The sequence below is a fragment of the Hydrogenophaga sp. H7 genome, from assembly GCF_002025745.1.
GTDB classification, from domain to species: Bacteria; Pseudomonadota; Gammaproteobacteria; order Burkholderiales; family Burkholderiaceae_C; genus Hydrogenophaga; species Hydrogenophaga pseudoflava.
Genome location: NZ_MCIC01000003.1, coordinates 55,974 through 101,806, shown reverse-complemented (window position 1 = coordinate 101,806; position 45,833 = coordinate 55,974). Strand labels below are relative to the sequence as shown.

The following is a 45,833-nucleotide window of genomic DNA, read 5'->3' as shown; positions in this document are numbered from 1 at the left end:
GTATGCGTCCGGTTATCCCATCTTGACATGGGCCGCTCACAGATAGCTTAGCAAGAGATCAAGCCGCGGGTTTACAGCAACCAGCTTCACCACCGATCTGGATTGGTGGGCAGGGAACGGATCCGTACGAGCAGAACACACAGCAGTCACCGGCCTTCGGGCGCAAGACGGCGTGGCACCCTTCGCACTCATAGAACCATTGGCAGGCATCGGTGGGCATCTCTTCGGTCTTCATATGACCGCACTCGGGGCAGGTGAAGACAGAGGTCAGGATGACATCGCTCATGGGTTTACAGACACAACAGTGGACGGGAATCCGGCGTTCTTGGTCGCACTGGTCAGGGCCTCAACCTTCACCTTGGCACTGTCAAACACCACTGTGGTTTCCCGCTTGGGCAGGTTGGACTTGACGTCGATGACCCCATCGATCCGGGTCAACGCCAATTTGACGGTGATTGGGCAGGTCGGGCAGTTCATCCCTGGCACCGAGAGGACCGCACTCTGCTGGGCCGCCCAGCTCGGCCCGATGAGTAGCATTGCCGCCGCAGGGATGATCCATCGTTTCATTGCAGAACCCTTCATTCAGTAGAACCAGTGGGCGATCCAGGGGAACGCCAATGAAATTCCCAGTAGTAGGACTACCAGCAGGAACAGCACCTTGTAGGACCGGTTGACCATGGGGCGCTCACAGACCTGGCCCACATCGCACGCTACCGCAGGGCGCCATATCCGGCGTCCTGCAACCACCAAGGCAATCGCCGCCGCCCCCATGAACCACGGTTGATAAGGCTCCAGCAGCGTCAGAGAGCCGATCCAGGCCCCGGAGATGCCCAGCATGATCAGCACCAGGGGGCCCAGGCAGCAGGCGGAGGCGAGCAGCGCCGAAATACCACCAGCAATCAGGGCCTTGCCGCCGCCAGTGGTCTGGCCCGGGTGGTCGGTAGATGTTGTAGACATGCGATAAGCTTACTTCCGTACCAAAGTACAGAGTCAAGCGCCATGACCCATACCCCTTCACAGTCCGACGGCAGCATGACGATCGGAGATCTCGCGAAAGCGGCCGGTGTGAACGTCGAGACCATCAGGTTCTATCAGCGCAAAGGGCTGATGCCAGAGCCGGACCGTCCTGTGGGCAGCATCCGGCGCTATGGCCGAACCGACCAGTCGCGGCTCAGCTTCATCAAGTCAGCGAAGCGGCTGGGATTCAGCCTCGACGAGACCGCGCAACTGCTTCAACTGGAGGACGGGGAGAGTTGTACCCAAGCTCGGCGGCAAGCGGAGTCTAAGCTGGCAGAAGTCAGGCTCAAGCTGGCCGACCTCCAACGCATGGAGGCTGCACTCTCTGGCCTGATTCTGCTTTGCGGCTCTGGCAAGGGGAATGTGCGCTGTCCGCTGATCGCAGCCATGGAGGGGCACTAGATTCGATCAATCGGTTGAGGGATTCCAGCGATGCGGCAGCAGCTCACCGATACGGCTGTTGGGCCAGGTCGGCAGCCTGTCCATCACATCCTTGAGATAGGCATACGGATCAAGGCCGTTGAGCTTGGCCGACTGGATCAGGCTCATGATGGCAGCGGCTCGTTGCCCAGCCCGCAGGCTGCCCGCAAACAGCCAGTTCTTGCGGCCCAGCGCAATCGGGCGCATCTGGTTCTCGACCCAGTTGTTGTCGATCGGTATCCGCCCATCCTCCAGGAACCGGGTGAGCGCAGGCCAGCGGCGCAGGCTGTAATCCATGGCCTTGGCCGTGGCCGACCCACTGGGCACCTTCCCTCGGTGTTCTGTGAGCCAGAGGTGTAGGCGATCCACCGCCGAGCGGCTCTGCTGCTGCCGTATGCGCAGCCGCTCATCTGCCTCTACCCCCTGAGCCTGTCGCTCGGCCTCATAGATCTGTCCGATCAGGGCCAGCGCCTGCTCAGCGAGCTGACTCTTGTTGGCCGTGTGGAGCTCAAAGAACTTGCGCCTTGCATGGGCCCAGCAGCCTGCCTCCTGGATCTGTTCACCCATGAGCTGCTTGTACCCGGCAAAGTCATCGACCAGCAGCGTGCCCGCCCAGCCCTCCAGGAAGGAGGCGGGATGGCGCCCGGCCCGGGTCTCGCTGAAGTCATAGACCACCGCCCTGGTCTGCTCGTGCCGCCCTGGTGTGTAGGCCCACAGGTAAGCCCGCTGGGTCTTGCCATCTCTCTGAGCGGCCGGCTTGAGCATCTGCACCGGCGTCTCGTCGGCGTGCAGGACGGCGTGGGCAAGCACCTCTGCGCGCAGGGCGCTGGCCAGCGGTTGGAGTTGTACGCCACAGCTGCCCACCCACTGCGCCAGGGTGGAGCGTGGGATCGGCACACCAGCGCGGGCGTAGATAGCCTCCTGGCGGTGCAGGGGTAAGTGATCGGCGTACTTGGCCACCAGCACATGGGAGAGTAAGCCCGTGGTGGCCAGCCCCTTGTCGATGATGTGCGCATCCACCGGGGCCTGTCTGAGCGTCTGGCAGCAGGCGCAGGCCCACTTGCCCCGCACGAAGCGGTGGACCGTGAAGACGCCTGGGGTGTAGTCGAGCTTCTCGGCCACGTCCTCACCGATGCGCTTCATCGGCTGGCCGCAACACTCGGTGGAGGTAGGCTCATGGCGCAGTTCCTGGCGGGGAAGCTCCGGGGGCAGGGGTTGGCGCCTGGGCTGCTGGCGGGTTACCTGCTCGGCTGCGGGCTGGCCTGCGTCGCCCATCTGTTCGATCTCGAGCGCCACCGCCTGCAGATCCTCATCGAGGGCGTCCTCAAGGAGGCTGCGCTGCTCAGCGCTGAGCGCCTCGCTGCGGGCAGCGAACTTCATGCGCTTGAGCATGGCGTTCTCGAAGGTGAGCTTGTCGAGCAGCGCCTGCTTGTGGCGCAGCTCTGCAGACTGCTGCTGCAGCTGGCCCATCAGGCCCAGCACCAGTTGGCGCGTGCCCTCGTCCATGCTCTGCAGATCCACCGCTTCGTTCATGGCAGTGATCATGACCGGTGCCAGTGGCTGTGCCCATTGGCACATTCACGAATTGAAGAGCGCACACGCCCCGTTCAAGATCACAGCACCGTGATGACACCTGCCTGCCCAAGGCGCTGCCAGGGTAGGCCCGTGACCAGGGCTTGTAGCTGCTCCTGGCTCAGTGGCAGGCGGGGAGTGCTGGAGTTGCCCCAGACAAACCGGCCCTGATGGAGCCGGCGTGCAACCAGCCAGACGCCAAAGCCGTCGTGGACCAGCACCTTCATGCGGTTGGATCTGGCGTTGGCGAACAGGTAGGCGTGATGGGGGTGGGCTGCGCCGAAGACTTGTACGACACGGGCCAGAGCGGTCTCTGTACCCGCTCGCATATCCAGGGGTTCACAGGACATCCACACCGCATCGATGCGGATCACCGCAGCACCTCGCGCAGCAGGGTCCCGCAGTGCTCGAGTGGGCACTGTACGCTCACGATCAGGTCACCGCGGCGCAGTTGCAGCTCAACCGGTCTCGGGGCGGTGGGAGCAGTCTGATCCGCGCTGCCTGCGGGCGCTTGGGGCACGGCAGGACTGAGCAGGTCCAGGGGCACGGGAGTGAACCTGGGCTGCATCGCTTGCGCGATCTGGCTACCCGGCATCCCAAGAGGCGCTCGGTATGCAGCGCCGGCCTCCCTGATCCAGCGGTGGACCATGTTGGAGTGCAGCCCATGGGCCAGAGCAACACCGCCCACGCTCGCTCCGGGTTGGCGGCACTTGGCCAGCACCTCGGCCTTGAAGTCTTTGCTGTACTCACGGCGGCGCGGTCGCCCTTCGTTTGAAATCTGTTCCATCGTCTCCACGATCCTCCAATCGTGGGGACGATGCCCGCTTCTCAACTCACATTCAAGATGGGTTGACCGGACGGATACGGTAAACGAAGTCGGCGGCACAGTTGCTGGAGGGCGGAGCGCCCGCGCGCGGTTGTGATGTGCTCTTGACGAGCTGCTTCTGCAAGGGTCGATCCGTTTAGTACGGCTCTGAGGATGGCGGCCTTCGTGAAGCCAGAAATCATGATCAGTCCTTTGTGAACACTCGACAGTAAATAGAGCCCGCTCTGGTCAAACCTTGCGTGTGGTTTGACGACAAGAGTCGCCACTCTATAGCGGACGATGACCTTTTTGGTGCTCTGTTTCTCCTGGAGAAAGCCAGTTGTTCAGGGTGCAAAAACCTGTGGTGCGCGCGCATCAAACTCGATGCCATCAAGACTCAAGTGATGCTCGCGCACAACCGAGTCGGCTACCTCCCGCGCCGCCGCATCAACCGATACACCGCCGGTATCACCAGCATGGACAGCAGCGGCGCACTGATCATCCCTCCCACCATCGGTGCGGCAATGCGCTGCATCACCTCGCTGCCCGTGCCGTTGCCCCAGAACAGCGGCAGCAGGCCCGCCACGATCACGGCCACGGTCATGGCCTTGGGGCGCACTCGCAGGACCGCGCCCTCGCGGATTGCGTCCAGGAGATCGGCATCGGTGTCCTGACCAACGGCCTCGCGTGCCGCCCAGGCCTGTTTCAGGTAGAGCAGCATGATCACGCCGAACTCGGCCGCCACGCCGGCCAGCGCTATAAAGCCCACCGCGCTGGCCACTGACAGGTTGTGACCCAGTGCCCACAGCAGCCAAACGCCGCCCACCAGCGCGAACGGCAGTGTGGTCATGATCAGCAGCGCTTCGTCGAAGCGCCGGAAGGTGAGGTATAGCAGCACGAAGATGATCAGCAGCGTGAACGGCACCACCAGCTTCAGCTGGGCGGCGGCCCGCTCCAGGAACTCGAACTGACCCGACCACGACACCGAATAGCCGGCCGGCAGATCCACCTGCTCGGCCACCACGCGCTGCATCTCCCTCACTGCGCCACGCAGGTCGCGCCCACGGATGTCCACGTACACGAAACCAGCCAGCCGGGCGTTCTCGCTGCGCAGCATGGGTGGACCGTCCGAGATGGCGATGCGGGCGACGTCCGACAGCACAAGGCGCTGGCCCCGGGGGCTCACGATGGGCAGGGCGCGCAGGGCCTCCAGCGAATCACGCAGTTCGCGCGGGTAGCGCAGGTTGATGGCATAGCGCTGCAGGCCTTCGACGGTCTGTCCGACCTCCATGCCACCCACCGCACCCGCGACCACGTCCTGCACGTCGGCGATGTTCAGGCCGTAGCGCGCCGCGTCATCGCGCCGGATGTCCACGTCGATGTAGCGCCCGCCGGTCAGGCGCTCGGCCAGCGCGCTGCTGACCCCAGGGACCTGCTTGATGGCGGCCTCGATCTGACCTGTGAGGCGGTCGATGGTGGCCAGGTCGGCGCCGGCCACCTTCACGCCCACAGGGCTCTTGATGCCGGTGGCGAGCATGTCGATGCGGTTGCGGATCGGTGGTACCCAGATGTTGGACAGGCCGGGCACACGCACCGTGCGGTCCAGTTCCTCGACCAGCTTGTCGGGCGTCATGCCGGCGCGCCACTGGCTGCGCGGCTTGAACTGGATGGTGGTCTCGAACATCTCCAGCGGTGCCGGGTCGGTGGCGCTGTCCGAGCGGCCCGCCTTGCCGTAGACGCTGAGCACCTCGGGCACGGTCTTGATCAGGCGGTCGGTCTGCTGCAGCAACTCGGCGGCCTTGCCGGCCGACAGGCCGGGCAGCGCGGTCGGCATGTACAGCAGGTCCCCCTCGTCCAGCCGGGGCATGAACTCGGCACCGATGTGCTTGAGCGGCCACAGGCTGGCCAGCAGCAGCACGGTGGCCACCACCAGCGTCAGCTTCGGTGCCCGCAACACCGCGTTCAGGCAGGGGCGGTAGAGCGCGATCAAGAGCCGGTTCAAGGGGTTGGCGTTTTCATCGGGAATGCGTCCCCGGATCAGGTAGCCCATCAGCACCGGGATCAACGTCACGGCCAGCCCCGCCGCCGCCGCCATGGCATAGGTCTTGGTGTAAGCCAGGGGAGCGAACAGCCTTCCTTCTTGCGCCTGCAGCGTGAACACCGGGATGAAGCTCAGCGTGATGATCAGCAGAGAAAAGAACAGCGCGGGCCCGACCTCTGCGGCCGCCTCACCAATCACGCGCCAGCGCGGTTCGCCCGAGAGGACCTGCCCCGGGTGCTCATGGCCCCAACGCTCCAGGTGCTTGTGCGCGTTCTCGATCATCACCACCGCAGCGTCCACCATCGCGCCGATGGCGATCGCGATGCCGCCCAGCGACATGATGTTGGCGTTGACGCCCTGCTGCTGCATGACGATGAACGCCATCAGGATGCCCAGCGGCAGCGAGACGATGGCCACCAGGGCGCTGCGCAGGTGGAACAGGAACAGCACGCAGACCACGGCCACCACCAGAAACTCTTCCAGAAGCTTGAACCCGAGGTTGTCCACCGCACGCTCGATCAGCCCGGAGCGGTCGTACACCGGCACGATCTCCACGCCCTGGGGCAATCCGCTTTGCAGTTCGGCCAGCTTGGCCTTGACGGCCTTGATGGTCTGCAGCGCGTTCTTGCCCGAACGCATCACGATCAGGCCGCCGGCCGCTTCACCTTCGCCGTCGAGTTCGCCGATGCCGCGCCGCATCTCCGGCCCGAGCTGTACCCGGGCCACGTCGCCCAGGCGCACCGAGACGCCCAGGTCGCTCGTCATCAGCGGGATGGCCCGGAAATCATCCAGGGTCTTCAGGTAGCCGCTGGCGCGCACCGCGTATTCGGCCTCGCCCAGTTCGAGCACCGATCCCCCGGCCTCCTGGTTGGCGCGGCCGATCGCCTCGCTCACCATCGTCTGCGTGATGCGGTAGGCAGCCAGCTTGTCGGGGTCGAGCACGATCTGGTACTGGCGCACCATGCCGCCGAGGCTGGCCACCTCGGCCACGTCCGGCACGGTCTTGAGCTCAAAGCGCAGGAACCAGTCCTGCAGCGAACGCAGTTGGTCCAGGCTCTGTCGGCCGCTGCGGTCCACCAGCGCGTACTGGTAGATCCAGCCCACGCCGGTGGCGTCGGGCCCCAGGGAGGACTTGGCCGACGGCGGCAGCCGCGACTGCACCTGGTTGAGGTACTCCAGCACGCGCGAGCGCGCCCAGTACAGGTCCACGCCGTCATCGAAGAGCACGTAGACAAAGCTGTCGCCGAACAGGGAGTAGCCCCGCACCGCCTTGGCCCCGGGCACCGACAGCATGGTGGTGGTCAGCGGGTAGGTGACCTGGTTTTCGACGATCTGCGGCGCCTGGCCGGGCCAGCTGGTGCGGATGATGACCTGGGTGTCCGAGAGGTCGGGCAGCGCGTCCAGGGGCGTGCGCAGCATCGACACCACGCCCCAGGCGGTGAGCATCACGGTGGCCAGCAGCACCAGGAAGCGGTTGCCGATGCTCCAGTGGATGAGCCGCGCGATCATGGTTTCGCTCCTTGAGCGGGAGGTGCCACGCGCTCGATCCGGGTGATCTGCGGTTCGGCACCATCCTGCGTGTGGAACTCGATGCGCACCGGGTCTCCTCGGGACAGTCCGCTGGGCCGTTGTTCGGGAGGCGGCAGGCGGAACGCCATCGTCATCCCGGGCCACTTGAGCGCCGGGATGGCGGGGTGGGTGAGGGTCACGCTGTCCCCGTCCACCGCGTCGATCACGGCATCGGTGCGGTGCAGATCCGCGGCCGCCGCAGGGGCAGCAGCCGCCGGGGCCTGGTTCAGGCGCGCCTCCAGCCCACGCAGGCTGGCCTCGGAGTCGATCAGGAACTGGCCCGACAGCACCACCCGCTGGCCGGCCTGCAGGCCTTGCACGATCTGCGTCTGGCCACCGGCCTCACGTCCCGCACGAACCTCCACGGGCCGGAAATGCCCGCCGTCTTCGGCCAGCATCACCACGCTGCGGCGACCGGTGTGGATCACCGCGTCGCTGGGCACGAGCAGGGCCGGCTGGCGTACCGGTTCGGCGAACCGCATCTGCACGAACATGCCCGGCACCAGTCTGCCGCCGGGGTTGTTCAGCTCCAGTCGCGCCTTGAGCGTGCGCGTGGCGGGGTCCACCTCGGGCAGGATAGCCTGCACCCGTCCCTCGAAGGTCTGCCCCGGCGCTGCCGGACTGGTGGCGCTGACCTTCGCGCCGGGCTGGAGTTGTGCCACCTGGCCCTCGGGCACCTGGCCCTCGGCCCAGACCGTGGCTGTGCCTTGCAGGCGCATCAGCGGCATGCCCGGCATCACGGTCGCGCCCTCGCGCACCATTAACTCGGTCAGGGTCCCGCTGATCGGCGCGCGCAGCGTGAAACGGGGTTGCACCGTACCGGTCCGCACCACGTGTTGAATCTGTGCCGCGTCCATGCCGGCCTGGCGCAGGCGCTGGGTCGCGGCGTCGCGCAGCGGCCCCAGGTCGGCGCCGGGCATGCGGGTGATGGCCAGGTACTCTTCCTGCGCGGCCACCCAGTCGGGAACGTAGATCTCGGCCAGAGGCGCACCGGCCGCCACGCGGTCCAGTGCGGCCCGGACGTGCAGCTTCTCCACGAAGCCCATGGACCTGGCGCTGACCACCACCTGGTTCCGCTCGTTCCAGGCCACGTTGCCCGCCACTGAAAAACCGCCCGCCAGCGTGCCTTGAACCACCTCTCCCGTGCGAAGCCCCAGGCTTTGCTGGATGCGCGGGCTCACCGCCACGGCGCCGGTGTCGGCACTTGCGTTCGCGCCGCCGGCGTAGCGCGGCACCAGCATCATGTCCATGAAAGGCGATTTGCCCGGGGCCTCGAAGTTCTTGCCGGGCACCATGGGGTCGTGGTAGCTCAGGATCACCCGGCCGGTTACCGGGTCCACGTCGCCCGCCTTGAGCCCGTCTCGGAGGTGGCGGGCTGTGGCTTCGCCGCCTTGAACCACGCTCCAGGCGTCCGGGTCCTGCGGGGCGCTGGCGGCGCGGGGTGCCGGCTGGGAAGACCCCATCTCCATGCCAGAGCGCATGCCGGCGGTCCACGCGCCGTAGCCCACCGCTCCCAGGGTCGCCACGGCCACAACGCCAAGGCCGATTGTTGTTCGGACGTTCATGGTGTCACTCCTTTGGCTGCAGCAGCCGGTTCGGCGGGGATGAGGTAAGCGAGCTGGGCCCACAGGCTGGCGGTCGAGCGTTGCAGTTCGATGCGCTCCATCCGCAGGTCCAGCGCCATGCGCCGCGCGGCCAGCACCTCGCTCAAGGGCGTCCGGCCGCCCCGGTAGGCGGCCAGGGTGGTCTGGATGCGCTGCTCGGCCAATGGCAGCCGCTCGACGTCGATCAGGACGAGTTGGGCCAGACCGGCCCGCCAGGCTGCCTCCCAGCGACGGGCTTCGGCCTGGTGTTCCCGGGCGCGTTCTTCGCGTTCGGCACGCAAGCCGTCCACCTGGGCGAGCCGGGCCGCGAGTTCCCGGTCCTGCCGCTGGGGACGATCCCAGGGCAGTGGGACCGAAACCGCCAGCGAGACCATGTTCGGGTAACCCGAGCCACGCAGGCTGAGGATGAGTTCGGTGCTCCAGTCGGGTTCGCGCTCCTGTCGCGCCACCTCCGCCTCGGCGGCCATGGCCGCCTCCTGCGCCGAGAGCCGCAGCAGTTCGGGGTGGTGCGTCAGACGCTCGCTCACATCGCCAGTTCCGATGGGTGAAGACGCCAGATCGGGCGGGGCGGCCAGCGGCTGATCGGGGGTGCTGCCGGTCCAGCGGGCCAGGGTGAGGCGGGCGTTCTGGCGCTCGGCTTCGACGCCCAACAGGGTTTGCTGCAACTGGGCGACCGACTCCCGCGCCGCGATCCAGTCGGCCGGCGATCCGCTGCCGCTGCGTGCGGCCGATTCGCTGGCCTGCACGAGCAGCCGAGCTTCGCCCAACTGCTCGTGCAACACAGCCAGACGCTGCTCCAGCGCGTGCCGCTCCAACCACGCCATGGCGGTTTCTCGGCCAATGGTGGCGGCTTGCTCCACGCGCCCGGCTTCGGCGGTTTGCGCTTCGCGTTCAAAGCGCGCCGTGCGTGCCTGGCGCTTGGCTGCGCTGGGCAGTGTTTGCATCAGCGACACCGATTTCGCGGTCATGAAATCGCGGCTGGTGCTGAACCGGTCTGGCCCGGACAGCGGGACGTTGTCCAGCGACAGACGCAGGACCGGGTCGGGGCGCTGGCCGGCGGCCACGGCCATGTCCCGTGCCGAGCGGGCGGCCGCGTCCTGGGCGACCAGCGCGGGGGAGCGCGCCAGCGCCGCCTGAACGGCTTGAGGCAGCGAGAGCGCCTCTGCCGCGTGCGCGATGGAGGACATCGCGAGGCCGATCAGGACTGCGATGTGTGCGGTTGTGATCGTGGTGCGGTGGCGGGTGAGGATGCGGCCGCGAGCGCGGACCGACCCACCGGACGCCGGGGAAAGGGGTTCCATGTTTCTGCTCCAAAAGAATGCACACGGGCTGAGCACGCGCAGGGATGCGCGGTCGCCGCTGCTGAGCACCGGCCCGCCTCCAAGGGCTGGTCGGTGTCAGGGTGGAAACGTCAGAGCAGGGAAGGGGGGCGCCAGATGCTGGCGGGCGAGCCGCGCAGTGGCTCGGGGGGCGCGGGTACGTGCAGATCGTTCACAGGAAGCGCCTGCGCCACGGCCATGACCGGTGGCACCACAAAGCCCGTAGGGGCCTGGCACTCCTGCCCGGTCTTGCACATCTTGCCGGTGAGCTGAAAAGTCTCGGCGTCGTTGCAGCAATCGTCCATCGCCATGTCCGGGCTGGTGCCGGCCGTGTCGCCTTGCAGGGCCATGGCCGCTTCCATCGGGCATGGTGGTTGCAGGCGCACGCCACCACCCCAACCCTGCAGAGGAAGGGCCAGGCACAAGAGGAAGGCCAGGAACAGGCGCATGGGCGGATTCTAGGACGATGCGTCCCGCGTGGGAAAGCTCAGGCAGAAGGTGGTCGCCAGATCGTTGGACGCCACCGATGCGGAGCCTCCGTGGGCTTCCATGATGGCTCTGGTGATGGACAGGCCAAGGCCCGTGCCCTCTGAGTCGGGGTGGCTGCGCGACTTCTCGGTCCGGTAGAAACGGTCAAACAGCCGCGGCAGATCGGCCGCCGGGATGGCGGGGCCGGCGTTGTGCACGCAAAGCTGGATCTGACCGTTGCCCTGGTTCACCGACACTCGCACGGGCGCGTTCGGCGGTGAGTACCGGATCGCGTTCGACAGCAGGTTGCTGATCGCGCGGCGGATCATCAGCCGGTCGCACACAATGCGCGCATCGCCGTCGGTGTTCAGGCGGATCAGCTTTTCCTCGGCGAGCGCTTCGTAGAAGTCGAACAGGTCCAGCACCTCGTCGCGCAGTGACACGGTCTCGCGGTGCGGCAGCTCGATCCCGTGCTCGGTCTTGGCGAGAAACAGCATGTCGGAGACCATGCGGGCCAGCCGCTGCAACTCCTCGGCGTTGGAGGCCAGGATGTCCTGGTACACGCCCACCTCCCGCTTCTGCGTCAGCGACACCTGGGTCTGGGTCAGCAGGTTGTTGATGGGGGTGCGCAGTTCGTGCGCCAGGTCGCTGGAGAATTCCTGCAGCCGCGCAAAGTCGGATTGCAGACGTTCGAGCATGGTGTTCAGGCTCTGCGCCAGGTCGGCGAACTCCGCCGGCACCGCGTCCACGGGCATGCGCTGGTCCAGCTTCTGGGCCGTGACCGTCATGGCGCGCTCTTTTATGGTTCGAAGCGGTGCCAGGCCCCGGCGGGCGGCCCACCAGCCCAGCAAGCCGCTGGCCAGGATGGCGCCGATCAGGTGAAGCGCCAGGGTCTGCCTGAGCGACTGCATGAAATGGGTGTGGTGCGCCGTGTCCAGCGCGATCAGCAGTTCAAGCGGTTGACCGTCAGCGGCCAAGTCCTTCCAGGTGGCAGGCGGTCGTATGCCCGCCTTCAGACCTCGCAGCGGTTGGTCGCCGACCGTCCAGTCGAAAGTGCGCCCATCTGAACCAATGGATGGTGACAGCGCTGAGAACACCGAACCCTTTTTGCCATAGACCAGCCGGTCGCTGTTGCGCAGCTCGACGGACAAGCCGTGGTGACTGGTCAGCAGCTCATCCAGCCGGGATGCCAGCATCTCCGATGACGAGGCCTCGCCGACGATGGTCTGCACCAGTTCGATCTTGTCCTTCAGGAAATCCCGGTCGAGTTCGACAAAGTGCCGCCCCACCGCGATCGAGACCAGAAGGCCCAGCCCGACGAGCACACAGGCCGAGACCAGGGTGTACAGTGCGGTCAGTCGCGCCGTCAGAGACAACCGGCCGAGCATCAGTGGGCGTCCTCGGGTGCTTCGAGCACGTAGCCCATGCCGCGCACGGTCTGGATCAGGCGCGGTTCGAATCCATCGTCCACCTTGGCCCGCAAACGCCGCATGGCCACTTCGATCACGTTGGTGTCGCTGTCGAAGTTCACGTCCCACACCTGGGATGCGATCAGGGAGCGCGGCAGCACCTCTCCGTGGCGGCGCATCAGCAATTCCAGCAGACCGAATTCCTTGGCCGTCAGATCGATGCGTTTGCCGGACCGGGTCACCCGTCGGCGCAGCAGATCGAGCTCCAGATCGGCCACTTTCATCGAGGTGGCTTCCAGGCCTGAACGGCCGCGCCGCAGGATCGTCCGGACCCTGGCCAGCAACTCGGCAAAAGAAAACGGCTTGACCAAGTAGTCGTCGGCCCCCAGCTCCAGGCCCTTGACACGGTCTTCGACCTGATCGCGTGCCGTCAGGAACAGCACGGGCATCTGGCGCCCCTGGCTGCGCAGGTTCTTGAGCACCTGCCATCCGTCCATGCCAGGCAGCATGACGTCCAGGATCACCAGATCGTGATCGCCTTCCAGGCCATGGTGCAGACCATCAACGCCGTTGGTGACTAGGTCCACGGCGTAGCCCGCCTCGCGCAGACCTTGCTTCAGGTAGTCGCCGGCTTTGGGTTCGTCTTCAACGATCAGAATTTTCACGTTCACATTCTCCTGACCGCAAGTTTGCCCTCAGCGGAGCGGGCGTGACCGAAGCTGACATTTTTGTAATCTGACCGACAGGGAAGTGACGAACTCGCGCCGCCAGAATCCGCACCACTTGATCTGCATCAAAAGGAGCGAAAGCAGTGAAATCTTTGTTTTGTCACCGAGCCACAAGCCAACTACTGGTGGCGGGCCTGTTGGCCCTGCCGCTGGCGCTCTCAGCGCAAACGGCCAGCCCTTCGCAAGAACCCGACTGGCGCCGGGCCAACGACGCGGTGGGTGCACTCAAGCGTGGGCATGCCGACGTGCTCAAGTGGGAACAGGCCAATGCGGGGGCGTCCACCACGACGCCGGGTAGTACCACGGGTGTTGCCATTCCCAACGCAGAGGCCGCAGTTCGTATGGCCTGGACGGTCCATCGTGAACTGGCTCGTCCATTGTCGAAACTGGGTCCCCTGAATGAACAATTGATCGCAGAAGGCCGCTGGACAGAACTCGACTCAAGCCTACAACGGCGCGTCGAAGATGCTGGTGAGGTGCTGGAGGTGGCTGCAGCGGGGCGCAAAGCCTGGGTTGAAGCTGTGGCCGCTCAACAGGTTCTGAAACACCAGCGCGACATGATGGAGGCCGCCCAGGCCGCCCTTGAACTGGGGCAGCGCATGGTGACGGTGGGCAACTGGAGCAAGTTGCAACTGTCGCAAGTTCAACTCGCGGCATCGACCGCCCGCATGAATCTCCGGCGGGCGCAGCAAGCCGCCGCCCAGGCCCAAAACAAATTGGTCAAGACGATGGGGCAAACGGGTTTGCAGGATGGGTTTGTGCTCCCAGACCAGCTTCCCGCCATCCCGGCGCAGGCCATGACGGAAGCCGATCTGCAAAAGCGTGCCGACGCGATCCGCAACCAATTGCCTGGAGCTGAGAGCCTGCGCAACCGAGCGCTGGCCAGAGGCGCCATGAAGGTTTACTGGGCCGCCCATGCGCTGGCGCAGGACAGCCAAGGGGATGTGCTGAAGACCCGTGAGTTCATCACCGAAGAAACGGTGCTGCACTACAACGGCATGCTCAAAAGCGTCTGGGATCTGCTGGACGAGGTGCGCAACCAGTCCCAAGCCACGGTAGACGCCATTGGCGCACAGCGCGACTTCTGGATCGCCGAGACCGATCTTCAGTGGGTCTTGCAGGGCGGAGAACCGGACAGCTTCGTCTCGCTGGGTGGTGCCGGTGGAGATGCACCGACTGCGGCCGCACATTGAAAGGACACAACACATGACAAACACAAACTCCAGACGACAGTTTTTTGCCGGCGCCGCCGCATCCGTGGCCGGCCTGGCCGTGGCCCGTTCCGCCCTGGCTGGTTTGCCAGAGCCCGTCATCCAGACGTCGGTCGAAACCGCTCCGCCTTTGATCCCGACAACCGGTCGGCCCTACAACCCGGTGGTCACCCTGAATGGCTGGACACTGCCATGGCGCATGAACGATGGTGTCAAGGAATTCCACCTGGTGGCCGAGCCCGTGGTGCGCGAGGTCTCACCGGGCTTCAAAGTGAACATGTGGGGTTACAACGGCCAGAGTCCGGGACCCACCATCGAAGTGGTGGAAGGCGACCGCGTGCGCATCTTCGTGACCAACAAGCTGCCGGAACACACCACCATCCATTGGCACGGTCAGCGTCTGCCCAGCGGCATGGACGGTGTGGGCGGCCTGAACCAGCGCGCCATCCCCGTGGGCAAGACCTATGTGTATGAGTTCGAGGCACGGCGTCCTGGCACCTTCATGTATCACCCGCATGCGGACGAAATGGTGCAGATGGCCATGGGCATGATGGGCATGTGGGTGACCCACCCCAAGGCCAAACACCCGCACATCAGCGAGGTGGACCGGGATTTCTGCTTCCTGCTCAATGCGTTTGACGTGGAGCCAGGCAGCAAGACACCCAAGATCAACACCATGACGGATTTCAACATCTGGTGCTGGAACAGCCGGGTGTTCCCGGCCATCGACACGCTGAACGTGCGATTGAACGACCGGGTGCGCATCCGGGTGGGCAACCTCACCATGACCAACCACCCGATCCATCTGCATGGTCACGAATTCCTGGTCACCGGCACCGATGGCGGGCCGACGCCACCGTCCACCCGCTGGTACGAGGTCACCACCGATGTGGCCGTGGGGCAGATGCGCCAGATCGAGCTGATCGCCGACGAAGAAGGTGACTGGGCCATGCATTGCCACAAGAGCCACCACACCATGAACGCCATGGGGCACGACGTGCCCACGATGATTGGCGTGGACCACCGCGGCCTGGTCAAGAAGATCCAGAAGGTGGCGCCCGACTACATGCTGATGGGTGAACGCGGCATGGCCGACATGGGCGAGATGCAGATGCCCATTCCCGACAACACGGCACCCATGATGACCGGCACCGGCCAGTTCGGCCCGCTGGAGATGGGCGGCATGTTCACCGTCTTCAAAGTCCGCAAGGACCAGAAGCCGGGTGACTACAAGGACCCGGGCCCCTACAAGTTCCCCGAAGGCACCGTGGCCTACGAGTGGAACGGTGCACTGCCCCCGACACCGCGTCCTGCGGCCAGCAGCGACACCACACCCGCCACCGCCCAGGCGATCAAGCCCACCGCCAAAGGCATGTCGCACTGAGCGCTCAGCGTATCCAAGTTCTCCTCACTGTTTCCCCAACCACAACCCTGAAAGACAACCATGAAATTCGTCAAGTTCCACATCGCTCCCCGTGCTGGCTTTGTTTTCGCTGCTGCGGCTTTGGCAGCTTCCGCCACGTTCGCTGGTGGCACCCACGGCGGTGGGCACGATGAGTCGCCGATCGGCGAGGCCGGTGTCGCCGCAAACGTCACACGCACGATTGAAGTGGACGCCGCAGACAGCATGCGCTTCACGCCTTCGAACGTGTCGGTGAAAAAGGGTGAAACCATCCGTTTTGTCATCAAGAACTCCGGCAAAGTGCCGCATGAGTTCAGCCTTGGCACGGAAAAAGAGCTCAAGGAGCACTACGAGGTCATGAAGAAAAATCCAGGCATGGAGCACGAAGAAGCCAACAAGATTTCGCTCAAACCCGGTAAGCAAGGTGAAGTGATCTGGCGCTTCACGAAACCCGGTGTGGTGGACTTCGCCTGCCTGCATGTGGGCCACTACGACGCTGGCATGAAGGGCCAGGTCAAGGTAGCCGCCAAGTAAGCGGCTTTCCCAGCATCACAACCTCCACCCAATCACACAAGGATTCACGATGAAACTGCGACTGGTTCTGAGCGCAACCGCTCTGGCCTTCACGGCCTTTGCAGTCAACCCCGTGTTCGCTCAGATGAACATGGACCACGGAAAAATGGGCATGGCAGCCATGCCCGGCATGACCGACGGCGAGGTCCGCAGGATCGACAAAGAAGCGGGCAAGATCACCATCAAGCACGGTGACATCAAGCACATGGACATGCCCGGCATGACCATGGTCTTCGTGGTCAAGGACAAGGCCTTGCTGGACAAGACCAGCGTCGGCGCCAAGATCCAGTTCATGGCCACGAACGAGAACGGTCAGATGACGGTGACGGATATCCAACCGGCGAAGTGATCCTTCACCGTTTCAAGTCACTCCGGTTGGCTGCGGCCGTCCTAGCTCTGGCAGGGGTTGCCGCAGCCTTTTTCGGGTGGCGATCTCCTGACCTCTTCCGATCAGAGCCTGTCGGGCTGCTTCGACCTGATGACGCCGTGATGCTCACGCAGGGCGCGCTGATCTACCAGGCCCGGTGCGCCATTTGCCATGGCGTGAAACTGGAGGGTCAAGCCAACTGGAGAGAACGGGGCCCAGACGGGCGATTGCCAGCGCCGCCCCATGACGAAAGCGGTCACACCTGGCACCACCCGGACGATGTGCTGTTTCAGCTGACCAAGGACGGCGTGGCGAAAGCCGCAGGGCTTTCGGACTACGCGACCAACATGCCCGCCTTCGGCGATTCCCTCAGCGACGCTGACATCGTCGCAGTGCTGTCCTGGATCAAGTCCCAGTGGCCACCCGAGACCCGATCCCAGCACGACGAGCTCAACCGCCAGGCGAGACAGCGTTCGCAACACTGAACCTGACTTTTTTGTCATCTTCGGGTCATCTTGCCGACCCGGATCGATTTCTACAGTGACGGCATGGCGTGAAGGTGTGACACGCACCCCCGGTGACCGATCACCTCCATGCCGGCTCTGGCAATCCCGCCAGCAGCCAGTCATGAAAGGAAATTGACATGTCCAAGTTGATGCGCTCTCTGGTGGCCGCCGCCATCGCCGGCATTGCGTTCGCAGCCTCTGCTCAGCAAGCCGCAGACCACACCCAGCACCACCCGTCTACCTCGGCGGCCAGCACCACAACCCAGCAGGCCACACCCCAGGCTGGTATGCCGATGGGCATGTCTTCGATGCCGCAGATGCAGGAGCACATGCAGCAGCACATGGTCACCATGCAGGCACTTCGCGCCAAGATGGCAGCGGCCAAAACGCCGGCCGAACGCCAGTCTCTGATGGCAGCGCACATGAAGGCGATGCAGGAGGGCATGGACATGATGAGGGGCATGAAATCCATGGGTGGCATGTCTGGCATGCCGGGGATGGGTACCCCTGGCACCGCCACGCCGGACCTGACCCAGCGCCATCAAATGATGGAAATGCGCATGGACATGATGCAAAACATGATGGAAATGATGATGCAGCGCATGCCGCAGTCCCCCGCCAGTACCGGTGCCCAGTGACCGCGTCCACGTTCTGAGGCAGCGCCAGCTTTCGTTTTCAGTCCAGGAGATTTTGTGATGTCGATGTATTCGCGGCGGCAGTTTCTGAGCGGCGTGGGTGCTCTGGGTGCTGCGACAGCCTGCCCGGGCATCTGGGCGGCCACCCTAGCCCAGTCAGGCCTGTCCCCAGAACAGATCCTTCGCCTTGAGGCACAGGCGGCGGGCTTCTCCAACCCCTTGCGACTCCCGGGAAGCAGCGGTCTCTTTGGCGTTCTGCGTGCGACAGACTTCAAGGAAGTCCATGTGGTCCGCAGCGAGATCGAAGTGCTACCGGGGCAGCGCACCCCCGTCCTGGCCTACGCAGTGGAATCGGGTGGCAAGAAGTTCCTCAACCCGGCGCTTCTGGCCCGCCGAGGCGACGAGATGCGGGTGAAGCTGATCAATCACATCGATCAACCGACGGTCATTCACTGGCATGGCCTGGGTGTCGACTCTCGCAACGATGGCAATGGCCTCAACGTGGTGGCGCCGGGTCAGAGCATGGACTACGCGTTTGCCTTGCAGGACCGGTCGTCGTTGTACTGGTACCACCCCCACGCCCACGGATACATCCCTCAGCAGGCCTATCACGGCCTGGCCAGCCTGCTGTTTGTCGAAGACGATGATGAAGCCGCCCTGCGCAAGGAGTTGGCGCTGGCGCTGGGCGAATCCGAAATCCCGCTGGTGCTTCAGGACAAGGAGTTCGATGCGCAAGGGCGCCTCCAGTACGCGCCCAGTGCCGCCCAGTCTTTCGGTGGCTGGGTGGGCAGCCGGCTGATGGTCAACCTGACCGAGCGTCCCCACCTGAAGGCCGGGCGTCGCATCATGCGTTTTCGCATCCTCAATGGCAGCAACGCGCGCAGCTACCGGCTCGCGTTCCTGCAGGACGGCAAGGCGCTGGGCTTCTACCTGGCGGGCACGGACGGTGGCCTGCTCGCGCAGCCCTTGCGCATCGATCAGACCTTCCTCTCCCCGGGCCAGCGGCTGGATGTGCTGGTGGATTTCCGGGAAGCCAACCCCACCCGCCCGGTGACCCTGGCGTCCTTGCCCTTCGATCCGATGCACCAGGAAGGTGGTCACGACATGGCCACGATGGACCACAGCCAGCATGGCGCTGCACAAGGTGCCGACTCGCCCGCAGCGATGGCCATGGAAGGCGATGCGCTGGCGCTGATGCGTATCGACCTGGCGCCGTCCAGCACGCTGTACGACCGCCGTCTGCCTGCACGCCTGTCCAGCCTCACCGCCCCGGCTGAACCGGCGGGCGCCGCGCGGCGCATGCAACTGGGCCACGATGGCCAGGGCCACTGGACGATCAACGGCGAGGTGTTCGACCACGCGGCGGTCCCATTGACCGTCCAGCGGGGCGCGCGTGAAACCTGGCTGATCGAGAACGCCGAACGCAGCATGCCGCACCCCATGCACCTGCACGGGTTCTCGTTCCGGGTGCTCGAGCGCCTGGGCAGTCCCGCGCAGGTTCGCTCCCTGGCCGGTGCACGCGGCCTGCTGCCTCAAGACCAGGGTGTGGTCGACACCCTGCAGGTGTGGCCAGGTGAATCCGTGCGGATCGCCATCGACTTTTCGCATGTGCACCCAGGCGATCAGGACTACGTCTTTCACTGCCACACGCTGGAACACGCCGAGGCGGGAATGATGATGCGATACGCGGTGAAAGCCTGACCAACCCATGCACGAGAGGTCACCATGAACCACCAGATCCCTTCTCCAACGCAAGCACCCAAAAGTTTTTGGCGTACACGACATGGCGTCGGCCTGATGGCTTTGGGCGCGGTCGCGGCTTTCTTTCTGCTGACCGAGCACCGGGCACACCTCTTCGGCGCCCTGCCTTTTCTGCTGCTACTGGCTTGTCCATTGATGCATGTATTCATGCACCGGGGCCACGGCAGCCATGGCCATCACTCCGAAGCGGAGCAGCCACGGATCGGAAAAGACGAAGCAAGCCAGTCCAACCAGGGAGATCGGTCATGAACCATGGTGAAACGGGCTATGGATTGTGGTTTCTGGTGGCTCTCAACTCGGCCGTCTTCATCCTGTTCGCCTTCAGCTTTTTCAAACCGGCCACCGCGCGCGATTGGAGAACCTTTGGCGCTTTCTCCGCTTTCATCGTGGCGCTGTTTGTCGAGATGTACGGATTCCCGCTGACCATATATCTGCTGTCGGGATGGCTGGCGACCAGGTTTCCCGGACTTGACCTGTTGACCCACGACACCGGGCACCTGTGGTCCACCTTGCTGGGCGAAAAAGGAGACCCCCACTTCGGGGTCTTGCATCTGGCCAGCTACGTCTTTCTGGGGTCTGGCTTTTACCTGTTGTCGAACGCGTGGCATGTTCTGTATCACGCACAACGGCGGCATTCGCTGGCGACCACCGGGCCTTACGCCCGTGTCCGCCATCCCCAGTACGGCGCCTTCGTGCTGATCCTGCTGGGCTTCCTGCTGCAGTGGCCCACCTTGCTGACCTTGATCATGTTCCCCGTCCTGCTGTGGATGTACGGGCGGCTCGCCCACACCGAAGAAAACGAAATGCGCAAGCAGTTTGGTGCGGCTTACGACGCTTACGCCCTGCACATCCCCCGGTTCATCCCTCGCATGGGCAACACACCGTCAAAGGCTGACTCGATGCCGAAGAAATGACGTGGATGTTCTCTGGCGGTGGGCGTTTCATTTTTATGGAGGTTGATATATGAACACGATGGTCTTGCAAGTCGAGGGCATGAGCTGCGGCTCATGCGTCAAGCGCGTCACGCAGGCGTTGTTGCCACTTCCAGGTGTCAGCGGCGTGGATGTCGATCTTCCCTCTGGCCGGGTCCAGGTGAGCGGTGAGCTGGCGCATGGCGGCGAGCGGTTGATTGGAGCCTTGACTGGTGCGGGCTACCCCGCGAAGCTGGCGTCAGACGCTGCCACGGCTGCAGCACCCTCTCGGGCCAAAGCCTCGGGTTGTCACAGCGGCAGCACGGGCGGCTGCGGTTGCCGCCGATAGACATGAGATCTCAACTTTTGATTAAGGAGTAAAAGATGGTCGATGAACAAGATGGCTTGTCAGGCGGGCGGTGGTCGGTGGCGTCCATGGCCTTGGCCGGCCTGTTGGTGGCCATGGCGCCCTGGGCTGCATGGGCCCAGACAAACCCCGCGGCGACCACCGAGCAGTCGTCCAGCGAGCGGGGGGTGACGGTCAAGGTGACCGCGAAGACGATCGGGCAGCCGGGCAGCCCGTGGGAATTCGCTGTCGTGCTGGACACGCACAGCGCCGATCTGAGCGATGACCTAGCACAAAGCGCCACCTTGACAACCGACGACGGGCGGACCCTCAAGCCCACGGGCTGGCAGGGCGCGCCACCGGGAGGCCACCACCGCGAAGGCGTGCTGGCCTTTGAGGTGCCGGCGCCGCGCCCGGGGGCGATCGAACTCCGGATTCACCGGCCGGGCGAACCCGCGCCACGCAGCTTTCGCTGGCAACTCTGAAGGAGTCATTCCATGGACCAGTCTGACAACGATGCCCCTGCGCCTTCGTTCTGGCGCCGCCCGGCCGGCAGGGCACTGGCAACCGCCGCCCTGATCGCCGGGTTCTACCTGCTGCGCGAGCACTGGGGCCATGTCCTGGGGTTTTGGCCCTACCTGCTGTTGCTGGCCTGCCCGCTGATGCACCTGATGCATGGGCACGGCGGCCATGGCCAGCACGGCAACCATGCGCAGACGTCACCGCGCACCCACAACAAAGGATAGGCCATGGACATGCATGCACAGCATCATCACGGCAGTCACTCCCCGCCCCAGCCCGTCTCGCCCACCGATCTCAAGGACCCGGTGTGCGGCATGACGGTCACGGCGCAGTCGGCGCACACGCTGAAACACGAAGGTCGGCCCTATTACTTCTGCGGTGCCAAGTGCCAGGGCAAGTTTGCAGCGAACCCACTGCAATACCTGGTATCCGCAGCGCCAGCGGCTGCGGCTGCGGCTGCCGGCACGGTCTACACCTGCCCGATGCACCCGGAGATCCGCCAGGACCATCCGGGTACCTGTCCCAAGTGCGGCATGACGCTGGAGCCCTTGCTGCCGGAACTCGAAGACGACGACAACCCAGAATTGCGCGATTTCCAGCACCGCTTCTGGTGGACGCTGCCTCTAACCGTCGTAGTCACGGTGTTGGCGATGTTCGGTCATCAGCTGCAGTGGTTTGAAACCTCGACCCAGACCTGGATCGAATTGGTGCTGTCGATTCCCATCGTGCTGTGGGCCGGCTGGCCCTTTTTCTCGCGCGGCTGGCAGTCCGTGGTGAATCGCAGTCCCAACATGTGGACCTTGATCGGCCTGGGCACAGGGGCCGCGTTTGTCTACAGCGTGGTCGCGACGGTCACGCCCCAGGTGTTCCCGGACTCGTTCATCTCCATGGGCCGCGTCGCCGTGTACTTCGAGGCCGCCGCCGTGATCATCTCGCTCACGCTGCTGGGCCAGGTGCTCGAACTCAAGGCACGGTCGCAGACCTCGGCGGCCATCAAGTCGCTGTTGGGCCTGGCGCCCAAAACCGCCCGCCGCATCCGCGCCGACGGCACGGAAGAGGACGTGCCATTGACCCATGTGCATGTGGGTGACGTGCTGCGCGTGCGCCCCGGCGAAAAAATCCCGGTGGACGGCGAGGTGACCGAAGGCGGCAGTTCGGTCGATGAATCCATGCTCACGGGCGAGCCGATGCCCGTGTCCAAACGGGTGGGTGACAAGGTGATTGGTGCCACGCTCAACACCAGCGGCGCGCTGGTGATGCGCAGCGAGCGCGTGGGCGCGTCCACCATGCTGTCGCAGATCGTGCAAATGGTGGCCCAGGCACAGCGCTCCCGGGCACCGATGCAGCGCATGGCCGACGTGGTGGCGGGCTACTTCGTCGTCACGGTGGTAGGCATTGCCTTGCTGACTTTCTTCGGCTGGGGCCTGTTCGGCCCCGAGCCGCGCTGGGTGTTCGGCCTGATCAACGCGGTGTCGGTGCTGATCATTGCCTGTCCCTGCGCCCTCGGTCTGGCCACGCCCATGTCCATCATGGTCGCGACCGGTCGGGGAGCCACGCACGGCGTGTTGTTCCGGGACGCCGCGGCGATCGAGAACATGCGCAAGATCGACACCCTCATCATCGACAAAACCGGCACCCTGACCGAGGGCCGGCCGAGTTTCGAGCGCGCCATTCCGGCGCCCGGATATGACGCCGACGAGGTGCTGCGCCTGGCCGCCAGCCTGGACCAGGGCAGCGAGCACCCGCTGGCCGAAACCATCGTGCGCGCCGCCCGCGAACGCGGCATGGCGCTGGACAAGCCCGAGAACTTCGAATCCGGCTCGGGCATCGGCGTGCGTGGCCAGGCGGCCGGGCGCCAGCTGGCACTGGGCAACACCACGCTGATGGAACAAATCGGTGTCTCCGTCGCGGCGCTGGTGCCGCAGGCCGAGGCCTTGCGTGCAGAAGGTGCCAGCGTGATGCACCTGGCGGTGGATGGCCAGCTGATGGGCCTGCTGGCGGTGTCCGATCCGGTCAAGGCCAGCACGCCAGAGGCCTTGGCGACCCTCAAGGCATCGGGACTGCGCATCGTGATGGCGACCGGTGACGGCCTGACCACGGCCCAGGCTGTGGCCGCCCGTCTGGGCATCGACGAGGTGCATGGCGAGGTCAAGCCGGCCGACAAGCTGCTGCTGGTCGAGCGTTTGCAGAAAGAAGGCCGCGTGGTGGCGATGGCCGGTGACGGCATCAACGATGCGCCGGCACTGGCCAAGGCCGATGTGGGCGTGGCCATGGGGACCGGGACCGACGTGGCGATGAACAGCGCGCAGGTGACCCTGGTCAAGGGCGATCTGCGCGGGATTGCGATCGCGCGGGCGCTGTCGGAAGCGACCGTGGGCAACATGAAGCAGAACCTGGTGTTTGCCTTTTTGTACAACGCACTGGGCATCCCGGTGGCCGCCGGTGTGCTGTACCCGTTGACGGGCTGGCTGCTGTCGCCTTTGATTGCTGCGCTGGCCATGAGCCTGAGCTCGGTGTCGGTGATCGGCAATGCGCTGCGGCTGCGACACGGGAAACCCTGACGACGCCTTCCGATGGGCTTGGTCGGACCTGTTCAACAAGAACGGACTTTGAGGACAAGAAGGAGAACCTCGCCACGCTCTGCGGACCATCTCAAAAGGGCTTGACTCTGTGGTCGCTACAGGGTTTTAAATGCGCCGATTGCTTCAAAGCCATTCCGAGAACCCTCATGAGTACCCTGCATCCCGAAGAACCCCATGCCAGCCACTCCTGTGGGTGTGGAACCACCTGCGGAGCGGGGCCATCTGCCACCGTGGTGCCCCCGCCAAAACCGGTTCCAGAAGGTGTACCGGTTTTTCGTATCCCTACCATGGACTGCGCGGCGGAAGAGGGCGAAATCCGCCATGCCCTGGCCGATCTCCCGGGCCTGCGCAGCCTGAGCTTTCAACTGGGCGCACGTACGATTGCCATCGATGCCCCTGCCGAGTCCGTCCAGCAGGCGTTGGATGCCATTCGCAAAGCCGGATTCAATCCGGTTCCCTTGTCCGAGGGCGCGGCAGGCGAGCATTCCGGGCACGATCACGATCATCGGCATGATGACCGGGGCCTTGCGCTGCCAGAAGGTCTGCCCAGATACGCGCTGGCATTGTTGTTGGCCTTTGGTGCTGAAAGCATCTCATTTTTTGCGCCGAGTACCCTGGTGTTCACCGGCCTTGGCATGGCCCTTGCGGCGGCGGCCATCGGCTTGGCCGGGTTTTCGACCTACGTGAAGGGATTGGCCGCATTGCGCAACCGGCGTTTGAACATCAATGCGCTGATGACTGTCGCGGTCACGGGCGCGTTCCTGATCGGTCAGTGGCCGGAAGCGGCCATGGTGATGGCCCTGTACGCGATTGCAGAGCTCATTGAGGCCCGCTCGGTGGACCGTGCGCGCAACGCCATCAAGGGCCTGCTGAACATGACGCCAGAAATGGCCGAGGTCCAGCAAGCTGATGGTTCCTGGTCTGACGTTCTGGTCAAGACCGTCGCGATCGGCTCCATCGTCCGTATCAAGCCTGGAGCGCGGGTTCCCCTGGATGGCGAGGTTGTCGCGGGGAACACGTCCATCGATCAATCGCCTGTGACCGGTGAAAGCATTCCTGTTGACAAAGCGGCCGGAGATCTCGTGTTCGCCGGCACCATCAATGCGACCGGCATGGTTGAGGTCAGGGTCAAATCCGAGGCCAATGACACGCTGTTGGCTCGCATCATCCACGCGGTCGAGCAGGCGCAGGGGTCGAGGGCTCCCACCCAGCAGTTCGTGGACCGCTTTGCCTCCATCTATACACCTGCGGTGTTTGCACTGGCATTGGCCGTGTGTTTGCTCACGCCGTGGCTCATGGGCTGGACCTGGATGCAGGCCATCTACAAGGCGCTGGTGCTTTTGGTCATTGCCTGTCCTTGTGCGTTGGTGATCTCCACCCCGGTCACGGTGGTCAGTGGTTTGGCTGCAGCAGCTCGTCGCGGCATTCTGATCAAGGGGGGCGTCCATCTGGAAGGCGCTCGCAAGATCAAGGCTATCGCGCTGGACAAGACCGGCACCATCACGCAAGGAAAACCCAAGCTGGTGGCGACCGAAGTTCTGACTGGTGGCCCCGGTGAATCACAGGTCCTGCGCTGGGCCTCGGATCTGTCGGCCCACTCCGACCACCCCGTCTCACAAGCCATCGCACAAGGGCTTGTGAGAGAGAAGGGCGGCAGTCAGTTCAATGGGTTCACCGCATTGCCGGGGCGTGGTGTTGAAGCCCAAGCCGATGGATTGACACTGATTCTGGGGAATCACCGACTGATGGAAGAGCGCGGCCTCTGCAGTCCCCAGATCGAGGCGCGTCTGGCAGAGCAGGAAGCACAGGGCCGCACGGTCACGATGCTGGCGTCCAGCAGCCAGGTGCTGGCGATCTTTGCTGTGGCCGACACCATCAAGGAGAGTTCGCGCGAGGCCATTGCAGAGCTTCACGCTCTGGGTGTGACGTCGGTCATGCTCACGGGTGACAACGTTGCCACCGCCAAGGCCATCGCGATGCAAGCTGGGATTGACGATGCGCGCGGCAATCTGCTTCCGGAGGACAAGCTCGCCGCTATCGAGGCGTTGCAAAAACAATTCGGCTGTGTGGCCATGACGGGCGACGGGATCAACGACGCCCCAGCGCTTGCGCGCTCCGACATCGGCTTTGCCATGGGTGGCGCGGGTACCGATACGGCCATGGAAGCGGCGGACGTGGTGATCATGAACGACGATCTGCGCCGCATTCCCGAGACGATCAGGCTCTCACGCAAGACCCAGTCCATCCTCTGGCAAAACATCGCATTGGCTCTGGGCATCAAGGCCGTGTTCTTGCTGCTCGCCTTGTTCAACGGCGCGACGATGTGGATGGCTGTGTTCGCTGATATGGGGGGCAGTCTGCTCGTCGTTTTCAATGGACTGCGGGTGCTTCGCATGGGGCGCTGATTGGCATGCCCCGGTCTGAAAACCGCGCTCAGGGGGGCTCCCTCCTACCGGTGAAGCCCTGCCGAAATGTTTGGGTGGTCACGTTTTTGCGAGACAACCAAACGCAGATCAGCCGGTCACGCCGTCGTAGAACAGCTTCCAGCGGCCCTGTTCCTTGCGCCAATACTGGCGCTTGACCAGCCCGCGTGTTTCACCTTCCACGACCTCGGCAAAGTTGACCACCGTGACTTCGGTGCCGCGCTTCCAGCGAAAGATCGACACCTCCTTGAGATCGATGCGCCGGTTCTGGCGCGCTGGCGCTGCAGCGCGCACCAATGTCTTGAGCGGTCGGTCCTGTGCCCCGTCGTCTGCCTGGAAGTCCCGGGCGGACAGGGCCTGGATCGTCGCCCAGTCGCCCAGTGACCTGGCTTCCGTCCAGCGTGAGAGCAGTTGGCGGAACTCTGCTTTGTGGGCGGAGAGCGTGTCCGGTCTGACCCAATTCACCTCATCGGCAATGATGACCGGCGTGCGGCGTGGCTCCAGCTCGCGCATGAGGTAGGCCATGTCATCGTTGGCCAAAGCGACACAACCCTCGGTGGCGTAGGGGCTGCGGACGTAGGACACGCGAGGCACGCCATGCAACCAGATGCCGCTGCCCGTGCGGCCCATGCGGCGGTCGTGCTCGTTCGGGTAGTTCAGCGGCAGCGCCCCGATCCCGTACAGCTCTTCGACCTGCTGGTCGTCCAGCCGGCTGGTGATGTGGTACACGCCCAGCGGCGTGCGCAGATCGCCTTCCACCTCTTTGTCGAAACCCGCCCGACCGATAGACGCGTAGAAACTGCGGATCAGTTGCAGGCCGCCGGACTGCTGCGCAAACACGTAGACCCGTGAATGGCTGGCGTCCACGACGACCACATGCCGAACATTACCAGCCAATTCCAGCACTTGCTCCGGCACCGTGCCGGGCGGAGGCATCTCGCTGAGCGAACCGAGGCGCCGGGCGGCCTCGGCGCGCAGCTTTTGCAGTTGCTCGCGAACGGCCGGTGGGCCATCCTTCACTGTGGCGAAGCTGGGCAGCGTTCCACTCTGGGTCATCAGAAGGTCCCCATAGACGAGTTGCCCCAACTGGAAACCAGGCACGTCTCGCACCAGCGCTGCGGCCAATGGCAGGGCTTGCCGGTTCCCGGCTGCGATGGCGTGGTAGACCGCGATGAGGCGTGCTTCCGGCGACGAACGCAATGAGCCGGCAAGCACAGCGCCATCGTTCAAGCTGCTCCTGGCAGTCTGGCCGGTGGCCTGTCCGATTGGCAGGACCAGAGATGCACCCGCGAGCGCAGCTCGGGAGAGCAGCTTTCGACGAGTAGTGGACAGATTGGATGTCCCTGTCATGAGATCGGTCTGTCCGAAGGTCATTGCGCGTCGGCCAGGGCGACGGAAGCGGCCATGGCGAGCTGTTCCCGAATGGTCTTGGCCTCTTGCTTGAAGCCGGGTAGTTGGGCAACCGCAACGGTCGAGACCAACGAATCGCTGGAGATCCGCGACGGGTTGGTTTGCACGCCTTTGACGAGGTATTCAAAGTGCAGGTTCGGGCCTGTCGCCGTCCCGGTGGAGCCGACCGTTCCGATGGTCTGGCCTTGCTGCACGCGTTGGCCCACCCGGACGGCGATGCGTTCCAGGTGCGCATACGCAGTGGCGGCTTTGTCGGGGTGCTGGATCACGACGTAGTTGCCATATCCACCTTGGCGACTCGCGAAGCTCACCACGCCGTCGGCCACGGTTCGGATAGGGGTGCCGGTCGGCGCGCCGTAGTCCGTGCCCTTGTGGGCTTTCTGCCCCCCGAACACCGGGTGGATACGTGGCCCGTAAGAACTGGTGACCCGGGAAAACGCCAGGGGAGAAGCCAGGTAGGCGCGTCGCTGACTCGCCCCATCTAGGCTGACAAATTCGCCCGCTTTGCCAGGCGCCTGGAACCACATGGCCTGGTGTGTTTCCCGGCCATGCTGGATCTCGGCGCCCAGCAGCTGTCCTGTGAACAGGATTTCGCCGTCCAGCTCGAAGGCTTCATAGACAAGATTGACGCGCGTACCACGCCGCAGATCGTGCTGAAAGTCGAGGTCTCCGGAAAAGGCCTCGACCGTCTGCGCGGCGATGGCATCTGGAATGTCGGCCTGATCGGTGGCCGCGTAGAACGAGGAGCGAATGGTGAGCGAGCCGAACCGCACCAGGCGACGTGGCGTGGGCTGTTCGAGCCGGGCGTTGAATCCAATGTCTTGCCGCTCCACCACCAGTCGACTGACGCGCTGCTTGTCGGCGTCCACCCAGCGCACCGACAAGGTGCTCAAGCGCCCCTCGGGGGTACGGGTGACAGAAGCCAGCTTGCCAGAAGCACCCGTCAGCAGCAGCCGTGATGTGGTGTCACGGGCGAGAAAGCTCTGTGCTTCACGATCATCGACGCCCAGCCGTTTGAGCAAGGCCTGCAGGGAGTCGTCTCGGCGGGTGAGCTGCGATTGGTGAATCAGAAACTCGGGCGCCGATGCCGTCAGCGCAGGCTCCGCCAGAGGGGTATCCATGGTCTCCACCACCTGCCGGACCGGCCACTGGGCGGCGTCAGGCAAGGTAGGTGAGACGCCAAAGGCCACGACACCCGTGCCCAGCAGCAAGGTGCCCAGGGCGGCCAGCACGGGCCGTCGGTGGCTGTGGATCAGTGTTTGCAGATTGCGCAAGTGGACAGGCTTCATGGCAAGGCAGGCAGTGGCTTTATTCCCAGGGCTTGAAGCGCCTCAGGCCGCGGACAAAAGGACCTGGATGTCCGATGCGATCGTGGCGGCATCGGTTCCGTAGGCGGAAAACAGGCGGACCCGGGCTTCGGTGTCGAAGATGTACTTACCCGCCGAGTGGTCCATGGTGTAGGAGGTCGGGGTCGAACCCGGGACCTTCTTGTAGTAAATCTTGAAGCCAGTTGCGACGTCCTGGAGTTCACCGGGTTCGGGCCGCAGCGCGATGAAACTCGGGTCGAAGTTCGCCATGTACTCCTTGAGCAGCGCCTGTGTGTCCCGCTCGGGATCCACCGTGATGAAGAGTACCTGCAGCCGGTCGCCCTGGGCACCCAGCAAGCGCTTGACCTCTGCCATGGTGGTCATCGAGGTGGGGCAGACGTCCGGACACTGGGTGAAGCCGAAGAAAACGACCGCGATCTTGTCCTTGAAGTCCTTCATCGTCCTCAGGTTGCCGAGGTGATCCTTGAGCCGGAGATCCTGGGCAAAGGATGCGCCGGTCACATCGGTGCTCTTGAACTTGGGAGCTTCTGGTGAACAGGCCATCAACGCAGGGATACCTGCCAAGCAAGCGAGAGACGTCTGAACAAATCGCCGACGGTCGATGGACGAGTCGTCTGAAATGGTTGAAGAGCGCTGTGTCATGTCACTTCCTGGCTTTGGCTACTTCTTCGGCCACGAGCGCCATCAACTGCTGATCGCCAAAAGACGGCAGTCCGCGGCCATTGACGAAGAACGTGGGCGTCTTGGTCACTTCCAGGGCGGTCAGGTCCTCGATGTCCTGCTTCAAAACTCCGTCAATGGCCGGAGTCTGTGCGTCGGCCTGTGCCTTGGCGATGTCCAGACCAGCTTCTTGCGCTGCGCGGTACGCCAGATCGAGGTTGGGCTTGCCGTGGTCGGCCCATTGGGGCTGGGCGGCCAGCACCATCTCCAGCACGGGCAGGTATTTGTCCTGCAGTTTGGCGGCCTCCAGCAGTTTGACCACCTGATCGGAGCCCGCATGGAAGGGGGCGTACCGGATCACCAGGCGCACATCGTTCGGGTACTGCTTGAGGATGTCTTTGACGATGGGGTAGAAGGCGCGGCAGGTTTCGCACGCAGGGTCAAAGAACTCGACGATGGTGACCGGCGCGTTGCGCGGCCCAAAGACCGGCGAATGGAAGCGGACCAGGCGGTTGTCTGCCTGGCTGCCCGACGGGTTGACCGGCTGACCGGTGGACTCTTTGACGACCTGATTGACCTTTTCCGCCTGCGAGTTCTGGACCCGCTTCTGGTAGGCATTCATGCCCAGGAAGAAGAACACCAGGACGATGGCGACCAGGGCTGCGACGGTGATTTTTTTGGAATTCATCGGGAGGACTTTCTGAGGTAGACGACGAGAAGGATGACCAGCGCCAAGAACGCGGCCAATGACAGCCAGGGAATCTGGACACCATTGAGGATTTCGAGCTTCTGGTCCGCGCAAGACACCCCTGCGCTGCACGGCACCCAGGCTTTGGGGATCAGGCCCGCGACCAGCAGGGTGTGGTAGCCGGCCATGGCCAGACCGCCCAAGGCCAGGGCCAGGGCATAGACGGCGCCCCGGCGGTCATCGTTGAAACAGGCGATGCCCAGAACGATGGCGATGGGGAACATGAAGATGCGCTGGTACCAGCACAGCACGCAGGGCGTCATGCCCATGACTTCACCGATGAACAGCGCGCCCAGGGTGGCAGTGGTCGCCACCAGCCAGGCCATCAGCAGCAGGGTCCAGTCCTTCTTCATGGTTCGCTCCGGGTCTTGGCGGACGACAGTGGCAACGACATCAATCCCCAGCCGATCACGGCCAGGACGATGAAGACATCCGCCAGGTTGAACGCCGGCCAGTGCAGACCGCGCCAGTGCACGTCCAGGAAGTCGGTCACCGCGCCGTTGAAAACGCGATCCAGGAGGTTGCCCGTCCCACCGGCCACGATCAATGCCCCAACCAGACGATCCAGGGGGTTGGCGTGTTTGACCAGACTGGTGAAGGTGATGGGAACCACCACCAGGATGCTGATGGCAATGAGAAACCAGCGCTGCCAGCCACCCGCATCCGCGAAGAGCGAAAACGCAGCTCCCTCGTTCAGGGCATGAACCAGGTTGAACCAGCCCGTCACCTCCACCGAAGATCCAAAGGGAATCGTCGCGGCGAAATAGGCCTTGGTCACCTGGTCCAAGGCGATCATGACCCCCACTGCGCAGAGCCAGAGCAAGCGGGGGTGAGCCCGCCAACGAGAAAAATACATGAATCAATCCCCAAGATGAAAACATCACCAACCCCAAGGGATTGGTGCGCTTTACAGGGATTGGTGGGGGCGCGGAGCTACCGCGCGGTGAGCCAACCCCCGGTCAAACCGGGGATACCCACCGTGGTCGGTCGGGGCGGTCGATGAGCAAAGACTCCGACCACGGAAGCGGTCGAGGCAGAACCACCGAGCTGGCTTGAACGCACCCCGAAGAGGGCATTGCGTGCAAGACCATGGAGCAGCTGGCGTGGCAGGTTCCGCAATCGAGATCGGGCGACACCGTGCCTGCGGCCGACTGGTTGGCGGCAGCGTCTTCGGCACTCTGGTGCTGGTGGGCGTGGTGCCCGAGATGTTGCACCGTGGCATCCTGGTCGTGCGCGCAATACGACCCCGTTGCAGCCCAGGACAGCTGCAGCGGCATCCACATCATCAACACGACAAGCAGCCAGGAACGCATGGTGGAATTGTAGTGGTTGGCCTTCATGGAACCGGTCAAAACCCTAGCGGCCTGAACCGCGGGCTCTGTTGATGGCGTCTGCAATGTCTTGCCGCACGGGCATGGGCTGAAAGGCGCTGATGTTCGAGCGGCCGCTGTTGCCCAGAGGCAAGCGCCCCAAGGCATGACCCAGAGGAACCAGCAGCAGGCGGACGATCTGTCCACGAACTTCGGCCCAGTTTCGGGTGCGCCATCCGAGCCCCAGCATCAGCACATGGGTCTCCAGGTGCGGATAGAACCGCGTCTGGCCCAGCACATGCAGGGCTTCCAGCAAGAGCCAGCGCTGCCCGGGCTGGGCGTCGCTGGATTGCTTGTAGCTCGACAGCAGCCGCATGTACACCGCAGCGTCGAAATCAACGGTGTGCGAAGTGTCAGTGGGCGTGGCCATGGTGATCATCCGCTTGCAATTCACCACGGGCTTGGCGGAGCACCTGCCAGCCGGCGTGAAGGGCAAGCACTGCCATCAGACTGGCCACGATCAGGTCAGGCCATGCTTTTCCAGTTCCGAACACCCCCAGTGCGGCCAGAAACACAGCCACATTGCCAATCGCGTCGTTGCGCGAGCACAGCCAGACGCTGCGCATGTTGGCGTCGCCCTCCCGGAAGGCGTAGAGCATCCAGGCCACACCCACATTGGCGACCAGCGCCATGAGGGCCACCACGCCCATGGTCGGCGCGTCGGGCGTGCCCCCGTTCCAGATCGACCAGATGGCCTGGCCCAGGACATACACACCAAAGCCCATCATGCTGACGGCCTTGAGCATGGCGGCACGCGCCCGCCATGCCATTGCCGACGCCAGCACCGCCAGAGACACGCCGTAGTTCAGCGCGTCACCTGCGAAATCGATGGCATCGGCTATGAGAGACAGGGAGCCAGACGTGAACCCGGCCGACAGTTCAACAGCGAACATCGCGGCATTCACCGCCAGAGCGATCCACAACACCCGGCGGTAGCGGGTCAGGTTGGCAATCTGGGCGGGCTTGGGGGTTTCGTGCTCACAGCAGTGGGCGGACATGGGAACTCCTACAGGTACAGAATGAGGGTATTGAAAACCCTGGAGCGGCTCCAGAGTCAAGTCCACTCCTCAAACGACCTGAAAAACCCTATGCGTATCAAGGAACTGGCCCAGGCCACTGGCGTGGATGTGGAAACCATCCGCTACTACGAGAAGCAAAGCCTGCTGCCAGCACCGGCGCGCCAAGACAACGGCTACCGCGACTACACCGACACCCACCTGGAACAACTGGCCTTCATCCGGCATTGCCGAGCGCTGGAGATGCCGCTGGCCGACATCCGCCGACTGCTGAGTGCGCTGGACGCACCGGGCAAGCCGCACCCGGACGTGGACCAGCTGGTGCAGGAGCAGATCGAGCGGGTGCGGGCAAGACTCAAGAGCATGCGAGCGCTGGAGAAGCAGTTGCTGCTGCTCAAGGCCAGTTGCGGGCGTTGTGACGACGACGGAGCCGATTGCGGCATCCTCAAGGAGTTGGTGGCCGCCGCACACGGTGAAGCCTGCGCTTGCCACTCGGTGAAGCTGCCCTGAGGCATCTGCACGGTCCCCCTGGCTGGGGTCAGCGGGCCGGCTGGAACATGATGATGCCCATGCCGATCAGAGCCATCGCCACGCCCGCGATATCCCACACGGTGGGACGCACCTGATCGACAGCCCAAAGCCACAAAAGCGCCACAGAGATGTAGACGCCGCCGTAGGCGGCATACACGCGACCGGCCGCCGTGTCGTGCAAGGTCAGGAGCCAGGCGAACAAGGCCAGGCTCAGGAAGCCGGGCACCAACAGCCACATGGACCGGCCTTGCTTGAGCCACAGGTAGGGCAGATAGCAGCCGATGATTTCTGCCAGCGCGGTGGCGACGAAAAGCAGCAGGATTTTCATGATGGCATTGTGCTGGCCGGTGGATAACCCAGAAAGACGTGCTGCTTGACTTTTTCTGGTGGTGCGTCCCGGCGTGCCGCCGTCGGGCTCTGTGGGCTGTGCCCCGCGCCCCATGCCGGGTCACGGCCATTCGGCTTCGATCCCTGCGCCTTCGGCCGTTGGCATCCCCCCGGCCTGCGCGCTGCGCTTGCTTGTCTCACGCCTGCTGTTGTGGTGGGGCTGGCTTGCTGATCCCTTCATCCTTGCACACCGTTCTCGCCGTCAAGGTCTGCGCGCCCTGTGGGCGCTGGCGGCCGTTCGGCCGTCTTCGAACCTGTGACCGCTGCGCTGCGGCGTGCCGGTTCCGGTCTCGGGCAATCCCGCCCGATCAATCGGAGATCACCATGGACGACAAGTCACACGTTTCGCTGGAGCAGCAGCTTTGTCTGGTGTGCGGCACCTCTTTTGACACGGGCAACATCCTGCTGGATCGTCGCCTGCGCGCGAGCATGAAGCACCACACGACGACGGGCTGGGGACTGTGTCCCGAGCACCAGCGTTTGTTCTCGGAGGGCTTCGTGGCCCTGGTCGAATGCGACCCGCAGCGAAGCGTCACTCCATCGAGTTCAGGCTTGATGAAACCTGAGCAGGCCTACCGCACCGGGCGGCTGGCGCATATGAAGCGGGATGCCTTCGCCCGGGTGTTCAACGTCCCGGTCGCGGCCGAGCAACCCTGTGTCTTCGTCGAACCCGGCGTGATCGAACAACTGCAGGCGATGGTGCCAGCGACGGATTGACGTTGCGCTGGGGCTTCGATGCGCCGCCCCGTGGATCGCGGGAGCGGCGCTTTTCTGTTGCTGCGCCGCGCTGTTGGTGTTGGCCTTCGACCGAACGGGCCCACCTTGTTCTCTCCGGCGGTGCTGCGCAATTCGCACCCCCTGCGCGCCGGTTTCACCGACTTGCCTGGCCTTTGCGGGCGCTCCCCCCATCAAGGGCCGCTGCGGCGCCCGTGTCCTCGGCTGCGCCTGCGGGCCGCACCAGCGCCTTCGCTTCCTCCCTTGACGGCGCACCCGCGCCGGCCCCAGCTGCTGCCCATGGCCGCGAAGGGCTTCGCGGCCCCTGCGGAGCCCAACACCCAAGGAGAGCGCCGATGCACAACACCGACTGACTTCCGACCCGTTTTCGATGTCTTCCATTGTTTGAATAAGGTCCCCGCGTGGGACAGGAGATTTCACATGAACACCGTTACCCATTCCGAAACGCAAGCCTTGAGCGCTGTTGCAGCAGCAGCCATCGACGCCGCCCGAACCGTTGGCGGATCTGTCACCGTGCCGGAGGTTGCACCCTATAAATTGCACTTGATCCCCTTGTCGCGGCTGCGGCCTTCCAGCCGCAACGTACGCCAGAGCGGCGGCACGGCCATTCCTGAACTTGCCGCATCCATCGCCCGCGTGGGTTTGCTGCAGAACCTGACCGTCATCACCTCGCCCGATGGGCAATGGTTCGAGGTGGTGGCCGGGCGTCGGCGGCTGGCCGCCTTGAAGTTGCTGGTCAAGCGCCACAAGCTCGCGAAAGACCATCCGGTGCCGTGCCTGCTGGTGCCCGACACCTCGGCCCGCACCGTGAGCCTGAGCGAGAACGTGCAGCGGGAGCCCATGACCCCGGTGGATGAACTGTTCGCCTGGAAGGCGCTGGTGGCCGAAGGCCGGTCGCTGGAAGACATCGCCGCCGACTTCGGCGTCACGCCGCTGGTGGTCAAGCGGCGGCTGCGTCTAGCCAACGTCTCGCCCCGCTTGCTGGCCGACTACCAGCAAGGCGCGGTGTCGCTGGAGCAGTTGATGGCCCTGGCGATCACCGACGACCATGCGGCGCAGGAAGCCGCGTTCTACGAAGTGCCACAGTGGCAACGCAGCCCGGAATCCCTGCGTGACCACCTGACCCGCGACGAGGTGGATGCCTGCCGCGATGCGCTGGCCCGCTTCGTCGGCGTCGAGGCCTACGAAGCAGCGGGCGGTGGCATCCGGCGCGATCTGTTCGCGGACGAGCAGAAGGGGGTGTTCCTCACCGATGCCGCTTTGCTGGAGAAGATGGCCCGCGACCGGCTGACCGATGCGGCCGAGTCGGTGCGGGCCGAAGGCTGGGGTTGGGTGGACATCACACTGCGTGTGTCGTCGGCCGAACTGCACACCTTCCAGCGGGCGCGGCGCTCGCGCCGGGAACCCACCAAGGCGGAAGCCAAGCGCATCGAGAAGCTGGAGGCGGAGCAGGCGCTGCTTCAAGACAAGCTCGACGACGAGGACGACGACCTGAGCGACGACGGTGCGCAGGCTCTGCACGAAGAACTGGACCGGCTGGGCGAGCAACTGGACGCCATCGAACAGACCCTGGTGGTGTACGAGCCCGGCGTCGTGTCCATGGCCGGCGCGGTGGTGTCGGTGGACCCCATGGGGCTGTGGTGGTGCATCGCGGGCTGTTGCGCGTTGAACAGGTCAAGGCACTGCGGGCGCAGGAGCGGCCAACGCCGGACGCACACGCAGGAGGCGAAGGAGGGCCAACAGATGCACCCGCCACCCGGGGCGGTCTGTCGGAGAAACTGGTGCGCCGCTTGAGCGCGCACCGCACCGCCGCCCTGCAAGCCGAGGTGGCCCGCCATCCGCGCATCGCGCTGGTGGCTCTGGTGCACCAGTTGGCGCAGCGGGTGATCCTGGGTGGCTACGGTGCATCGCCGGTCAACATCAGCGCCACACCGCAGGACCGGCTGGAGCAGCATGCGCCAGACGTTGCAGAGGCCCCGGCTTCGCAGGGCCTGCGTGCCGTGCGCGAGGCCTGGGCAGCGCGGTTGCCGGAAGACCCGAAGGCCCTGTTTGCCGAATTCCTGGCAATGGAGCAGGAAGAACTGCTGTCGCTGCTGGCCCTGTGCGTGGGCCTGACGGTATCGGCCATCGCTCACCGCGAAGACGAAGCCCCCGCCGCGCTGCTGGCGCAGGCGGTGGGGCTGGACATGCATGGTTGGTGGGCTCCAACCGCAGCGGGCTACTTCGACCACGTGTCCAAGGCCAAGGCATTGGAGGCGGTGCAGGTCTTCGCGCCGGGCGAGGTGCAACGACTGGCAAAACTCAAGAAGGCCCAGATCGCCGCCGAGGCCGGGCGGCTGGCCGCTGGCTCGGGCTGGCTGCCGCAAATGCTGACCGAGCCAGTGCAGGTTGAGGAAGGGCAGGGTGAGCAAGAGCCGGAAGAAACTCAGGCCGCTTGACGCTGCGACAAGTTCCGAAACGCCTCTTCACATCCCGGCTTCGGCCGGGATTTTTTGTGCGTCTCCGGCGCAGCCGGACCGCGCTCTGGTGCTGCGCATCGAGCCACCAGGCCACGCGTGACCCGGTGTCTCGACCCTGTCGGGCGCCGATCGCTGACGCCTCCGGCCGTTGGCATGCCCCCGGCCTGCGCGCTGCGCTTGCCTGTTTCACTCGGACATGTGTGGTGGGGCTGGCTTGCTGTTCCCTTCATCCTTGCACACCGTTCTCGCCGTCAAGGTCTGCGCGCCCTGCGGGCGCTGGCGGCCATTCGGCCGTCTTCGAACCTGTGACCGCTGCGCTGCGGCGTGCCGGTTCCGGTCTCGGGCAATCCCGCCCGATCACCGGAGTTGGTCATGCAGCACGATCTGTTCTCTTCCCTCGATTCCCTCCTGTCGGTGCCCGCAGGGGCGGGAGGCTTTCTCATCCGCGACCTGGCGGGCCAGTACCGGCCAGCCGAGGCCGACGAGGTGCTGCTGGCGGCACAGAGGCTGCTGGCTGCACAGGTGCGTGGCAGCGATCTGATGGACTCGCCTGCTGTGGTGAAGGACTTCTTGCGCGCCCGACTCGGAAACCTTCCGCACGAGGTGTTTGCCGTGGTGCACCTGGACTCCCAGAACCGCGTGCTGGATTACGTCGAGATGTTCCGCGGCACGGTCAGTCAGACATCGGTGTACCCGCGCGAGGTCGTGCGCGATGCGCTGCTGCGGAACAGCTCCGCATTGGTCCTGGTGCACAACCACCCCAGTGGCGAGGCCCGTCCGTCGCGCGCTGACGAACACCTGACGCAGACCATCAAGGCCGCAGCGGCGCTGGTCGATGTGAGGGTGCTCGATCACTTCATCGTCGCCGGCGACGTGATCTGCTCGATGGCCGAATGCGGTCTGGTGTAACCCATGGGGCCGTCGGCCCCAATTTTCTTGTTGCTGAACAGTGCGCTTCGCACGAGCGCAGGGAAGGGCGGAGCATGGCCGGTGATCACCAGCAGCACGGGGAGCAGCGGCCCTGTCCCGTGCCCGGGGACCGCGGTCTGGTTTCCTTCCCGCTGCGCGGGAACGAGCCCGCTGGACGAACTGACGCTCGGTTCGCTCCCGCCGCTGCGCTGTGGTCCCGTCCCACCCGCCAGATCGTCCCCCCCGGGCACTCGCCATGCCCGAAGCCGGGCCGCTGGGAATACCGGAGACGGCGAATCCCTGAAGTGATCGCAGCGGCTCGAACGCCGCGCCAGTCGCTGCGCTTGGTGTCACGCCGTCCGCAGAGCCGCCGCTGCTCAAGTGGTGCGGTCGCCTGCGCTTTGCTGGTCGCCCGAAGAGGCTAGGGGCAGCGCGTGCGCCATTGGGCCCACCGCAATCCCCCCACGGCGCCCCCATCCACAGGTGAGGGGGACTTGTGGGGGGATCTTTCAGCGGTGGGCCAGGTGACTGGCTCACTGTTTCGTGCTGCAAGGTGTCCCCATCCCCCACCCCTTCCCGAGGGAAGGGGCTATGCCCACCCCCCGCCCGCCCGTGGGCGGGAGCGAGGGAGTCCGAGCGAGAGGATCAGCTTTGAGGAACCCGGATCGGGGTCCGGCTGATCGCTCTTGCAAGGAGTTCCATCATGGCCAACGTTCAAGTCATCCAGCGCCACGCGCACCTGGCCGGTGCCGTCAAGCTCGAATTCGTCAACGGGCGCGACGGCAAGGTCGCCAAGGCGGTGCTGACCGCCATCAGCAACAGCCGCCGGGGCAGCGGCGAAGAGCGGTCCGAAGAAGCCACCGCGATCCAGTGGACGCTGTGGGCCAAGCAGGCCGAACACGCGGCCGAGTACCTGGGCAAGGGCTCGCACGTGAACATCGTCGGCCGGGTGCGCAACAACAACTACCAGGACAACGACGGGGCGGAGGTCTACGGGCTGGCCTTCACCGTGGACGAAATCGACTACCTCGACAGCAAGGCCGAGGGCGAAGCCCGCCGCTCGCGTGAGGGTGCGGGTGATCCCCCTGCAGCAGCCCCCAGCGCACCCAACAACAGCCGCAAGGCCCGCAGCGAACGCCAACCGGCGCATGCCTGAACACGCAAGCCGGGCGGTTCGGCCGCCCGGCGTTCATCCCGTTTCTGCCCCCATTCCTAGAACCAGGAGCATCACCATGATCTCTACCGCCCATTCCCCCCGCCTGGCCGCTCGCTTTGGTCAGAACACGTTTGTGATCCGCAGCGAGACCCCGCTGGCCGAAGACCAGATGCGTCGGGCTGCGCCGTCCATCTTTGCCGAAGGCAAACACGGCAGCCGTTCCGAGCGCTACACCTACATCCCCACCATCGACGTGCTGCGGGGTCTGCGCCGGGAAGGCTTCGAACCCTTCATGGTGGCTCAGAGCAAGAGCCGCATCGAAGGCAAGACCGAGTTCACCAAGCACATGATCCGCATGCGCCACGCCGGGCAGGTGAACACCCGGCCCGAGGCCAACGAGATCATCCTGATCAACAGTCACGACGGGGCCAGCAGCTACCAGATGCTGGCGGGCGTGTTCAGGTTTGTCTGCTGCAACGGTCTGGTGGTGGGTGACGTTGCCAACGACATCCGCATCCCGCACAAGGGCAACATCCAGGACGAGGTGATCGAAGGCGCGTTCCGGGTGCTGGAGGACTTCGAGATGGTGGACGCGTCCACCGACAGCATGAAGGCCCTGCCACTGCAGCGCGAGGAACAGCAGGCCTTTGCCACCGCCGCCCTGGCGCTGCGCTACGGTGAACGGGGAGAGGGCGAACCACCGGCGCCGGTGACCGCCGAGCAGCTGATCGAAGCCCGCCGGCCGGAAGACTTCGGCAACAGCCTGTGGACCACATTTCAGCGGGTGCAGGAAAACGCCCTGCGTGGTGGTCAGCCCGGGCGCGGTGCCAAGGGCCGACGTCTGCACACCCGCCCGGTGGCCAGCATCGACCGCAGCGTGAGCCTGAACCGGGCGCTGTGGGTGCTGGCCGAAGAGATGCGCAAGCTCAAGGCCTGAGCCACAAGGTATGAAAGAACCCGGCGCTGGATTCAACCTCGAATCCAGCGCCGCCCGCACGCCGCAGTGCATCCATCATCGAGCGGTGCGTGCGCGTGAACTTCTGAAACGCGCTCGCCGGCCGGCGCCGGCTCGCGCGATCCCGGCCGCCGGCGCATCGAGCGCGGCACCCGGGAAACGTCCTCCGCCTCGACCTCCCTTGTCGATCGCGCTGGAGGACACCTCATGAAGACCCTTGTGCTCGCCAACCAGAAGGGTGGTGTCGGCAAATCCGCCGTCGCCACCTTGCTGGCCCACTACTTCCGCAAACTCGGCTGCCGCGTGCTGGCCATCGACCTGGACCACCAGGGCAATTTCTCGGACCCGCTGCGCAAGTCCCAGCGCGCGGTCGTGGCCGAAGTCCCGGCCAGTGCCTTGCTCACGCAGGTGAACCCGGTCATCCCGGCCGCGGACTTCGTCCTCGTCGCCGCTGACCAAGGTCTTTCCGGGCTGGAGCGCCAGCCCAGCCTGCACAACGACTTCGCGAACCACCTGCGCGCCTTCCTGAAGGCCATGGACGACCGGTTCGATGTATGCCTCATCGACACCAACCCCAACCCGGACATTCGCATGATCTCGGCCCTGGCCTCGGCCGACTGCGTGCTCTCGCCGATCCAGCTCAACCAGGAAGCCCTGGACGGCGTGCACGCCCTGCTCAACCACCCTCGGGTGGGAGTGAGAAAGATCACGTCGATGCTCAACCCGAAGCTGCGCCTGATTGGCTTGTTGCCGGTCATGGTGGAGGCCAACCCGTTTCAGCGGGAGAACTTCCTGCAACTGGTGCAGAAGTTCCACCCCATCCTGATTCCCTACGGCACCAGGCCTGGGCAGTACGCCTCCATGCCGCGCCGCTCGGTCGTGGCCGAAGCGCAGGCCGAAGGTCTGGTGCTGTGGGAGATGAAGAAGACCGCTGCGCGAGACGCCTGGCGCGAGATCGTGGTGGCCATGGTCGTGATCGCCAAAGCTGTGCTGGATGGTGCGCCGACACAGACAACCCCCATCACCCCCATCAACGGAGCGGACCATGGCCCTGTCGCTGGATAGTCTGGACCTGCTGCCGCCGGCCGGGGGCGAGGGCGGTACCCCTTTGCGGATTCCGCTGGACACCATCGACGAAGACCCGGACCAGCCCCGGCAGGAGTTCGACGAACAGAGCCTGGACGAGCTGGCGGAGACCATTCGCGAACGGGGCGTGCGTCAGCCTGTCTCGGTTCGAACACATCCCACGCAACCTGGGCGCTGGATGCTCAACTTCGGCGCCCGACGCTTGCGGGCCTGCCAGCGGGTCGGACTGTCCGAGATCCCCGCCTTCGTGGACCAGACCGCCAACAGCGTGGACCAGTTCATCGAGAACGAACAGCGCAAGGGCCTGAGCCCGCTGGAGATCGCGCTGTTTGTGCAACGGGCGCTGAACCAGGGGCAGACACAGGCCGACATCGCGCGCGCCATCGGCAAGAGCCGGCAGTACGTGACCCTGGCGACAGCCTTGATCGATCCGCCGGACTGGTTGATGGCCGCGTACCGGGAGGGGCGTTGTCGAGGGCTGACCGAGCTGCATGAACTGCGCAAGCTGGCCGGGGAACATCCGCAGTACGTCGAGGCCTGGGTATCGGATCGCCAGGCCATCTCGCGCGAGATGGTCCTGTCACTTCGGTCCGACCTGGCAGAGGGTTCGGGCAGTGTGAGGCGCGGCACTTCGGCATTGATCGAGTCCGTGGAGGCCAGCCTCGGGAAGTGCTCCGATCAAGGCCTTCTTGTGAAGAGCCGTCCAACAACAGGCGCCAGCACCGAGACCAGGCCTCGTATGCCTCTGCAAGCCTCGTTGAGACTGCTGGCGAGCTTGGATGGTGTCGAGGTGGTTCTCAACGCCCTGCAGGCCCCAGCACAGGCAGGGCAGGTCTATGTAGTGTCTGTGAAGGGTGGCCCGCTGCAAGCGGTGCAAGCCAGCCGCCTGACCTTGATCGGCTGGACCGGGCTGTGAGTTGTCAAGCAGCTTGACAACTCATCGCCTGAAGTGGCCCTGAACCACTTCTTTTTCCTGGCAGCTGCGCCCCGGCTTTGACTCCGTCGGCTTGCTGCAAATCCCCTCCCGATCGCTTTACCTGCCTCACCAGGTTGTCAAGCAGCTTGACAACCTGGTGGGCGGGAGCCTGCCTGTGTCTGCTGGATTTCAGGGTGAATCCAGCGCCTCGGTTCTATCGATCCTCGGTGAACATCAGTGCATGGGTGATTGCAGGATAGGCGCCGCGGCGCCGGTTGTCCGACACGTCACCCCGGGTGATCACGTGTCTGGAGGCGATCATGGAGTCCCATTCTCGCGAGCGCATCAGCATCGACCTGCAAGGCCTGAAGGGCCTGCTGCTGGACCGGTCTCAGGCCTTGGGCATGTCGCCCTCGACCCTGGTCAGAACGGCCCTGGTTCAAGCACTGGGGGTAGCTGCAGAACCCGAGCCGGTGGGACTCGGGCACTCGCAGCACAAACGGTTGTCGGGCAATCCGCGCTTGTGCCTGCGCATGCCCCGCGAAAACATTCAGACCATCCTGGCTGCTGCGAATCAGGCGGGCCTGAGCCCTGGTAGCTACGTGGCGGAACTGGTGGCGGGAGCACCCTGGCTCGTGAGCGGCGCCAGCAAGGCGGAGCAACTGGCCGCACTCACAGGCTCCAACGCCCATCTCGCCGACCTCAGCCGCAACATCCACGCCCTCACACGCCTGCTGACCCAGAGCAACGTGCCCAAGGCATTGGTTTATCGGGACATGCTCGACACGCTGGATGGCGACGTTCGGCGACACCTCTCCCAGGCAGCGGCCCTGCTGGCCGATCTGCGGCCGCGTGGGACACCCTCACAGACTTCTCGGCACCTGAGCCGATGACCAACAGGAGGACACCATGACCCAGACGCCCAACATCGACGGGGTGCTCATCCAGTGGGGTGATCGCCTGTTCTACTCGGGCAACCGGGTGGTCAAGGTCAAGCCACAGCCAAAGCTGGGCGATGGAGGCATGCGCCAGCGCGCAGACGCCATCCGCAAGCGCATTGAAGCCACCGTGGTGAAGAGAGCGCCCCAAGTCATGGTCAAGGTCACCGGGGGAGGGCGGGGCATGCTGGCCATTGCCGCCCACTTCCGCTACATCAGCAAAAACGGCCGACTCGACATCGAAACCGAACAAGGCGAAACGGTGCGCGGCAAATCCGCTGTGCACGAGCTGGGCGAAGACTGGCGCTACGGCGGTAGCCTGATTGGTGATGAAGGCTTCCGTCGCGAGGCCTTCAACATCATGCTGTCCATGCCCCGGGGCACCGACCCGCTGATCGTGCAGAAAGCTGCGCGCGAGTTCGCGCAGACCGAGCTGGCGGCCCATAAGTACGTGATGGTGCTGCACGACCACCAGGCCAACCCACATGTACACATCAGCGTACGGGCAGAGTCGATGAGCGGCAGGCGCCTCAACCCGCGCAAGGCCGACCTGCAGCGATGGCGCGAGACCTTTGCCGAGAAGCTGCGCGGCTATGGGGTCGAGGCCGAAGCCACCCGACAAGCCACGCGAGGACGAAACACCAGCTATCCGGACCTCTGGCGGCTGAAGGCCAATGAGGGCGGTCGGTTGAGAAAGGTCCGACCAGTGAATAACTCAGGAGCCAAGGCGCGAACCAGCCGGGAAGCGGCCATACAGGGCTGGCTACACATCGGGCAGGCCTTGGCGGCGTCACCTGATGCACAGGATGTCAAGCTGGCCGCTTCGATCGCGAGATTTGTGCATGAGGCGACTGCGACGTGGAATCAGTCGAAAGCCTCGCAAGATGCTGGAAAGGTACTGCAGCGGCCGTTGCCAACCATTGGGCCAGAGACTCGACGTTGATGACTGCTGCCAACACGGTGCGGTCTGGATGGCCGGTCGAGGCTGACACCAGACATTCGAATTCGTCGGGCGAATGTTGGTGGCTGCCCAGACCGGTCGCTCAGGGTTCGCTGGGATGGAGGGCGGCTTTACCTCTGAAACTTGACGCTCGCCACCCGTCGAACGGATAGCGGCCAACTTCTAGCAACAGCGGCCATATTCCAACGGTCCAACGGCGGCTCGAAGAAGTTCACTCCCCAAGGCGGCTTCTCAAAGACCTCGTGGTGTTTGCCCACAGGAATTCGAGCAGATTCATTCATTGGGTCTTTACTCTTCTCAACACCACATGCACCGGCACTGTTTTCCCTCATCCTCCGATGTAGCTCATCTCTGGTTTGGACATTGATTCACCTGGGCCACGTGGGGGCATGCGAGCGCGCAACTGTGAGTAACGATCCGAGCGTCGTTGCCAAATGGAAGCGATGGTGCTTGCCATTTGATAGTCAATGGTGGGGTTTGAACGCCGCAAAAGCTGGCGCAGATCGAATCCCTGACCCGCGAAGAGGCAGGTGAACAGGCGCCCTTCGGTGGACAGCCTGGCGCGGTTGCAGTCTCCACAGAATGCCTGGGTCACGCTGCTGATGACGCCGATCTCGCCCAGAGAGGGAAGGTGTTGACCGCTGGGCCCTGCATAACCCCAGCGCTGCGCGGTTTCGCCCGCCGCGCTGACCGGCAGGCGCACCAGCGGCATGTGCTCGTTGAGGGTACGAACGATTTCTTCGCTGGGCAGCACAGCGTCCATGTTCCAGCCGTTGGTGGAACCCACGTCCATGAATTCGATGAATCGCAGCGCCACGCCAGTGCCCTGGAAGAAGCGCGCCATGGCAAGCACTTCATGGTCGTTGACGCCCCGTTTGACCACCATGTTGACCTTGATGTTGGCGATGCCGGCGGCTTGCGCTGCCTCGATGCCTTCCAGCACCTTGGCCACTGGAAAATCCACGTCGTTCATGCGCTTGAACACTGCCTCGTCCAGCGCATCGAGACTGACCGTGACGCGGTTGAGTCCTGCGGCCTTGAGCGTCCTGGCCTTGCGGGACAGTAGTGAGCCGTTGGTGGTCATGGTCAGGTCGATTGCCTGACCATCAGGCGTACGCAGCGCAGCCAGCTGAACCAGCAACTCTTCCAGGTTCTTGCGCAACAGCGGTTCACCGCCGGTCAGACGGATCTTTCTGACACCCAGCGCGACGAACTGGCGCGCCACCCGGGTGATTTCTTCAAAACTGAGCAGCGACGAATGTGGGAGGTATTGGTAGTCGCTGCCAAACACCTCTTTGGGCATGCAGTAGGCGCAGCGGAAGTTGCAGCGGTCGGTCACGCTGATGCGCAGATCGCGCAAGGGCCTTTGAAGGCGATCCCGAACGTCTGTGGTCGGCAGTGATTCCGCGAACGAATGCGCCAGCTGCCGTTCGACGAACTGGCGATGCTCCATCAGGGGGATGACTCGCGCCAGCAGTGGTTCACCCATGGCGTGGCTCTGTTGACGCAACGGAAGGACCGCAGGTCTGCACAAGCATGCAGGTCACAGCGTGCTCACAAAGCTGTTCACCTCGGGGTGCAGTCGCTGGGTCTTGCGCTTGGAGACGGTGCCGATGTTGAGAAAGCAAACCGCTTCTTCGCCGACATCAAGACCAAACAGCTGGCGCATGCGGGGGGATTGCATCGCCTGCCCACTGGTGAGGCTGCTGCCGAAACCCTGGCCATGAGCCATCAACAGCATGTTCTGCACGGCTGCGCCCACCGAAACCATGCGCTCCAGCGCAGGAATGGGCGGCTCGCAGCTGCCCAGCCGGGCGACCACGAGCATCAGCAACGGCGCACGGTGCGCTTTCTCGCGGGCGGTCTCGATCTGTTCCAGCGTGGCACCGGGGTCGCGGTCCACCAGCGCCAGCGCAAAGACTTCGGCCAGCAGGGCGCGTTTGCCCGCCGGCACGATGACAAACCGCCAGGGTCGGACCAGCCCGTGGTCGGGCGCGGAGGCGGCGCTGCGGAAAATCTGGTCCAGCTGTGAAACATTCGGGCCGGGCTCTACCAGGCGTTTGGGTGAAATGTTCTG

47 protein-coding genes and 1 pseudogene (1 of these 48 only partly in view) are annotated in these 45,833 nt (G+C 64.5%); 25 read left to right on the top strand and 23 right to left on the bottom strand.

The window, feature by feature from the left end; genetic code table 11:
• Nucleotides 1-58: 58 nt before the first annotated feature.
• Genes BC358_RS22270 through merT form a run of 3 tightly spaced genes read right to left on the bottom strand, consistent with a single transcriptional unit; the run spans nucleotide 59 to nucleotide 957 of the window.
• Complete coding sequence (locus tag BC358_RS22270; protein ID WP_079364968.1) at nucleotides 59-286, bottom strand: GDCCVxC domain-containing (seleno)protein; 228 nt, start codon at nucleotides 284-286, stop codon at nucleotides 59-61.
• Nucleotides 283-567: a mercury resistance system periplasmic binding protein MerP gene (gene merP, locus BC358_RS05015; RefSeq protein WP_079364967.1), complete on the bottom strand. Its 285-nt coding sequence runs from the start codon at nucleotides 565-567 to the stop codon at nucleotides 283-285. The genes BC358_RS22270 and merP overlap by 4 nt, the downstream gene beginning before the upstream one ends.
• 15 nt (nucleotides 568-582) lie before the next feature.
• A complete protein-coding gene (gene merT / locus BC358_RS05010; RefSeq protein ID WP_070401208.1) occupies nucleotides 583-957 on the bottom strand; it encodes a mercuric ion transporter MerT in 375 nt (124 codons plus the stop codon).
• A 42-nt stretch (nucleotides 958-999) separates the two neighbouring features.
• On the opposite strand from merT, the gene merR reads away from it, so the two are divergent.
• Nucleotides 1,000-1,419, top strand: coding sequence for an Hg(II)-responsive transcriptional regulator (merR, locus tag BC358_RS05005; protein ID WP_079364966.1), 420 nt, complete (start codon nucleotides 1,000-1,002; stop codon nucleotides 1,417-1,419).
• 6 nt (nucleotides 1,420-1,425) lie between these two features.
• On the opposite strand, the gene BC358_RS05000 is transcribed toward merR, so the two are convergent.
• The 9 genes from BC358_RS05000 to BC358_RS04960 all read right to left on the bottom strand — a co-directional run bounded on the left by BC358_RS05000 (nucleotide 1,426) and on the right by BC358_RS04960 (nucleotide 12,889).
• Entirely contained in the window at nucleotides 1,426-2,970 is a 1,545-nt protein-coding gene (locus tag BC358_RS05000; protein ID WP_179130010.1) for an IS66 family transposase, read from the bottom strand.
• Between the two features lie 80 nt (nucleotides 2,971-3,050).
• A complete protein-coding gene (gene tnpB, locus BC358_RS04995) occupies nucleotides 3,051-3,383 on the bottom strand; it encodes an IS66 family insertion sequence element accessory protein TnpB (RefSeq protein ID WP_079364965.1) in 333 nt (110 codons plus the stop codon).
• Nucleotides 3,380-3,796, bottom strand: coding sequence for a transposase (locus tag BC358_RS04990; RefSeq protein WP_143434174.1), 417 nt, complete (start codon nucleotides 3,794-3,796; stop codon nucleotides 3,380-3,382). The genes tnpB and BC358_RS04990 overlap by 4 nt, the downstream gene beginning before the upstream one ends.
• A 445-nt stretch (nucleotides 3,797-4,241) precedes the next feature.
• Entirely contained in the window at nucleotides 4,242-7,364 is a 3,123-nt protein-coding gene (locus BC358_RS04985; RefSeq protein WP_079364963.1) for an efflux RND transporter permease subunit, read from the bottom strand.
• Complete coding sequence (locus tag BC358_RS04980) at nucleotides 7,361-8,989, bottom strand: efflux RND transporter periplasmic adaptor subunit (RefSeq protein WP_079364962.1); 1,629 nt, start codon at nucleotides 8,987-8,989, stop codon at nucleotides 7,361-7,363. The genes BC358_RS04985 and BC358_RS04980 overlap by 4 nt, the downstream gene beginning before the upstream one ends.
• A complete protein-coding gene (locus tag BC358_RS04975; RefSeq protein WP_079364961.1) occupies nucleotides 8,986-10,329 on the bottom strand; it encodes a TolC family protein in 1,344 nt (447 codons plus the stop codon). Before BC358_RS04975 ends, BC358_RS04980 begins: the two co-directional genes overlap by 4 nt.
• A gap of 110 nt (nucleotides 10,330-10,439) precedes the next feature.
• Nucleotides 10,440-10,796, bottom strand: a complete 357-nt coding sequence (locus BC358_RS04970) for a hypothetical protein (RefSeq protein WP_079364960.1) — start codon at nucleotides 10,794-10,796, stop codon at nucleotides 10,440-10,442.
• 9 nt (nucleotides 10,797-10,805) lie between these two features.
• On the bottom strand, nucleotides 10,806-12,203 hold the full coding sequence (locus tag BC358_RS04965; RefSeq protein ID WP_079364959.1) for a heavy metal sensor histidine kinase: 1,398 nt from the start codon (nucleotides 12,201-12,203) through the stop codon (nucleotides 10,806-10,808).
• Nucleotides 12,203-12,889 (bottom strand): heavy metal response regulator transcription factor, encoded by a 687-nt coding sequence (locus BC358_RS04960; RefSeq protein WP_066159830.1) that lies wholly within the window; start codon nucleotides 12,887-12,889, stop codon nucleotides 12,203-12,205. The genes BC358_RS04965 and BC358_RS04960 overlap by 1 nt, the downstream gene beginning before the upstream one ends.
• Nucleotides 12,890-13,035: 146 nt before the next feature.
• Between BC358_RS04960 and BC358_RS04955 the strand changes: the two genes are divergently transcribed.
• From BC358_RS04955 to BC358_RS04890, 14 genes are all read left to right on the top strand, one after another.
• Nucleotides 13,036-14,145, top strand: coding sequence for a TolC family protein (locus tag BC358_RS04955; protein WP_127806696.1), 1,110 nt, complete (start codon nucleotides 13,036-13,038; stop codon nucleotides 14,143-14,145).
• Between the two features lie 13 nt (nucleotides 14,146-14,158).
• Nucleotides 14,159-15,547: a multicopper oxidase family protein gene (locus BC358_RS04950; protein ID WP_079364957.1), complete on the top strand. Its 1,389-nt coding sequence runs from the start codon at nucleotides 14,159-14,161 to the stop codon at nucleotides 15,545-15,547.
• A 60-nt stretch (nucleotides 15,548-15,607) separates the two neighbouring features.
• Entirely contained in the window at nucleotides 15,608-16,099 is a 492-nt protein-coding gene (locus tag BC358_RS04945) for a plastocyanin/azurin family copper-binding protein (RefSeq protein ID WP_079364956.1), read from the top strand.
• A 49-nt stretch (nucleotides 16,100-16,148) separates the two neighbouring features.
• Nucleotides 16,149-16,487, top strand: a complete 339-nt coding sequence (locus BC358_RS04940) for a copper-binding protein (RefSeq protein ID WP_079364955.1) — start codon at nucleotides 16,149-16,151, stop codon at nucleotides 16,485-16,487.
• Between the two features lie 140 nt (nucleotides 16,488-16,627).
• Nucleotides 16,628-16,990, top strand: a complete 363-nt coding sequence (locus tag BC358_RS04935; protein ID WP_079364954.1) for a c-type cytochrome — start codon at nucleotides 16,628-16,630, stop codon at nucleotides 16,988-16,990.
• Between the two features lie 158 nt (nucleotides 16,991-17,148).
• On the top strand, nucleotides 17,149-17,649 hold the full coding sequence (locus BC358_RS04930) for a hypothetical protein (RefSeq protein ID WP_079364953.1): 501 nt from the start codon (nucleotides 17,149-17,151) through the stop codon (nucleotides 17,647-17,649).
• A gap of 57 nt (nucleotides 17,650-17,706) precedes the next feature.
• A complete protein-coding gene (locus tag BC358_RS04925; protein WP_079364952.1) occupies nucleotides 17,707-19,347 on the top strand; it encodes a multicopper oxidase family protein in 1,641 nt (546 codons plus the stop codon).
• 24 nt (nucleotides 19,348-19,371) lie between these two features.
• Complete coding sequence (locus BC358_RS04920) at nucleotides 19,372-19,656, top strand: DUF2933 domain-containing protein (RefSeq protein ID WP_079364951.1); 285 nt, start codon at nucleotides 19,372-19,374, stop codon at nucleotides 19,654-19,656.
• Nucleotides 19,653-20,321, top strand: coding sequence for an isoprenylcysteine carboxylmethyltransferase family protein (locus BC358_RS04915; protein ID WP_079364950.1), 669 nt, complete (start codon nucleotides 19,653-19,655; stop codon nucleotides 20,319-20,321). Before BC358_RS04920 ends, BC358_RS04915 begins: the two co-directional genes overlap by 4 nt.
• 49 nt (nucleotides 20,322-20,370) lie before the next feature.
• A complete protein-coding gene (locus tag BC358_RS04910) occupies nucleotides 20,371-20,667 on the top strand; it encodes a heavy-metal-associated domain-containing protein (protein WP_079364949.1) in 297 nt (98 codons plus the stop codon).
• A 35-nt stretch (nucleotides 20,668-20,702) separates the two neighbouring features.
• On the top strand, nucleotides 20,703-21,149 hold the full coding sequence (locus tag BC358_RS04905) for a hypothetical protein (RefSeq protein ID WP_079364948.1): 447 nt from the start codon (nucleotides 20,703-20,705) through the stop codon (nucleotides 21,147-21,149).
• Nucleotides 21,150-21,161: 12 nt separating this feature from the next.
• Complete coding sequence (locus tag BC358_RS04900; protein ID WP_079364947.1) at nucleotides 21,162-21,410, top strand: DUF2933 domain-containing protein; 249 nt, start codon at nucleotides 21,162-21,164, stop codon at nucleotides 21,408-21,410.
• 3 nt (nucleotides 21,411-21,413) lie between these two features.
• Complete coding sequence (locus tag BC358_RS04895; protein ID WP_179130009.1) at nucleotides 21,414-23,747, top strand: heavy metal translocating P-type ATPase; 2,334 nt, start codon at nucleotides 21,414-21,416, stop codon at nucleotides 23,745-23,747.
• 167 nt (nucleotides 23,748-23,914) lie between these two features.
• Nucleotides 23,915-26,173, top strand: a complete 2,259-nt coding sequence (locus BC358_RS04890; protein ID WP_079364946.1) for a cation-translocating P-type ATPase — start codon at nucleotides 23,915-23,917, stop codon at nucleotides 26,171-26,173.
• 108 nt (nucleotides 26,174-26,281) lie between these two features.
• Here BC358_RS04890 and BC358_RS04885 read toward each other — a convergent pair whose 3' ends face one another.
• The 8 genes from BC358_RS04885 to BC358_RS04845 form a co-directional block, all read right to left on the bottom strand.
• A complete protein-coding gene (locus tag BC358_RS04885; protein WP_179130008.1) occupies nucleotides 26,282-27,421 on the bottom strand; it encodes a murein L,D-transpeptidase family protein in 1,140 nt (379 codons plus the stop codon).
• A gap of 140 nt (nucleotides 27,422-27,561) precedes the next feature.
• Nucleotides 27,562-28,890: a M23 family metallopeptidase gene (locus tag BC358_RS04880; protein WP_079364944.1), complete on the bottom strand. Its 1,329-nt coding sequence runs from the start codon at nucleotides 28,888-28,890 to the stop codon at nucleotides 27,562-27,564.
• Nucleotides 28,891-28,932: 42 nt separating this feature from the next.
• Nucleotides 28,933-29,571 carry an SCO family protein gene (locus tag BC358_RS04875; protein ID WP_079364943.1) on the bottom strand — a complete coding sequence of 213 codons (639 nt, stop codon included), beginning with the start codon at nucleotides 29,569-29,571 and terminating at the stop codon, nucleotides 28,933-28,935.
• 1 nt (nucleotide 29,572) lies between these two features.
• Complete coding sequence (locus BC358_RS04870) at nucleotides 29,573-30,277, bottom strand: thioredoxin domain-containing protein (protein WP_079364942.1); 705 nt, start codon at nucleotides 30,275-30,277, stop codon at nucleotides 29,573-29,575.
• Nucleotides 30,274-30,690, bottom strand: a complete 417-nt coding sequence (locus tag BC358_RS04865) for a disulfide bond formation protein B (RefSeq protein WP_066159776.1) — start codon at nucleotides 30,688-30,690, stop codon at nucleotides 30,274-30,276. Before BC358_RS04865 ends, BC358_RS04870 begins: the two co-directional genes overlap by 4 nt.
• Nucleotides 30,687-31,193 carry a signal peptidase II gene (gene lspA, locus BC358_RS04860; RefSeq protein WP_079364941.1) on the bottom strand — a complete coding sequence of 169 codons (507 nt, stop codon included), beginning with the start codon at nucleotides 31,191-31,193 and terminating at the stop codon, nucleotides 30,687-30,689. Before lspA ends, BC358_RS04865 begins: the two co-directional genes overlap by 4 nt.
• Nucleotides 31,194-31,693: 500 nt before the next feature.
• Nucleotides 31,694-32,077, bottom strand: coding sequence for a DUF3703 domain-containing protein (locus BC358_RS04850; protein ID WP_256861424.1), 384 nt, complete (start codon nucleotides 32,075-32,077; stop codon nucleotides 31,694-31,696).
• Nucleotides 32,061-32,705: a cation transporter gene (locus tag BC358_RS04845; RefSeq protein ID WP_079364939.1), complete on the bottom strand. Its 645-nt coding sequence runs from the start codon at nucleotides 32,703-32,705 to the stop codon at nucleotides 32,061-32,063. The genes BC358_RS04850 and BC358_RS04845 overlap by 17 nt, the downstream gene beginning before the upstream one ends.
• A 90-nt stretch (nucleotides 32,706-32,795) precedes the next feature.
• Between BC358_RS04845 and BC358_RS04840 the strand changes: the two genes are divergently transcribed.
• Nucleotides 32,796-33,233 (top strand): Cd(II)/Pb(II)-responsive transcriptional regulator, encoded by a 438-nt coding sequence (locus tag BC358_RS04840; RefSeq protein ID WP_079364938.1) that lies wholly within the window; start codon nucleotides 32,796-32,798, stop codon nucleotides 33,231-33,233.
• A gap of 28 nt (nucleotides 33,234-33,261) precedes the next feature.
• Here BC358_RS04840 and BC358_RS04835 read toward each other — a convergent pair whose 3' ends face one another.
• Complete coding sequence (locus tag BC358_RS04835) at nucleotides 33,262-33,582, bottom strand: YnfA family protein (protein WP_079364937.1); 321 nt, start codon at nucleotides 33,580-33,582, stop codon at nucleotides 33,262-33,264.
• A 383-nt stretch (nucleotides 33,583-33,965) separates the two neighbouring features.
• Between BC358_RS04835 and BC358_RS04830 the strand changes: the two genes are divergently transcribed.
• The 9 genes and pseudogenes from BC358_RS04830 (at nucleotide 33,966) to BC358_RS04790 (ending at nucleotide 43,738) form a co-directional block, all read left to right on the top strand.
• Entirely contained in the window at nucleotides 33,966-34,358 is a 393-nt protein-coding gene (locus BC358_RS04830) for an ATPase (RefSeq protein ID WP_066161138.1), read from the top strand.
• Nucleotides 34,359-34,796: 438 nt separating this feature from the next.
• Nucleotides 34,797-36,814, top strand: a pseudogene (locus BC358_RS22465) (ParB N-terminal domain-containing protein).
• 393 nt (nucleotides 36,815-37,207) lie between these two features.
• The gene (radC, locus tag BC358_RS04820) at nucleotides 37,208-37,744 is read left to right on the top strand and encodes a DNA repair protein RadC (protein ID WP_079364936.1); all 537 of its coding nucleotides are present in this window, start codon (nucleotides 37,208-37,210) and stop codon (nucleotides 37,742-37,744) included.
• A 703-nt stretch (nucleotides 37,745-38,447) separates the two neighbouring features.
• The gene (locus BC358_RS04815) at nucleotides 38,448-38,900 is read left to right on the top strand and encodes a single-stranded DNA-binding protein (RefSeq protein ID WP_079364935.1); all 453 of its coding nucleotides are present in this window, start codon (nucleotides 38,448-38,450) and stop codon (nucleotides 38,898-38,900) included.
• Nucleotides 38,901-38,976: 76 nt separating this feature from the next.
• A complete protein-coding gene (locus tag BC358_RS04810; protein ID WP_079364934.1) occupies nucleotides 38,977-39,837 on the top strand; it encodes a DUF932 domain-containing protein in 861 nt (286 codons plus the stop codon).
• 225 nt (nucleotides 39,838-40,062) lie between these two features.
• Entirely contained in the window at nucleotides 40,063-40,920 is an 858-nt protein-coding gene (locus tag BC358_RS04805; RefSeq protein ID WP_079364933.1) for a ParA family protein, read from the top strand.
• Nucleotides 40,901-41,857 carry a ParB/RepB/Spo0J family partition protein gene (locus tag BC358_RS04800; protein ID WP_079364932.1) on the top strand — a complete coding sequence of 319 codons (957 nt, stop codon included), beginning with the start codon at nucleotides 40,901-40,903 and terminating at the stop codon, nucleotides 41,855-41,857. The genes BC358_RS04805 and BC358_RS04800 overlap by 20 nt, the downstream gene beginning before the upstream one ends.
• A gap of 320 nt (nucleotides 41,858-42,177) precedes the next feature.
• Nucleotides 42,178-42,750, top strand: coding sequence for a hypothetical protein (locus BC358_RS04795; RefSeq protein WP_079364931.1), 573 nt, complete (start codon nucleotides 42,178-42,180; stop codon nucleotides 42,748-42,750).
• 16 nt (nucleotides 42,751-42,766) lie between these two features.
• Entirely contained in the window at nucleotides 42,767-43,738 is a 972-nt protein-coding gene (locus BC358_RS04790) for a relaxase/mobilization nuclease domain-containing protein (RefSeq protein ID WP_079364930.1), read from the top strand.
• A gap of 346 nt (nucleotides 43,739-44,084) precedes the next feature.
• Here the strand turns inward: BC358_RS04790 and moaA are convergent, their stop codons facing one another.
• Nucleotides 44,085-45,233, bottom strand: coding sequence for a GTP 3',8-cyclase MoaA (moaA, locus tag BC358_RS04785; RefSeq protein WP_373270130.1), 1,149 nt, complete (start codon nucleotides 45,231-45,233; stop codon nucleotides 44,085-44,087).
• Between the two features lie 66 nt (nucleotides 45,234-45,299).
• Nucleotides 45,300-45,833: the 3' portion of a nitroreductase gene (locus tag BC358_RS04780; RefSeq protein WP_079364928.1), read on the bottom strand. 114 nt of this gene lie beyond the right edge of the window; only the last 534 of its 648 coding nucleotides appear in the window; its start codon lies beyond the right edge, outside the window — the gene reads right to left on this strand; the stop codon is at nucleotides 45,300-45,302.

Coding starts and splice junctions, on each gene's coding strand:
- BC358_RS04900 (WP_079364947.1), top strand. CDS start 21,162: ATGGACCAGTCTGACAACGATGCCCCTGCGCCTTCGTTCTGGCGCCGC.
- BC358_RS04875 (WP_079364943.1), bottom strand. CDS start 29,571: ATGACACAGCGCTCTTCAACCATTTCAGACGACTCGTCCATCGACCGT.
- BC358_RS04970 (WP_079364960.1), bottom strand. CDS start 10,796: ATGCGCCTGTTCCTGGCCTTCCTCTTGTGCCTGGCCCTTCCTCTGCAG.
- BC358_RS04835 (WP_079364937.1), bottom strand. CDS start 33,582: ATGAAAATCCTGCTGCTTTTCGTCGCCACCGCGCTGGCAGAAATCATC.
- BC358_RS04805 (WP_079364933.1), top strand. CDS start 40,063: ATGAAGACCCTTGTGCTCGCCAACCAGAAGGGTGGTGTCGGCAAATCC.
- BC358_RS22270 (WP_079364968.1), bottom strand. CDS start 286: ATGAGCGATGTCATCCTGACCTCTGTCTTCACCTGCCCCGAGTGCGGT.
- BC358_RS04965 (WP_079364959.1), bottom strand. CDS start 12,203: ATGCTCGGCCGGTTGTCTCTGACGGCGCGACTGACCGCACTGTACACC.
- BC358_RS04980 (WP_079364962.1), bottom strand. CDS start 8,989: ATGAACGTCCGAACAACAATCGGCCTTGGCGTTGTGGCCGTGGCGACC.
- merT (WP_070401208.1), bottom strand. CDS start 957: ATGTCTACAACATCTACCGACCACCCGGGCCAGACCACTGGCGGCGGC.
- BC358_RS04845 (WP_079364939.1), bottom strand. CDS start 32,705: ATGTCCGCCCACTGCTGTGAGCACGAAACCCCCAAGCCCGCCCAGATT.
- merR (WP_079364966.1), top strand. CDS start 1,000: ATGACCCATACCCCTTCACAGTCCGACGGCAGCATGACGATCGGAGAT.
- BC358_RS04940 (WP_079364955.1), top strand. CDS start 16,149: ATGAAACTGCGACTGGTTCTGAGCGCAACCGCTCTGGCCTTCACGGCC.
- merP (WP_079364967.1), bottom strand. CDS start 567: ATGAAACGATGGATCATCCCTGCGGCGGCAATGCTACTCATCGGGCCG.
- BC358_RS04985 (WP_079364963.1), bottom strand. CDS start 7,364: ATGATCGCGCGGCTCATCCACTGGAGCATCGGCAACCGCTTCCTGGTG.
- BC358_RS04810 (WP_079364934.1), top strand. CDS start 38,977: ATGATCTCTACCGCCCATTCCCCCCGCCTGGCCGCTCGCTTTGGTCAG.
- BC358_RS04850 (WP_256861424.1), bottom strand. CDS start 32,077: ATGGCCACGCCCACTGACACTTCGCACACCGTTGATTTCGACGCTGCG.
- BC358_RS04815 (WP_079364935.1), top strand. CDS start 38,448: ATGGCCAACGTTCAAGTCATCCAGCGCCACGCGCACCTGGCCGGTGCC.
- BC358_RS04880 (WP_079364944.1), bottom strand. CDS start 28,890: ATGAAGCCTGTCCACTTGCGCAATCTGCAAACACTGATCCACAGCCAC.
- BC358_RS04925 (WP_079364952.1), top strand. CDS start 17,707: ATGTCGATGTATTCGCGGCGGCAGTTTCTGAGCGGCGTGGGTGCTCTG.
- BC358_RS04800 (WP_079364932.1), top strand. CDS start 40,901: ATGGCCCTGTCGCTGGATAGTCTGGACCTGCTGCCGCCGGCCGGGGGC.
- BC358_RS04870 (WP_079364942.1), bottom strand. CDS start 30,277: ATGAATTCCAAAAAAATCACCGTCGCAGCCCTGGTCGCCATCGTCCTG.
- BC358_RS04865 (WP_066159776.1), bottom strand. CDS start 30,690: ATGAAGAAGGACTGGACCCTGCTGCTGATGGCCTGGCTGGTGGCGACC.
- BC358_RS04935 (WP_079364954.1), top strand. CDS start 16,628: ATGCTCACGCAGGGCGCGCTGATCTACCAGGCCCGGTGCGCCATTTGC.
- BC358_RS04990 (WP_143434174.1), bottom strand. CDS start 3,796: ATGGAACAGATTTCAAACGAAGGGCGACCGCGCCGCCGTGAGTACAGC.
- BC358_RS04890 (WP_079364946.1), top strand. CDS start 23,915: ATGAGTACCCTGCATCCCGAAGAACCCCATGCCAGCCACTCCTGTGGG.
- radC (WP_079364936.1), top strand. CDS start 37,208: ATGCAGCACGATCTGTTCTCTTCCCTCGATTCCCTCCTGTCGGTGCCC.
- lspA (WP_079364941.1), bottom strand. CDS start 31,193: ATGTATTTTTCTCGTTGGCGGGCTCACCCCCGCTTGCTCTGGCTCTGC.
- BC358_RS04895 (WP_179130009.1), top strand. CDS start 21,414: ATGGACATGCATGCACAGCATCATCACGGCAGTCACTCCCCGCCCCAG.
- BC358_RS04840 (WP_079364938.1), top strand. CDS start 32,796: ATGCGTATCAAGGAACTGGCCCAGGCCACTGGCGTGGATGTGGAAACC.
- BC358_RS05000 (WP_179130010.1), bottom strand. CDS start 2,970: ATGAACGAAGCGGTGGATCTGCAGAGCATGGACGAGGGCACGCGCCAA.
- BC358_RS04830 (WP_066161138.1), top strand. CDS start 33,966: ATGGACGACAAGTCACACGTTTCGCTGGAGCAGCAGCTTTGTCTGGTG.
- BC358_RS04920 (WP_079364951.1), top strand. CDS start 19,372: ATGAACCACCAGATCCCTTCTCCAACGCAAGCACCCAAAAGTTTTTGG.
- BC358_RS04795 (WP_079364931.1), top strand. CDS start 42,178: ATGGAGTCCCATTCTCGCGAGCGCATCAGCATCGACCTGCAAGGCCTG.
- BC358_RS04950 (WP_079364957.1), top strand. CDS start 14,159: ATGACAAACACAAACTCCAGACGACAGTTTTTTGCCGGCGCCGCCGCA.
- BC358_RS04915 (WP_079364950.1), top strand. CDS start 19,653: ATGAACCATGGTGAAACGGGCTATGGATTGTGGTTTCTGGTGGCTCTC.
- BC358_RS04790 (WP_079364930.1), top strand. CDS start 42,767: ATGACCCAGACGCCCAACATCGACGGGGTGCTCATCCAGTGGGGTGAT.
- BC358_RS04905 (WP_079364948.1), top strand. CDS start 20,703: ATGGTCGATGAACAAGATGGCTTGTCAGGCGGGCGGTGGTCGGTGGCG.
- BC358_RS04945 (WP_079364956.1), top strand. CDS start 15,608: ATGAAATTCGTCAAGTTCCACATCGCTCCCCGTGCTGGCTTTGTTTTC.
- BC358_RS04975 (WP_079364961.1), bottom strand. CDS start 10,329: ATGGAACCCCTTTCCCCGGCGTCCGGTGGGTCGGTCCGCGCTCGCGGC.
- BC358_RS04930 (WP_079364953.1), top strand. CDS start 17,149: ATGTCCAAGTTGATGCGCTCTCTGGTGGCCGCCGCCATCGCCGGCATT.
- BC358_RS04910 (WP_079364949.1), top strand. CDS start 20,371: ATGAACACGATGGTCTTGCAAGTCGAGGGCATGAGCTGCGGCTCATGC.